The sequence below is a fragment of the Staphylococcus sp. HMSC036D05 genome (assembly GCF_001836225.1).
Lineage (GTDB): Bacteria > Bacillota > Bacilli > Staphylococcales > Staphylococcaceae > Staphylococcus > Staphylococcus caprae.
In genome coordinates this window covers 719205-776875 of sequence record NZ_KV827781.1, presented here as the reverse complement: position 1 = coordinate 776875, position 57671 = coordinate 719205, and the positions used below count along the sequence as shown (strand labels likewise).

The window sequence follows — 57671 nt, the reverse complement described above, 5'->3', positions numbered from 1 at the left end:
GCTACACTCGAAGCAATTACTTATGACGAGCTTGTTGGTATTCAAGATATGGGTGCTGCTGGTTTAACCTCTTCTTCATCAGAAATGGCTGCAAAAGGTGGAAGTGGTCTTCATTTAAGACTCGATCAAGTTCCAACTAGAGAACCTGGTATTTCACCGTATGAAATGATGCTTTCTGAAACACAAGAACGAATGCTACTCGTTGTTGAAAAAGGCACTGAACAAAAGTTCCTAGACTTATTTGATAAACATGAACTTGATAGTGCAGTTATTGGTGAAGTGACGGATACTGACAGATTCGTTTTAACATATGAAGACGAAGTATTTGCTGATATTCCTGTACAACCTCTATCTGATGAAGCACCTGTATATATTCTTGAAGGAGAAGAAAAGGAATATAACACTTCTAAAAATGATTACAGCCATGTTGATGTGCAATATGTCTTTTCAAAATTATTAAAACATCCAACCATTGCATCGAAACATTATTTATATGAGCAGTATGATCAGCAAGTAGGCGCAAATACTATTGTTAAACCAGGATTACAATCTTCAGTCGTACGTGTTGAAGGTACAAATAAAGCGATTGCTTCAACGATCGATGGAGAAGCACGTTACGTATTTAATCAACCTTATGAAGGTGGAAAGATGGTCGTTGCAGAAGCCTATCGTAACTTAATTGCTGTAGGTGCTACACCACTTGCGATGACAGATTGCTTGAATTACGGTTCTCCTGAAAAGAAAGAAATTTATCAACAATTAATTGATTCGACGAAAGGCATGTCTGAAGCATGTGAAGTACTAAAGACACCTGTAGTGTCAGGTAATGTTTCTTTATATAACGAAACGCGTGGTACATCTATTTTCCCAACACCAGTTGTAGGTATGGTAGGACTGATTGAAGATATTAATTATTTAAATGATTTCCATCCTAAAGCTGGAGAAACACTGTATTTAGTTGGTGATACACGTGATGATTTCGGTGGAAGCCAAATTGAGAAATTATTATATGGTTCAGTAAATCATGAATTTGAAGCGATTGATTTAAGTGATGAAGTTGAAAAGGGTGAACAAATTAAGAATGCCATTCGTCATGGTGTAGCGTCACATGTTCAAACAGTAGGTAAAGGCGGATTACTCCTTACATTAGCTAAAATTAGTGCTTATTATAACATGGGACTTGAGGTTCAACTTGATGTCACTAATGCACAATTATTTAGTGAAACGCAAGGACGCTATATTGTATCGGTTAAAGAAGGGCAAACCCTAGATATCGACCATGCTAAAGAAATTGGACGATTGACTCAAGATGGATTATTCAAAGTATCTAATTCAGAAATTTCTATTTCGGAAAAGGTCTCAGACATTAAACAAACATGGGAAGGAGCAATTGCTCAATGTTTAACTACTCAGGACTAAATGAGGAATGTGGCGTATTTGGTATTTGGAATCATCCTGAAGCAGCACAATTAACGTATATGGGACTTCATAGTTTACAGCATCGTGGTCAAGAAGGTGCAGGTATCGTGGTTTCTGATGATGAACATCTTAAAGGAGAAAGAGGATTAGGATTACTCACAGAAGCGATTAAAGATACGCAATTAGAACAATTAAAAGGTCATCCTCATGCGATTGGACATGTCCGTTATGCCACTTCAGGAAATAAAGGGATTGAAAATATTCAACCTTTCTTATATCACTTCTATGACATGAGCGTAGGGATTTGCCATAACGGTAATTTAATCAATGCACAATCTTTACGACAAAACTTGGAAAAGCATGGCGCCATTTTCCATTCGTCTTCAGATACAGAAGTGATTATGCACTTAATTCGACGTAGTAAGGCGCCTTCTTTCGAAGAGGCACTAAAAGAAAGCTTACGTCAAATTAAAGGTGGTTTCACCTTTGCAATACTAACAAAAGATGCATTATATGGTGCGGTTGATCCTAATGAGATTCGTCCACTTGTAGTCGGTAAAACTGAAAATGGTGCATACATTTTGGCAAGTGAAACGTGTGCCATTGATGTATTAGGTGCGGAGTATGTCCAAGATATACATGCTGGCGAATACGTCATTATTAACGATGAAGGTATCGAAGTGAAATCATATACGCGTCATACGAATACTGCTATTTCTGCAATGGAATATATTTATTTTGCAAGACCTGACTCAACCATCGCAGGTAAAAACGTGCATGCTGTAAGAAAAGCATCAGGTAAACGACTTGCAGAAGAAAGTCCTGCAGAAGCGGACATGGTCATTGGCGTTCCAAACTCTTCATTATCAGCTGCCAGTGGTTACGCTGAACAAATCGGTTTGCCATATGAAATGGGACTTGTGAAGAACCAATATGTAGCCCGTACGTTTATCCAACCGACTCAAGAATTACGTGAACAAGGCGTACGTGTCAAACTGTCAGCAGTTAAAGATATCGTTGATGGAAAGGATATCATTCTGGTTGATGATTCTATTGTGAGGGGCACAACATCAAAACGAATCGTGAAGATGTTGAAAGATTCAGGTGCCAACCAAGTGCATGTAAGAATTGCTTCACCAGAGTTTATGTTCCCAAGTTTTTATGGCATTGATGTTTCCACAACTGCTGAATTGATTTCAGCGAGTAAGTCACCTGAAGAGATTAGAGACTATATTGGTGCTGATTCACTAGCGTATTTAAGTGTTGATGGACTTATCGATTCAATAGGATTAAATTACGATGCACCGTATAACGGATTATGCGTGGAAAGCTTTACAGGAGATTATCCTGCTGGACTTTATGACTATGAAAAGAATTACAAAGCGCATTTAAGTGATCGTCAAAAAGCATATATAGCAAATAATAAACATTATTTTGATAGTGAGGGAAATTTACATGTCTAAAGCTTATGAACAATCAGGTGTAAATATTCATGCAGGCTACGAAGCGGTAGAAAGAATTTCAAGTCATGTTGAACGCACAATGCGTAATGAAGTCTTAGGTGGATTAGGTGGCTTTGGTGCTACTTTCGATTTGTCTCAACTCAATATGAAAGCACCTGTACTAGTTTCAGGTACAGACGGTGTTGGTACGAAATTAAAACTTGCTATTGATTACAATAAACACGACACCATCGGCATCGATGCAGTAGCAATGTGTGTGAATGACATTTTAACTACAGGTGCTGAACCATTATATTTCTTAGATTATATAGCGACGAATAAAGTGGTACCAGAAATCATTGAGCAGATTGTTAAAGGTGTCAGTGATGGTTGCGAACAAACGAACACAGCATTAATCGGTGGTGAAACTGCCGAAATGGGTGAAATGTATCATGAAGGTGAATATGACATTGCTGGTTTTGCTGTAGGGGCTGTCGAGAAAGAAGACTACATTGATGGTTCTAAAGTTGAAGCAGGACAAGCTGTCATAGGCTTAGTATCTAACGGTGTACATTCTAATGGTTATAGTTTAGTTCGTAAATTAATCGCTCAATCAGGCATCAATTTGAACGATGATTTTCATGGTCAATCATATTTAGACACATTCTTAACACCTACGGAATTATATGTGAAACCGATACTTGAACTGAAAAAGCATATTAACATTAAAGCAATGAATCATATTACTGGTGGCGGTTTTTATGAAAATATACCAAGAGCGTTGCCTAAAGGTTTATCAGCACAAATCGATACACAATCTTTCCCAACATTAAAAGTCTTTGATTGGCTACAACTACAAGCAAAGATTAGTACTGATGAAATGTATCATATCTTCAATATGGGGATTGGATACACAGTCATCGTAGATAAAAAGGATGTACAAAAAGCCTTAACAACTTTACGTGCACTTGATACACAAGCATATGAAATTGGTGAAATTATTGAAGATGCGGAAACACCTATACATTTACTGGGGGTAGAATCGTGATTAAGATAGCGATTTTTGCTTCTGGTTCAGGTAGTAACTTTGAAAATATTGTAAATCATGTGCAAAAAGGGGATTTACCTGGTATTGAAGTCACAGCGCTATACACGGACAAAGCGGGTGTAAAGTGCATTGAACGTGCTGAAAAATTAAATATTCCAGTCCACATCAATCAACCGAAAGATTTTATATCTAAATCATCATATGAACAACACTTACTAAAACTGTTATCCAACGAAGGGGTTCAATGGATTATTTTAGCAGGATATATGAGATTGGTCGGTGAAGATTTACTTCATGCATATGAAGGACGTATGTTAAATATACATCCTTCACTATTGCCTAAATATAAGGGGTTAGATGCAATAGGACAAGCATATGAAAGTGGAGATAAAGTGACAGGTTCGACTGTACACTTTGTTGATAGTGGCATGGATACGGGAGAAATTATTGAACAACAACAATGTGATATTAAACCGGACGACACAAAAGAAGATTTAGAAGAGAGAGTCAAAAATTTAGAATATGAACTTTATCCAAGAGTTATCGCTAAAATCATTAAATAGAGGAGTATCTTAAACAATGAAAAAAGCTATTTTAAGTGTTTCTAACAAAAGTGGAATTGTAGAATTCGCCAAATCATTAACTCAATTAGATTATGAATTATATTCTACTGGGGGTACAAAACGAGCTTTAGAAGAAGCAGGTGTTACTGTTAAATCAGTATCTGAGCTAACACAATTTCCTGAAATTATGGATGGACGAGTTAAAACATTGCATCCAGCGGTACATGGTGGCATTTTAGCTGATCGTGACAAAGAAGAACACCTTAATCAATTAAGAGAACAACATATTGATCTCATTGATATGGTTGTTGTTAATCTCTATCCTTTTCAAAAGACTGTGGAAAACCCTGATGTTACTGAAGAAGATGCAATAGAAAACATTGATATCGGTGGACCAACAATGTTGCGTGCAGCTGCGAAAAACTTCAAACATGTGACGACAATTGTACATCCATCTGATTACAACGAAGTCATTGATAGAATTAAGAATGATCAATTAGATGAAACATTTAGAAAAAATTTAATGGTTAAAGTATTTGAACATACAAATCAATATGATCAAGCGATTGTGAGTTTCTTTAAAGGGGATAAAGAAACACTAAGATATGGAGAGAATCCACAACAATCAGCATATTTTGTAAGAACGTCAGATAGTAAACATACTATTGCTGGAGCGAAGCAATTACATGGTAAACAACTAAGCTTCAATAACATTAAAGATGCGGATGCAGCGCTTAGTTTAGTGAAGAAATTTGATGAACCTACTGCAGTGGCTGTCAAACATATGAACCCTTGTGGTGTAGGTGTTGGTCAAACAATTGAAGAAGCATTTAAACACGCATATGATGCGGATAATCAGTCAATATTTGGTGGAATTATTGCGTTGAATCGTACAGTTGATACTAAACTCGCAGAGACGCTTCATTCAATCTTTTTAGAAGTGGTTATCGCGCCTAAATTTACTGAAGAAGCACTTGAAATTTTAACTCAAAAGAAAAATATTCGTTTATTAGAAATTGATATGACAATTGATAATGCTGAACAAGAATTTGTTTCAGTATCTGGTGGTTATTTAGTACAAGATAAAGATAATAAAGATGTTTCTCGTGAAGAAATGACTGTTGCAACTGATGTACAACCGACTGAAGCACAATGGGATGCAATGCTATTAGGTTGGAAAGTTGTAAGCTCTGTGAAGAGTAATGCAGTTATTTTAAGTAATCATAAACAAACGGTGGGTATCGGTGCTGGACAAATGAATCGCGTCGGTTCAGCTAAAATTGCTATTGAAAGAGCCATTGAAATTAATGATAATGTAGCACTTGTTTCTGACGGATTCTTCCCAATGGGAGACACGGTAGAATATGCTGCTGAACATGGTATTAAAGCAATTATTCAACCTGGTGGTTCTATTAAAGATCAAGATTCAATTGATATGGCTAATAAGTACGGTATCACGATGGTAATGACTGGTATGCGTCACTTTAAACACTAAGTTTCACTTATAGAAAGGGGTCAACTGATGAAAGTATTAATTATAGGAGCTGGCGGTCGTGAACATGCACTCGCTTCAAAGATTCATCAATCTGCTATTGTAGATAAGGTTTACGCCATTCCCGGGAATGAAGCAATGGTGAACGTTGCGGAAATTCATAACGAGATTGCAGAATCTGATCAACAAGCTATAGTTCATTTCGCTAAACAAACTCATATTGATTGGGTTGTTATCGGTCCTGAACAACCTTTAATCGATGGTTTAGCAGATTTACTTAGAAATGAAGGAATTAAAGTTTTCGGTCCAGGTCAAGCGGCTGCACAAATAGAAGGTTCTAAACTCTTTGCCAAACAGTTAATGGAAAAGTATTCCATTCCTACTGCAGACTATAAAGAAGTATCGAATCGTAAAGATGCACTAGCTTATGTAGAAACGTGTGAGTTACCCGTTGTCATCAAAAAAGACGGCTTAGCAGCTGGTAAGGGTGTAATCATTGCTCATACTAAAGATGAAGCAATTGATGGGGTTAAAGCGGTTTATCCTGAAGAACAAGGCCAAGTTGTGTTTGAAAGCTTCTTAGAGGGTGAGGAATTCTCTCTCATGACTTTCGTGAATGGAGATTATGCAGTGCCATTTGATTGTATTGCACAAGACCATAAGCGTGCGTATGACAATGACGAAGGTCCTAACACTGGTGGTATGGGTGCGTATTGCCCAGTTCCGAACATTAATGATGAAGTACTTCAACAAACGAATGCGCGTATCGCTCAGCCTATCGCACGTGCGATGTCACAAGAAGGTTATCACTTTTTTGGTCTACTCTATATCGGAGCCATTTTAACTAAAGAAGGACCTAAAGTGATAGAGTTTAATGCTCGATTTGGTGATCCAGAAGCACAAGTGTTATTAACGCGTATGGAAAGTGATTTAATGCAACATATTGTAGATTTAGACGAACGTCAGCCTATTGACTTTAAGTGGAAAGATGAAGCGGTAGTAGGTGTAATGTTAGCGTCTAAAGGTTATCCAGGTGCCTATGACAAAGGTCATGAAGTAAGTGGATTCGACTTAGACTCACGTTATTTTGTGAGTGGTTTAAAGAAAGACGGTGATCATTACGTCAACTCTGGTGGACGTGTGATTTTAGCTATCGGTGAAGGTATAACAGTTAAGGATGCGCAAACCGCTGCTTATGACAATGCCAAAAAAATAAAAAGCGACAATCTTTTCTATCGTAGTGATATTGGAGATAAAGCGATTAAATAAAGAATGAAGATTGACTCAAAAATAATAGCTCTAAGATGCATTTCGTTGAAGAAACATCTTAGAGCTATTGTTATATCATTTACTACCTGTATGAGTATGAAGCAACGAGCTTCGTTTATTGATAAAAGCTGATTATCTCACTTCAAAAGGAATATTCTATTTGAAGGATACGTTTGTTTATCCTAATTTTCCAAAACGAACATCATGAATACCAGTTAATGGTACATAACTAGATAATAAGAATGATAATCCAATAATGACTAATAGACAGAGTATAAATACTAAATCTTTATATGAAAAAGGTGTCTGATAATAATACGTTCTTGGTCCATCTTTGAATCCTTTAGATTCCATTGCGACTGAAAGTTGATGTGCACGTCTAATATTTTGACTTAATAATGGGATAACTAAATGATTTAAACGTTTGATGCCTTTATGATTTGAAGCATCAATCATTTGATATCGCATTTTTAATGAACGGCGCAATTGAATCAGTGAACTAATGATTAATGGAACCATTCTAATTGCTGCCATAAAGGCATATGCGATTTTTGGTTTTACTTTCAAATGTTGCATTAAACTGTAGAAAATCATGACGATTTGAGAGGTTAATGCAATGAGAATACCAAACATTGAAACAGTAATCGTTCTTAGAGATAAATGTAAACCTCTTACAATACTTTCCTCACTGATTTGAATGATGCCGAATTTCACTAACATATGTTCACCATCACCATATAGAATCATAAATAATGAAGAAAGTAGGGCGAATAGGGCGGTTACTATTATAAAGAGACCTGTAATTTTAAATTCAGTGCCGTTAAATAGAAGTAAGAAAATAAACATCAGTATAACGATATAAATCATAAAATCAAAATTATGAATAAATATAATAAAGAAAAAAAGTGCAACTCCTAATATTAATTTAGTAATTATATTTACATCATCTACGAAGGTGTGGTGTTTTTTCCATCTTTCAAACATTGCGTTCACCTTCAATCTCTATAAGTTTACCATCTTCTACATGTAATCGACGCGTTGGGTAACGATGTATAATCTCTGGATCATGTGTCACCATTATAATTGTTTGACCTTGTTTCACTCGTTCTTGGAAAAGTTTGATAAGTTGAAATGTATTATGACTATCCAGTCCAAATGTAGGCTCATCTAATAATACGATATCTGCTTTAGAACTTAGGGCGGTAGCAACACTTAGACGTCGTTTTTGTCCAGTTGATATTTCAAAAGGATGTTGGTTTTGAACCTTATCCAAATGAAGTAACTCGAGTAATTGCATCGTTTCTTGTTTAGCATTTTCAGAATCTAAATGGTTGTAGTGGATATGAACCTCATCATATACAGAATTAGTAATAAATTGTAACTCTGGGTTCTGATATACAAGATACATATGTTGTGCTGCGTGTTTAATCTTCTTCAATTCTTTATTGTCGTAAGTCATTAGACCTTTATATTTGATTAATTGTAGCATGGATTCTAATAATGAAGTTTTACCTGCACCATTTTTGCCGGTAATAGTTAACCATTCTCCGGCGCCAAATTTAAATTCATCAACGGAAAATAATGTTTTCTTACCACGAATGATTGCGCCATGTTCAAATTTAAATAACGCTTTATTAGACATAGGAGCAAGTGGCACAGGGCGAGGGGCATTATCCCAAGCTTTTGGGTGCCAAACGCCATATTCAGTTAATAAATGTTCATAGTGATTAAGAATATGGTCAGGGGTATCATCTGCAATAATTTGTCCTTCATAATTCATTAGAAGAACGCGATTCACATGTTGCCAGATATGTTTAACTTTATGTTCAACAATTAATACCGTTTGATTGTCCCATAACTCAATTAATTTCTTCCATAAATCTTCAGTCGCTTTGACATCTAACATAGCAGTGGGTTCGTCTAGAAATAATGTTTCAGCTTTTTGCAATATCGTTTCTACAATGGCTAATTTTTGCTTCATACCACCACTTAAATGATTAATATAAGTTTGATCGGTCACTTTTAAATCGACTGATTCAAGTGCGTGTTTAATTTCCTTGTCCATCTCACTACGAGGGACTTGTCTGTTTTCAAGAACGAAAGCCAGTTCTTCATACACTTTTGGCATACAGAATTGTGTATCAGGATCTTGAAAAATAACACCACTTTGGCGGTCAATTTCTAATTCATCATATTTCATAGGTAGCTCAATCAAATTAGGAACAATGCCACTAAGTACATTAAGCAACGTGCTTTTACCCGATCCAGATGGACCGAGTAAAAGCACTTTTTCTTTATCATTAATTTTAATATTTAAGTTATCAAATATTTTTCTATCCCCGTTTGGATATTTCAAACGTAAGTTTTTTACTTTTAACAATTAAAAAATCCCCTTATAGGTTGTCGTAGTCATTTTGAGAAGCTGGTCTAAAGAGCTTGGTTACTCCCGTCTTATCGAGTGCTTTAACAATCCAATAAGAAATTAATCCTGTAATCACAATACCACTAATTGCTCGGAACAGAATAAATAGGAATAAGTTCCATCCAGCAACTTCATTTAAATAACCGTAGAAATAATCGACAGGGAAAGTTGCGATGGCAGTCACAAAACCGGCAAGCATTGCTACTGCTGCTGAGCGTGACTGATATTTAAAGATTGCAAATACGATTTCACACGCTAAACCCTGAAGTAAAGCGTAAATAATTGTTGGAATATCAAATTTACCCATAACGATTGTTTCCCCAGCGCCAGCTGCTAACTCTGCTAATATAGCTATCCCTGGTTTAGGAATAATGAGGTAACACACAACAGCTGCCATAAACCATACGCCGTATGTAAGCTGTTCTAGATGAATACCTGCAACTTGAACAATATTGTAGAAGAACCACCATAAGTTATAAATGATAGCAAATACTACAGAAATCAATACTGTTACAAGTATTTCTGATAGTTTTAAACCTTTTGACATTACTTTTCCTCCTAAAAAAACGCACAACCCTCCCTAGGAAAGTTGTGCGTCAGAAAATATATCTAAATGTTTCAAGTTCATTAGATTCTATAGTTAACAACACTTTCCTACGCTAGTATCTAGCTAGATCAGGTTCAAAGGGTTTGAGGTTAAACCTCATCTCAGTATATATACATACACCCCTAGTGCGTTCGTATATTTAATTTAACTTTAATGTATGATTTTTCTAAAGTATTGTCAAGATAGTTTTGTCATTTAAAATATAGTTTAAATATTTTTTAGAATAAAATGAATTGAATCAATAAAAGTGTATAGGGATAGAAATAGCATTTAGCAAAATGAATTGCGTTCTTCCACACTCAACTTGTTTTGTTTGCAAAATATACTTGAAAAAGAAATTCTCCATGTTGAGGCCCACGGGCAAGGAGGGCTAGAATAGAGGGAACTTACTATAAGCGCACTTTCAAGTCAAGCCTGTACGTTTACATGAAAGAGGCTGAGATATGAAATGATATCCCAGCCTCATAATAATATATTGTTATTAGTCTAATGTATCTTGAACATCTTTTTTGGTTTGTTCAGTATCATTAGATTTTTCTTCGTTTTGTTCTTTTAGTTTTTCTTCTGCTTCTTTTGCTTTTTCAGCTGATTTCTTTTCAAATTCTTCTTTTCCCATAATAATTTCCACCCCTTATATAGGAATTATTGTTTACACATTACATTTACCCCGTTATCCTATTAATAAACCTTTGTAGGTCTCTAGACGTATTTATGGTTAATTTAAAGACAATTAGAAAATCTTCATATATAATAACGTTTGAGGTGAACAGTATGTCTTTTCTTAAGAAACACACCGAGATCATATTTAGCTATATTATCGGTATCGTTTCACTTTTCACAGGTCTCATCATTCTCATAAATCTACCATTAATTAAGCAGTTTAATGGTGATAAAAAAGTTAATACACATGTACATAATGTATGGGAATTTCTTAATGCATTCTTCGGTGAAATTATTAAAGTGATGAGTAGGTTTATAGGTAGTTTCCCAATTATAAGTGCCATTATCATTATTTTATTTGGTATCTTAGTCATGTTATTAGGTCATACTTTATTTAGAACAATTAAATATGACTATGACATTTCTATTTTCTTTTTAGTTGTTGGTATTTTGTATTTCATCATTACATTATTATTAATGACTCAAGTATATGGTTTCTTCGCAATTGTATTTATCATACCGTTCATCGTACATATTGGTTACATTGTTTATAAAGATGAATTAAACAAACATAATCATAAAAATCATTTTATGTGGATTATTGTAACGTATGGTATCAGTTATTTAATTACGCAAATAGCTTTATATGGACGTATTGATTCTAACGAAATTGAATCCATCGATATTTTAAGTGTGAATGCCTTCTTCATTATTATGTGGTTGTTAGGACAAATGTCTATTTGGAATTTCTTATTCTTAAGACGTTCATTACCATTAACGAAAGAAGAACTCGGTGAGGAAGAACCAGAACTTTCTAGAACGAATAAAGGAAATGTATCTAATCAAACTAAAGTTCATTTTAAACAACTACAAGATAAGACAACAGAATATGCACGCAAGACGAGAAGAAGTGTAGATTTAGATAAAATTAGAGCTAAAAGGGATAAATTCAAAGAGAAAGTTAAAAATATTGTCGATATTCAAGAGGATGATATTCCTAATTGGATGAGAAAGCCAAAATGGATTAAACCTATGTATGTTCAGTTGTTATGTGGCGTAGTTATTTTATTCTTTACTTTCTTAGAATTTAATAACCGCAACTCACTGTTCTTATCAGGAGAGTGGGAGTTATCACAAACACAATACGTTGTAGAATGGGTAACGCTTATTTTATTACTCTTCATAGTCATCATCTATATTGCTACGACTTTAACTTACTATCTAAGAGGTAAATTTTATTATTTACAACTCTTTATGGGTAGTATATTGTTCTTTAAATTCTTAACTGAATTTATCAACATCATGATTCACGGTTTATTACTATCAATCTTTATTACGCCTATTTTATTACTCATGTTAATTGCGATTATTGTCGCTTATTCATTACAATTACGTGAGAAGCCGTAAGTGAATGATTGATCAAAGCCATTGTTATTGATATTTCAATGACAGTGGCTTTTTTTACGTATTATTAGATTCTATTATTTGTTAAAATGATTTTTGAAATTGAACTTACGATTTTTTGAAAATAAAAGATAGAAACTGAAATAAATAGAAAGAGAGGTTTAATGATGATGAAGATTGCTACTTTAAATAAAGGTAAAGAGACAAAGTATCTCAATCATTATCCACTTATTGATGAAGATGATATTTATGCGCACGACCATTTAAAAGAAGGAGATTTAGTCAAAATTGTAACTGCGCAACAGCAATATATTGCTACGGGTTATGTAGGACGCCAACACAAAGGGTTAGGTTGGGTATTAAGTTACGATGAGAACGAAGTTATCGACACTAACTTTTTCATTAAGTTATTCGAAAAGGCATTAGAAGAAAGAGAATATTATTTTAATATCGAAGGTACCAATGCATTTAGACTTTTTAATGCTGAAGGAGATGGTGTAGGGGGACTCACTATCGATAATTATGATGGGCATTTATTAATACAATGGTACTCTAAAGGCATTTATAAATTCAGATACAATGTCATAGAAGCGGTGAAGGCAGTCTTTGGTTTTACATCTATTTATGAAAAAATGAGATTTAAAGATACGGAATATACAGGTGGATTTGTAGAAGGTGAGGCGCCTGATTTCCCTATAATTATAGAAGAAAACTTTACGTTTTATAATGTGGATTTAGAAGATGGATTGATGACAGGTATCTTTCTTGATCAAAAGGAAGTGCGAAAGAAATTACGTGATCAATTCTCTGAAGATAGAAATGTATTGAACCTATTTAGTTATACGGGTGCCTTTTCAGTGATAGCAGCTCAAAATGCACGATCAACTACTAGCGTTGACTTAGCAAATCGTTCAAGAGGGTTAACTGAAGAGAATTTTGGACTCAATGGTATTGATCCTAAATCCGAATATATTTATGTCATGGATACATTTGATTTCTATAATTATGCAGCACGTCATGGTCATCAGTATGAAACAATCGTTATTGATCCACCTAGTTTTGCCCGAAATAAGAAAAAGACATTTTCAGTGCAAAAAGATTATGATGCACTAATTGAAGGTGCATTAAACATTTTAGCACCAGAAGGATCATTATTATTATGTACAAATTCAAGTGCTTTTCCATTGAAATCCTTTAAAAATGTGATTAAAAAGACATTGGCTGATGCAGGTGTAGAATTTGAAATAAGCGAAGTGATGGGCTTGCCAAAAGACTTTAAGACACATCCACACTATAAACCTTCAAAATATTTAAAAGCAGTATTTATAAATATTAAGCATTAATTTGTCTAAAATGGGTATAATGATTTATTGAGATGAAACTATGAAAGGGTGTAAGAATATGGGTATTAGAAGTAAATTTACTAATGATATTACAAATAAAGTAGGTAATTCACTTTTAAATATTGAAGAAATTAAAGAAAAAAGTAACTTACCCACGACACAAGAGGAATTAAAGCAACGTCGCGAGAAGGCTTTAACACTTGTTAAGAAGAAATCGTTACTTTCTTCTGGTGCGAGCGTTGTACCAATTCCAGGTTTAGACTTTGGTGTAGATATTAAATTAATGAGAGATATTATAGAAGATGTTAATAAAATCTATGGACTAGACCATAAACAAGTGAATTCTCTTGGAGATGACGTTAAAGAAAGAATTATGTCTGCAGCTGCGATTCAAGGAAGTCAATTTGTAGGAAGAAAAGTATCAGAAGCATTATTGAAAGTTGTAATCAAAGATGTTGCTAAACGTGCGGCTGCCAAGCAAACAAGATGGTTCCCAGTGATTGGTCAAGCTGTATCAGCTTCAATCAGTTACTACTTTATGAGTAAGCTTGGTAAAGATCACGTAGAAAAATGTGAAAAAGTTATCAATAACTTGTAGTAAATGATATAATTTTCACTGAAATGTAAATAATGACACTGAAATCGGTTTTAAACGAATTGAATTTAGCAACCGGTTTTGGTAAAGTTATTGTATAAAATCTATGTTAGATTGTAATAATATTGAAGATTCTAACTATACGAAGGAGAATATAATTATGGAACAAAAATCATATGTAATTATCGATGAGACAGGGATTCACGCTCGCCCTGCTACAATGTTAGTTCAAACTGCATCAAAATTTGATTCAGATATTCAATTAGAATATAACGGGAAGAAAGTAAACTTAAAATCAATCATGGGTGTTATGAGTTTAGGTGTAGGTAAAGATGCTGAAATCACTATTTATGCTGACGGTAGCGATGAAACTGATGCTATTGAATCAATCAGTGATGTCTTATCAAAAGAAGGATTAACTAAATAATTATGTCTAACTTAATTAAAGGGATTGCTGCGTCAGACGGCGTAGCAATCGCAAAAGCTTACTTATTAGTAGAACCTGATTTATCTTTTGACAGTAATGAAAAGGTCACTGATGTAGAAGGCGAAGTTAATAAATTCAATAAAGCTATCGAAGCATCTAAAGTTGAATTAACTAAGATTAGAAACAATGCAGAAGTTCAATTAGGCGCTGATAAAGCAGCTATTTTTGATGCTCATTTATTAGTTTTAGATGATCCAGAGTTAATTCAACCTATCCAAGATAAAATTAAAAATGACAAAGTCAACGCAGCTACTGCGTTAAATGATGTAACAACTCAATTTGTTACCATTTTCGAATCTATGGATAATGAATACATGAAAGAACGTGCTGCTGATATTAGAGACGTTTCTAAACGTGTATTAGCGCATATTCTAGGCGTAGATTTACCAAATCCAAGCATGATTGATGAAAGTGTCGTTATTATTGGTAACGACTTAACACCTTCAGATACTGCACAATTGAATAAAGAATTTGTGCAAGGTTTTGTAACTAATATTGGTGGTAGAACAAGTCACTCTGCAATTATGAGTCGTTCACTTGAAATTGCAGCAGTCGTGGGTACACAGTCTATCACGCAACAAGTTAAACAGGGTGATATGATTATTGTCGATGGTATTACAGGTGACGTAATTATTGATCCGACTGAAGATGAGTTAATTGCTTATCAAAATAAACGCGAACGTTTCTTTGAAGATAAAAAGGAATTACAAAAACTACGTGATGCTGATACAGTAACTGTTGATGGCGTACATGCAGAGCTTGCAGCGAATATTGGTACACCTAACGATTTACCAGGTGTCATTGAAAATGGCGCACAAGGTATCGGTTTATACCGTACAGAATTCCTTTATATGGGAAGAGACCAAATGCCAACCGAAGAAGAGCAATTTGAAGCTTATAAAAAAGTATTAGAAACAATGGACGGTAAACGTGTTGTTGTTCGTACTTTAGATATCGGTGGAGATAAGGAACTTCCATACTTAAACTTACCTGAAGAAATGAATCCTTTCTTAGGTTATAGAGCAATCCGTCTATGCTTAGCGCAACAAGATATTTTCAGACCGCAATTGCGTGCCTTATTACGTGCATCTGCTTACGGTAAATTAAATATCATGTTCCCAATGGTTGCTACAATTAAAGAATTCCGTGATGCTAAAGCTATTCTTTTAGAGGAAAAGAAAAATCTTGAAAATGAAGGTTATGACATTTCTGATGATATTGAATTAGGTATCATGGTGGAAATTCCAGCAACTGCAGCGTTAGCAGATGTATTTGCGAAAGAAGTGGACTTCTTCAGTATCGGTACAAATGATTTAATACAATATACATTAGCTGCTGACCGTATGTCAGAACGTGTATCTTATTTATATCAACCATACAACCCATCTATTTTACGTTTAGTGAAACAAGTGATTGAAGCTTCTCATAAAGAAGGTAAATGGACTGGCATGTGTGGTGAAATGGCCGGAGACGAAACAGCGATTCCATTATTATTAGGTTTAGGTTTAGATGAGTTCTCAATGAGTGCTACGTCTATTCTTAAAGCGAGAAGACAAATTAATGGTCTAAGTAAGAATGAAATGGCTGAATTAGCTAACCGCGCGATTGAATGTGCAACACAAGAAGAAGTTATGGAATTAGTTAACAACAAAGCTAAATAATTTGACTACAAGAGAGTAAGTACACCAGTGTATTTACTCTCTTTCTCTCTCTTAAAAGGGTAGAGCAAGCGTATTAGAGAAGGGCTAAGATTAAGTGAATGAAGCTATAGGGCGTTCTTCTTTCAATGTTAGATTACGTTCATGCAGACATTCATGTCTAACCGTACTCAAAATAAATCACTCAACATCAAAGAATTGAATATGTTGAGTGATTTTTATGTGTTTAATTAATTTTCGATATTTAAAGTGGAGTTAATTTTATCCATATCTACGCTATACATGGGTTCACCTTTTAATAGAATAAATGGCGTTGCAAATGCGTCATAATTGATCATTTCATTTCGATATTGAGTGTTTTTAATATTCTTTTCAGTATATTCAATACCATGTTCTGAGAGGTAATTTTTTACAAACGTACATGGTGGACATTCATCTTGAGTATAAATGATGATGTTAGAAGTCATATTTAACGTCCTTTCGTCTTTATTTCTGAAAATACTATACAGAAAAGTATATATGATTTCAACTATGTGAACATTATGTGTCCTGTCAAAAAATGGACATACAAATTTAGAGCAACTTAATTTAGTTCAAGCTCTCAGAGATTTATAATTTTAAACATTGTGACTCCAATTTTCAATATATTAGAAAAAAAGGTGATAAATATGGATTCAGTTGAAATTAGCCGATTTCTCACTGGTATGACACTAGCAGTGCATATCATATTTGCTACAATCGGCGTGGGTATGCCATTAATGTTTGCGATTGCAGAATTTATTGGCATTAGAAAAAATGATGCAAACTATATTGCATTAGCTAAAAGATGGTCAAAAGGGTACACAATCACTGTAGCCGTTGGGGTCGTAACAGGTACTATTATTGGGTTACAACTTTCGCTCGTTTGGCCGACATTCATGAAAATGGGCGGACATGTCATCGCTTTACCATTATTCATGGAAACTTTTGCATTCTTCTTTGAAGCAATCTTCTTGAGTATATATCTTTATACTTGGGATAGATTTAAAAATAAATGGACACATTTTATTATTTCATTACCAGTTATTATCGGTGGTTCATTTTCAGCGTTCTTTATAACGTCTGTAAACTCATTTATGAATACACCAGCTGGTTTCGAAATGAAACATGGACGCATGGTTAATGTTCAACCACTAGAAGCGATGTTTAACTCATCCTTCATCGTAAGAGCATTTCACGTTGTTGCTACAGCTGGTATGACAATGGCATTTATACTGGCGGCTATTGCAGCATTTAAATTATTACGAAATAGATACTCAGAAGATAGACAGTATCATAAGAAAGCATTGAAAATGACGATGATCGTAGGTTTCTTATCAACAATATTATCTATGGTAGCTGGTGACCTTTCAGCTAAGTTCTTACACAAAGTTCAACCTGAAAAATTAGCTGCTTATGAATGGCATTATGATACGCAATCACACGCTAATTTAGTATTCTTTGGTGTACTAAATGAAAAGACGCATGAAGTTTCTGGCGCAATTGAAATTCCAGGATTACTTAGTTTCTTAGCGGACGATAGTTTTAAAACAAAAGTTAAAGGTTTAAATGATTTCCCTAAACATGATTTGCCACCTATGATTGTCCATTACTTCTTTGATTTAATGGTTTCAATGGGGGTCTTCTGTTTTGTCATTTCAGGAATTTACATGTTAATTCTATTCTTCAAGAAATTACGTAAATTTATAACAAACAAAGCTGTATTATATGCTATCTTGTTGACTGGTCCAGCGTCATTACTTGCTATAGAATTTGGTTGGTTCTTAACAGAAATGGGGCGCCAACCATGGATTATTAGAGGATACATGCGTGTGTCTCAAGCTGCTACCCAAGCAGGTGGTATTACATTAGTCACGATCCTGTTCGGTATATTATATTTCGTCCTCATGGTTACAGCAGCGTATGTGTTAATTCGCATGTATAGAAACAAACCTGCATATCAAGATGTAGATAAAGTGATTGAAAAGAGAGGTGGAACAAAATGATATACGCCCATATCGGAATAACAGTATTATGGATATTTTTATTTTGTTACATCATCGTCGCTTCAATAGATTTTGGTGCAGGATTTTTCGCATTACATTCTAAAATTACTGGTGAAGAAAAGAAAATAAATCATTTAATTCATCGTTACCTTAACCCAGTATGGGAAGTTACGAATGTTTTCTTCGTATTCTTCTTTGTAGGATTCGTTGGATTCTTCCCAGATTCTGCCAAATATTTAGGCACGGTACTACTTGTACCAGGTTCAATTGCTTTAATTCTTATTTCAATTCGAAGTAGTTTTTATGCCTTTGAAAATTATGGACAAGATACGAAATTGCCATGGATTTGCTTATATGGTTTAACAGGATTACTTATACCGGCATCATTAGCTACCGCTTTAACAATTTCAGAAGGTGGCTATATACGAGAACATGGATCTCATATAGATTTAAACTGGGTACAGTTACTACTTAGTCCATTTGCGTGGTCGGTTGTATTCTTAGCAATTATCTCTGTGCTTTATATTTCATCAGGTTTCTTAACATTTTACGCAAGTAAAGCACAAGATAAGCCAGCCTACGATTTAACGAGACAGTGGCACATATTCTGGGGCCCACCAATGATTATTATTTCATTATTTGTCTTCTTATCATTAAGAATTCAAAATGCTGATCATTTTAATAATGCTGTATTCAATTACTGGTGGATGTTTGCATTGAGCTTTGTCTTTTTCCTAATTGCAGGTGCATTAACGATATTCAAGAAAAACCATGGCTTAGCGTTTATTATGGTTATCTTACAAATGTTTTTTGCATTCTTTGGATATGGAATGAGTAAGTTACCTTATCTACTGCATCCATTTGTTAAAATTACAGGTACTCATGTTAACCCTGAAATGGGATTAGCTTTAGTCGTTGCCTTTATTTTAGGTTTACTTTTATTAATTCCATCGTTAATATTATTATTAAGATTATTTGTTTTCGACAAAGATTATGTAGAAGGAAAGAAATAATATAATCTATGAGGATAAGGGAGAGTATGGAGGTCTTATTATCATACATCATCTCTTTTCCTCTTTTATTTAGTGGAGGACGTATATGGAAAAAGAGTATGTCGTAATAGGACTAGGCCGTTTCGGTGGCAGTATTGTTAGAGAACTTAATGCTTTAGATATGGACGTCATGGCGATTGATAGCGATGAGAATCGTGTTAATGAATATAGTGATATTGCTACACATGCTGTCGTTGCTGATACCACAGATGAAGCAGTGATGAAAAGTTTAGGAATACGAAATTTTGATCATGTTATTGTAGCTATTGGTGAAAATATTCAATCAAGTACTTTAACTACGCTTATTTTAAAAGAACTGGGCGTAAAAAAGGTAACCGCTAAAGCACAGAACGATTATCATGCTAAAATTTTAAATAAAATAGGTGCAGATACAGTCGTACATCCAGAACGAGATATGGGTAGACGTATTGCACATAATGTTGCAAGTGCAAGCGTGCTTGACTATTTAGAGCTAGCTGATGAGCATTCTATTGTAGAACTTAAAGCTACTGAAAAAATGGCCGGTCAAAGCATCATTGATCTAGATATTCGAGCACAATATGGGATTAATATTATAGCTATTAAACGAGCAAAAGAATTTATTGTTTCTCCAGATCCTAATATTAATATAGAAATCGGTGACATATTAATTATGATTGGTCACGATAACGACTTAGGTCGTTTTGAGAAAAACATTAGTAAATAAACGCAATTTGAGTTAGTCTACAAATTAAATAGATAGTTAGACAACGTTCTCCAATAATAGAAATATTGGGGAGCGTTTTTTTATTTAGAGAAAGAATTGAAACTTGGTGTAATTTGTTTACCACATTTTTATATTACATTATAAATAAACTTGATTGAATAGTATTCTAATTAATAAACGTTTAATATTATATAATGTTTTGTAAACACTTAAGAAAAAGAATATATCATTTAGGGAAGATAACAAAAATATATAAACATTGATGTTAGCATTATTTATGACAAATAGTATATAAGGAGAGTAGGTATGTATCAGTTTATTTTAAAATGCACATCAATGTTAGCGATTATTTTACTTTTATGTGGTTGTTCCACTTTTAAATATGGGAATACTAAGAAGCCTCAAAATCATACCAAATGCGTGACAATCTATGGTGATTACAAATGCGCATATTGTAAACAAATTGAAGCGTCTATTGTTCCTAAGCTCAAAAAAGATTACATCAACAAGGGTAAGGCTGAAGTGAAGTTCGTCAATCTTGGATTTCTAGGAAAGGATTCAATGAATGCTGGAAGGGCTACACATGCAGTTAAACTCATATCTGATGATGAATATTTAAAATTAAATCGACTTATTTTCAAAGCGCAGCCGAAGAATAGCCATCAAACGTGGATTACTAAACGTACAGTGGATAAACAAATAGATAAACTTGATTTAAATAAGTATGAAAAAAATAAAGTTAAGAAGATGTACAGAGATAAAGATAGTAAAGCATGGAAAATGGCTAACGATGATAAAAAAGCTGCTAAAAAGAAAGATGTTAAAAAAGTACCTTTAGTATATATAAATGGAGAAAAAGTTAAAAACCCCTATAAGTATAAAGAGTACAAAAAACTATTAGATAACAAGCAAACATAAGCGTTCCAACTAGGGTAAATTAAAGAAAAGACGAGATTGGAACCACAATTGATATAAAAAAGCTCTAAGACACTTTCATCAAAGAAAGCGACTTAGAGCTTATTATTTTGGGTATATATCCCGATTTATTAACTTCTACAATTACTTAGTTTCTTGTTTATTATTATTTTTACTATTTGATTGCTTATGATTACCTTTATCTTCATTAACTTTCATAATGACTGGTAAAATCATAGGTCTACGAGCAGTCTTTTCAAATAGATAAGGTTGAAGTGTTTCAATAATAGAAGACTTAATTTGGTGCCATTGAATATCTTTATTACCATTCAACTTAGAAATAACATCTGTTTTAATTTTACGTTGCGCATCATAAATTAATTGACCTGACTCACGCATGTAGACAAATCCGCGTGAAATGATATCTGGACCAGACAATAATTTATTGGTATTGAAGTCAATACTTACGACAACAATTACTAAGCCTTCTTCAGAAAGTAATTTACGATCTCGAATAACAACATTACCTATGTCGCCAATGCCGCTACCATCTACAAGAACATTTCCTGAAGGGATTCTTCCAGCTTTTCGTGCAGAATCATGTGTTAATGCTAATACATCTCCGATATCGAAAATAAATACATTATCTTCATCAACACCACATTCAACACCCGTTTCACCATGCGCTTTCAACATACGATACTCACCGTGAATAGGTAAGAAGTATTTAGGTTGAATTAAACGTAACATCAACTGTTGATCACCTTGAGAACCGTGACCTGAGGTATGAATGTTTGAAATTTTACTATGAATGACATCAGCACCTGCTTTATATAAAGCATTAATAGTGCGGTTGATACTTTTCGTATTACCTGGAATAGGAGATGAACTAAATACGACTGTATCTTCAGGAATAATTTTAATTTGTTTATGCGTACCGTTGGCAATTCTTGATAAAGCTGCCATCGGTTCACCTTGAGAACCTGTACAAAGAATTAATAATTCATGTTTAGGGATATTATTAATCTTATTTGGTTCTATAAATGTTTCAGGTGGTGCTTTAATATATCCGAGTTCCATACCAATTTTGATATTATTTTCCATTGAACGACCAAAGGTAACAATTTTACGATTATATTTAATCGCAGCTTCTACAGCTTGTTGTACACGGTAAATATTAGAAGCAAATGTTGCAAAGATGATACGTCCTTTACAATTTCTGAAAATCTTATCGACGTTTTGTCCAACTTCACGTTCACTAAGTGTAAAGTCAGGTACAAGTGCATTTGTAGAATCAGAAAGTAAACATAGAACGCCTTCTTCACCAATTTTTGCCATTTTAGCGATATTCGCAGGTTCACCCACAGGAGTAAAATCGAATTTAAAGTCACCAGTGTGGACGATTTTACCTTCAGGGGTATCAACGATGACACCATATGCCTCTGGAATACTATGTGTAGTGAGATAGAATGAAATTTCAAAGTGTTTAGATTTAATCACACTATTTTCATCTATTTCATGAAGTTCGGTAGTTCTAAGTAAATGATGTTCTTCTAACTTGTTACGTATGAGACCTAACGCTAATGGACCACCGTAAATAGGTACATTAATTTGCTTTAATAGGAAGGGCACACCGCCTATATGGTCTTCGTGGCCATGTGTAATAAACAGGCCAACAATTTTATCTTGATTCTGTTCTAAGTAAGTGTAATCTGGAATAACATAGTCTATACCTAAAAGGTTATCGTCAGGGAATTTAATACCTGCATCGATGATAACGATTTCATTCTTGTACTCGATTGCATAGGTATTCTTTCCGACTTCACCTAGACCACCAAGTGCGTATACACCTACTTCATTAGAATGTAATTGCTTCATTATTCAGCATTCTCCACATTAAAATGAGTTGAATGTTCTTTTTCATAGTCTAAATGTGCGCCCTCTAATTTTGTAATAAACTCAATATTGAAATTACGGTCTTTTAAATAACGTCTCACTTGTTCTTCTGTTTGTCCTTCAACATAAATTGTTTGTGTGTTCTCACGGACGATAACTTCGTCTTTATTATGTTGATAAAATACTTTAAATACTGCCATTTTATATATTTCCTCCTAGATTAAAATTCTACAATTTATTTACGACCCTAGTGTGAAATACTCGGGTTATTAAAGAGTTTGATCCATATTAAAATTTATTTCTTCAATAATTTAGTGTTCTAATTTTTAATTTAGAAACATACCAGCTCAATCTAAACTTTGGTTTCTTCAACGCTCGTTTAATTTCACTGCCCAGTATGCTTTCTAGGGTAATAGTGTCGTTCATTATTTGAAATTAGTATTGAATTACTAAGATTTCAGTTAAGTTATATTTTACATGATGTATTTGAATAAATAAAGCAGTTTTATCTTATCCAGTCGACAAACTTTTAAAGGATAATCTTTTAATTTTCAAACAATCTAATTTAGACATCGTTAATATTCGTTCGTGATAAATGGTGTATATTGTGTCATGTAATGAATTTTAAAAAATACATAAAAAGACACTTCGCCAAATGTAATTAAATCATTACATAGTGAAGTGCCGTTATTTTAAAAACTTGGATTAAACCTCTACTGCATCTTCATGAGGTTTAAGTGGATTGTTAGCGTCAATGTGGTCATAAAACATGACGCCATTTAAATGGTCAATTTCATGTTGGAATACAATCGCAGGGTAACCTTTAAGTCTTAGTTTAACTTCATTTCCGTCAATGTCTTGAGCTTTGATTGTTACTCTATTATGACGGTGTACTAAACCTGGAATGTTTTCATCAACACTTAGACAACCTTCGCCAGTAGGTAGGTAAGCTTCCTGAACACTATGGCTCATTACTTTAGGGTTTACGAGCATATAATCATATGATTTACCATTACCATCATCCGGTAAATAAACTGCAATCATACGTTTAGCAACATTTATTTGTGGTGCAGCTAAGCCTACACCTGAACGTAAACCATAACGTTTAGCGATTTCTTCATCTTGACTATTAATTAGAAACTCTCGCATTGAGCGTAATGTTTCTTTATCTTCTTCTGAAATTGGGAAACTTAATTCTTTAGCCTTTTCACGAAGTGTTGGATGACCATCTTTTATAATATCTTTCATTGTTAACATGTCATACACCTTCCTTATTAAATAATATATCAGATACTACAGTTGTAAGTACATTATTAGATACTCAATATGACATATTGATTTAATTTTATTAGTGAAAAATAAATCAAACTCATACAAGACATCACAGACACTAATCAATAGCTTTATTCCTCTGTATTGATTTATAATCAATTATTATTTAATATTACAAGCGAACAACTATGAGGAGGTAACAGTTAATGAAGTTTGGTAAAACTGTCGCAATTGTCCTAACGTCAACAGTGTTATTAGCTGGATGTACAACTGACAAAAAAGAAATAAAAAAATATGATGATCAGGTTCAAAAAGCTTTTGACCAAGAAAAAACAGTCAATTCTACTAGTAAGAAAATTAATAAATTAGAAGAAGATAAACAAAAATTATTCAAAAAAGTTAATGACAAAGATCAAAATACAAGAAAGCAAGCAGCTGAAGATATTGTAGACAATGTTAAGAAACGTCAGAATGAATTTAAAAATGAAGAGGAAGCTTTAAGCAAATCAGAAAAAGAATTTAAAAAAGCGAATCAATATATGAATCATATTGATAATTCAACTAAGAAAAAAGAAGTTACACAACTTAATGATGCTATTAAAGAAAAATACAAAGCACATGATGCATATGCAAAGGCTTACAAAAAGGCGCTTAATAAAGAAAAAGAACTGTTTACTTACTTAAATCAAGATGGTGCAACACAATCTGAAGTAGATAGTAAATCTAAAGATTTATCTCGTGCTTATAAAGATATGAATAAAAAGTTCAATGCCTACTCAAAAGCGATGAGAAAGGTAACTCAAGAGAAACAAGATGTTGATCAATTGAAGTAGTGAAAAATATTGATACAGTTATGCGGAAAGTACTATAACAGACCGTGTAACTGTATCTTTTTGTATTGAAACAGAACTTTATGAAATCGTTTAACAGGTAAATTCATTTGTGATACAATTAGGGAGGATAAAATGAATTTCTATTTACATGGGAAAGGTATGGTGAATTGAATGGCTCCTAAGTTACAAGCCCAATTCGATGCAGTTAAAGTATTAAATGAAACTCAATCGAAATTTGAAATGGTTCAAATTTTGGATGAGGATGGTAATGTCGTAAATGAAGACTTAGTACCTGATTTAACAGATGAACAATTAGTAGAATTAATGGAAAGAATGGTATGGACACGTATCCTTGATCAACGTTCAATCTCATTAAATAGACAAGGACGTTTAGGTTTCTACGCGCCTACAGCTGGTCAAGAAGCATCTCAACTTGCTTCACAGTATGCGTTAGAAAAAGAAGATTTCATCCTACCTGGTTACCGTGATGTTCCACAAATTATTTGGCATGGTTTACCACTTACAGAAGCTTTCTTATTCTCAAGAGGACACTTCAAAGGTAACCAATTCCCTGAAGGCGTTAATGCGTTAAGCCCGCAAATTATTATCGGTGCTCAATACGTACAAACTGCTGGTGTAGCATTTGGTCTTAAGAAACGCGGTAAAAACGCTGTAGCTATTACTTACACAGGTGATGGTGGTTCATCACAAGGTGACTTCTATGAAGGAATCAACTTCGCTTCAGCATATAAAGCACCTGCAATTTTTGTAATACAAAATAATAATTATGCTATTTCTACACCTCGTAGTAAACAAACTGCTGCTACTACATTAGCTCAAAAAGCAGTTTCAGTAGGTATACCTGGTATTCAAGTAGATGGTATGGATGCTTTAGCAGTATATCAAGCGACTTTAGAAGCGCGTGAACGTGCTGTCGCAGGTGAAGGACCTACTGTCATTGAAACTTTAACTTATCGTTATGGACCACATACAATGGCTGGTGACGATCCTACTCGTTATAGAACTTCAGATGAAGATGCAGAATGGGAGAAAAAAGACCCATTAGTTCGTTTCAGAAAATATTTAGAAGCTAAAGGTTTATGGAACGAAGATAAAGAAAATGAAGTCATTGAGCGTGCTAAATCTGAAATTAAAGCAGCTATTAAAGAGGCCGACAATACAGATAAACAAACTGTTACTTCTCTAATGGATATTATGTATGAAGATATGCCTCAAAATTTATCAGAACAATATGAAATTTACAAAGAGAAGGAGTCGAAGTAAGCCATGGCACAAATGACAATGGTTCAAGCGATTAACGACGCGCTTAAAAGTGAACTTAAAAGAGACGAAGACGTATTAGTCTTTGGTGAAGACGTTGGTGTTAACGGCGGTGTATTCCGTGTTACTGAAGGATTACAAAAAGAATTTGGTGAAGATCGAGTATTCGATACGCCTTTAGCTGAATCAGGTATTGGTGGTTTAGCTTTAGGTTTAGCTGTAACAGGATATCGACCAGTTATGGAAATCCAATTCTTAGGATTCGTATTTGAAGTATTTGACGAAGTTGCTGGTCAAATCGCTCGTACACGTTTCCGTTCAGGTGGTTCTAAACCTGCACCTGTAACTGTTCGCGCACCATTTGGTGGGGGAGTACATACTCCAGAATTACACGCAGATAACTTAGAAGGTATTTTAGCTCAATCTCCTGGGTTAAAAGTTGTTATTCCATCAGGTCCATATGATGCGAAAGGCTTATTAATTTCAGCGATTCAAAGTAATGACCCTGTTGTATACTTAGAACACATGAAATTATATCGTTCATTCCGTGAAGAAGTACCTGAAGAAGAATATACAATTGATATTGGTAAAGCTAATGTCAAAAAAGAAGGTAACGATATCTCACTTATCGCATATGGCGCTATGGTACAAGAATCATTAAAAGCAGCAGAAGAACTTGAAAAAGACGGACATTCTGTTGAAGTGATTGACTTACGCACAGTTCAACCTATTGATATTGAGACTTTAGTAGCTTCAGTAGAGAAAACAGGTCGTGCGGTTGTTGTTCAAGAAGCACAACGTCAAGCTGGTGTTGGTGCTCAAGTAGCTGCTGAATTAGCAGAACGTGCAATCCTTTCATTAGAAGCACCGATTGCTCGTGTTGCTGCAGCTGATACAGTGTATCCATTTACTCAAGCTGAAAATGTATGGTTACCTAATAAAAATGACATTGTTGAGCAAGCTAAAGCGACATTAGAATTCTAATTCGATTTAGTTTCTACGAATTATTTAGCTATCTATAGCATTGAGTAATGAATAAGTGTAAACTAAGTTGTAAGGGCTTCCTTAACTTGCAACTTTAGTATATAAATTTTTGAAATGATTTTGATCAAGTAAAAATCTTAGGAGGACAAGAACGTGGCATTTGAATTTAGATTACCCGATATTGGGGAAGGTATCCACGAAGGTGAAATTGTTAAATGGTTTGTTAAAGCTGGAGATACCATCGAAGAAGATGATGTCTTAGCAGAAGTACAAAACGATAAATCCGTAGTAGAAATACCTTCACCAGTTAGCGGAACTGTAGAAGAAGTTTTAGTAGATGAAGGAACTGTTGCAGTAGTTGGTGACGTTATTGTAAAAATTGATGCTCCTGATGCTGAAGAAATGCAATTTAAAGGTAGTCATAGTGATGATTCTTCTTCTAAACAAGAAGAACAACAAGAAGAAGCACCTGCTAAAGAAGAAACAACTTCATCACAATCTCAAGAAACTTCAACATCTTCAAGTCAAGAAGCAGAAGTTGATGAGAACAAAACTGTTAAAGCTATGCCTTCTGTACGTAAATACGCACGTGAAAACGGTGTAAACATCAAAGCTGTTACGGGCTCAGGTAAAAACGGACGTATTACTAAAGAAGACGTAGATGCATACTTAAACGGAGGAAGCGCAGATTCAGCTTCTAACGAAAGTGCTGCTTCATCAGCTGCATCAACAGGTATCGAAGAAACGAGTGCTTCAACTAGTCAATCATTACCTGAAGGTGACTTCCCAGAAACTACTGAGAAGATTCCTGCTATGCGTAAAGCAATCGCTAAAGCAATGGTTAACTCTAAACATACAGCACCTCATGTTACTTTAATGGATGAAATTGATGTGCAAGCGTTATGGGATCACCGTAAGAAATTTAAAGAAATTGCAGCTGAACAAGGTACGAAACTAACGTTCTTACCATATGTTGTAAAAGCATTAGTTTCAGCACTTAAAAAATATCCAGCACTTAACACTTCATTTAATGAAGAAGCTGGTGAAGTTGTACACAAACATTATTGGAATATCGGTATCGCAGCTGACACTGACAGAGGCTTACTAGTACCTGTAGTGAAACATGCTGACCGTAAATCAATCTTTGAAATTTCAGATGAAATCAATGAACTTGCTGTTAAAGCACGTGATGGTAAATTGACTTCTGAAGAAATGAAAGGTGCAACTTGTACAATTAGTAATATCGGTTCAGCTGGTGGACAATGGTTCACTCCAGTTATCAATCACCCAGAAGTAGCCATCTTAGGAATCGGCCGAATTGCTCAAAAACCTATTGTTAAGGATGGAGAAATTATAGCAGCTCCAGTACTTGCATTATCATTAAGCTTTGACCATAGACAAATTGATGGTGCGACTGGACAAAATGCTATGAATCACATTAAACGTTTATTAAATAATCCAGAACTATTATTAATGGAGGGGTAAAAACATGGTAGTTGGAGATTTCCCAATTGAAACAGATACTATTGTAATCGGAGCAGGTCCTGGTGGATATGTTGCAGCAATCCGCGCAGCACAATTAGGACAAAAAGTAACAATCGTTGAGAAAGGTAATTTAGGTGGCGTGTGCTTAAACGTTGGTTGTATTCCTTCTAAAGCATTACTACATGCTTCTCATCGTTTTGTTGAAGCGCAACATTCAGAAAACTTAGGGGTTATTGCTGAAAGCGTTTCTTTAAACTATGAAAAAGTCCAAGAATTCAAATCATCAGTAGTTAATAAATTAACTGGCGGTGTTGAAGGATTATTAAAAGGTAACAAAGTTGAAATCGTTAAAGGTGAAGCTTACTTTGTAGACAATAATAGTCTTCGTGTAATGGACGAAAAGAGTGCTCAAACTTACAATTTCAAACATGCAATTATTGCAACTGGTTCTAGACCAATTGAAATTCCTAACTTTGAATTCGGTGAACGCGTTATTGACTCAACGGGCGCATTAAACTTACAAGAAGTTCCAGGTAAACTTGTTGTTGTCGGTGGCGGATATATCGGTTCTGAATTAGGTACAGCATTTGCAAACTTCGGTTCAGAAGTAACAATCCTTGAAGGTGCGAAAGACATCTTAGGCGGATTTGAAAAACAAATGACACAACCAGTTAAAAAAGGCATGAAAGAAAAAGGTATCGAAATTGTCACTGAAGCGATGGCTAAATCTGCTGAAGAAACTGAAAACGGTGTTAAAGTTACTTATGAAGCTAAAGGCGAAGAACAAACAATCGAAGCTGATTACGTATTAGTAACAGTTGGACGTCGTCCAAACACTGATGAATTAGGTTTAGAAGAATTAGGTCTTAAATTCGCTGATCGTGGCTTATTAGAAGTAGATAAACAAAGCCGTACTTCTATTGAAAATATCTTTGCAATTGGTGATATCGTACCTGGTTTACCACTTGCACATAAAGCAAGTTATGAAGCTAAAGTTGCTGCTGAAGCCATTGATGGTCAAGCAGCAGAAGTTGATTACATTGGTATGCCTGCAGTATGCTTCACTGAGCCAGAATTAGCTCAAGTAGGATACACTGAAGCACAAGCTAAAGAAGAAGGTTTATCAATCAAAGCTTCTAAATTCCCATACGCAGCTAACGGACGTGCGTTATCATTAGATGACACTAACGGTTTCGTTAAACTCATCACACTTAAAGAAGACGATACAATTATCGGTGCGCAAGTTGTTGGTACTGGTGCTTCTGATATTATCTCTGAATTAGGTTTAGCAATTGAATCAGGTATGAATGCTGAAGATATCGCATTAACTGTTCATGCTCATCCAACTTTAGGTGAAATGTCAATGGAAGCTGCTGAAAAAGCAATTGGATATCCAATCCATACTATGTAATTAAACCTTAATTAAAATAGTTAAGGATTAATCATTATATATAGCTGAGACTCGTTATTCACGGGTCTCAGTTTTTTTATGCACTTATTCAAACTAGTTGTTTTATGAAAAAAGCTCCGATACACTAAAAATACATCATTAACATTAGGAGGCTAGAATTAAATGGAATATCAATATCCTCTAGATTTAGATTGGACAAATGAAGAAATGATGAAAGTCATTCATTTTTTTAATAAAATTGAAAATTATTATGAATCCTCTGTCAAAGGTGAAGAGGTTAAGCATGCTTATAAACAATTTAAAGAAATTGTGCCAGGTAAAGCTGAAGAAAAACAAATCTTTAAAGAGTTTGAAAATAAAAGTGGATACAATAGTTATAAAGTTGTTCAAGAGGTTAATAAACATCCTGAACAGCAAATATTTGGTAAAGAAGTTTGAAATATATCCTTATTGATTTAAAACATAAAATAATGACATATTCATTTATTTGAACATATCTCATAAAACTATTGCTTACAAAGCTATATTCTGTTACTTTTATAAAGCATTAAACAAAATGTTTGATATTAGTAAACTTAATATAGCTTTTTTAGGTGGTTAAATAATGGATATAGGAAGTAAATTGCGCAACTTAAGACGTATTAAAAACTTAACTCAGGAAGAACTTGCAGAACGTACCGATTTATCGAAAGGGTATATTTCACAGATTGAAAGTCAACATGCGTCTCCAAGTATGGAAACCTTTTTGAGTATATTGGAAGTATTAGGTACTTCGGCAAGTGACTTTTTTAAAGAAAGTACTAACGAGAAAGTTTTATATAAAAAAGCAGATCAAGTTACATATGATGAATATGATCGCGGGTACATACTGAACTGGCTTGTTACGGATTCTAATGAATTTGAAATGGAGCCACTCATTCTTACATTACGACCAGGCGCATCCTATAAGAATTTCAAACCATCTGATTCAGACACATTTATTTATTGTTTAGAAGGTGAAGTGTCTTTATTATTAGGTAATCAAACATATCAAGCTACCACTCGGGATGTTCTTTATTTTAAAGCTAAAGATAAACATCGCTTATTTAATGACACAAATGAAGAAGTGAAGATTTTAATAGTTGCCACAGCTTCATATTTATAGGGAGGAATGTTCATGAATCCATTACTTTCATTTAAATCTGTAAGTAAAGGTTATGACGGTGTACAAATTTTAGACGAAATAGATATAGATATTGAGTCAGGGCATTTTTATACATTATTAGGGCCTTCAGGCTGTGGTAAGACAACGATATTAAAGTTAATCGCTGGATTCGAATATCCTGATAGTGGTGAAGTTATTTATCAGAATAAACCTATAGGGAAATTACCGCCGAACAAACGTAAAGTGAATACAGTGTTCCAGGATTATGCGCTATTTCCCCATCTTAACGTTTATGACAATATTGCTTATGGTTTAAAATTAAAAAAACAAAGCAAATCGGAAATAGATAAAAAGGTGACTGAAGCACTAAAATTAGTTAAGTTATCTGGTTATGAACAAAGGCAAATAGAGGGTATGAGTGGTGGTCAAAAACAACGTGTAGCGATTGCGCGTGCCATTGTCAATGAACCTGAAATTTTGTTACTTGACGAATCTTTATCTGCATTGGATTTGAAATTACGTACAGAAATGCAATATGAATTGAGAGAACTTCAATCTCGTTTAGGTATTACCTTTATATTTGTTACACACGATCAAGAAGAAGCATTAGCACTAAGTGATTATATATTTGTGATGAAAGACGGTAAAATTCAACAATTCGGGACACCTATTGATATTTATGATGAGCCAGTCAATCGTTTTGTTGCTGACTTTATTGGCGAATCTAATATTGTTGAAGGTCGCATGGTTGAAGACTTTGTCGTAAATATTTATGGTCAAGATTTTGAATGTGTAGATATGGGTATCCCAGAAAATAAAAAAGTCGAAGTGGTTATACGTCCTGAAGACATTTCACTCATTGATAAGGAGCAAGGGCTTTTCAAAGCAAGAGTGGATTCTATGTTATTTAGAGGTGTCCATTACGAAATTTGTTGTATCGATAGAAAAGGATACGAGTGGGTGATTCAATCGACTAAGAAAGCTGAAGTTGGCAGTGAAGTAGGCCTATTCTTTGAACCTGAAGCGATTCACATTATGGTGCCAGGTGAGACTGAGGAAGAGTTTGATAAACGAATTGAGAGTTATGAGGATGTAGATAATGCGTAATATCAATAAATTATTAATTATTCCTTATTTATTGTGGATGGTAATATTTATCATCATTCCAGTCATTTTACTTGTATATTTTTCATTTATGGATGTGCATGGCCATTTTAGCTTTACCAACTATGAACAAATTTTCACGATGCGATATTTCAAAATGTTCATAGATTCAATATGGTATGCAATTCTCATTACATTGATTACTTTAGTCGTTAGTTATCCAGCGGCATATTTTATCACGCATTCTAAGTATCAAAATATTTTATTGATGATAATGATTATTCCGACATGGATTAATTTACTGCTGAAGACCTATGCATTTATAGGATTATTAAGTCATGATGGTATTATAAATCAAACACTTCACATCTTTCACTTGCCAGTATTCAACATGCTGTTTACAAGTGGTGCGTTTCTACTTGTTGCAAGTTATATTTATATTCCATTTATGATACTACCAATTTTTAATAGTATGAAAGCAATCCCTAATCATTTATTGCAAGCGTCCAGTGATTTAGGTGCTAGCCCAATGACAACCTTTAGAAAAGTTATCATGCCTTTAACTAAAGAAGGTGTCATGACGGGTATTCAAGTTACATTTATTCCTGCATTGTCGCTGTTTATGATTACTCGACTGATTGCTGGTAATAAAGTTATTAATATCGGAACTTCAATTGAAGAACAATTCTTAACGATTCAAAATTATGGCATGGGTTCAACCATTGCATTGTTCTTAATTATATTTATGGCGTTCATATTAATTGTAACGAAATCTAAATCATCGAATGGGAAGGGGTGAATGACGTGAAGTGGTATGGAAAGTTGTACATAGGAATACTCATCGCAATCTTATATATACCTATTCTATTTTTAATGGTATATTCTTTTAATTCAGCTGGAAATATGATTCATTTTGAGCATTTCACGTTAGAACATTATCAAACGCTTTTCCAAGATGACCGATTAATGTCTGTGATATTTAATACGATTGCCATTGCATTGTTAGCTGCCTCAATCTCAACAGTCATCGGTACCTTTGGTGCGATTGCTTTATACTATTTACGTAACAAGAAATTTAAAGTTACTTTACTGACTTTGAATAATGTACTGATGGTGTCATCAGATGTTGTTATTGGTGCTTCATTTTTAATTATGTTTACAGCAATTGGACATTTTACAGGCTTAGGTTTAGGATTTTCTACAGTTTTAGCATCACATATAGCATTTTGTATACCGATCGTGGTGATTATCGTGCTACCGCAACTATATGAGATGAACGATAATATGCTGAATGCTGCTAGAGATTTAGGTGCTAATGAATCGCAATTGTTAAGTAGTGTTATTATCCCTAATATTATGCCTTCCATTATTGGTGGATTTTTCATGGCATTGACTTATTCATTAGATGACTTTACAGTAAGCTTTTTCGTAACAGGAAATGGCTTTAGTGTTTTATCTGTAGAAGTTTACGCGATGGCTAGAAAAGGTATAAGTATGGAGATAAACGCTATTTCTACAATTTTATTTGTAGCTATATTAATAGGCATAATAGGATATTATGCTATTCAACACTTCGTTAAACGACAAAAGATGGTGAAGCGGGGTGTAAATGAATGAAACGATTTTTACAACTCATCATTTCTGCAATAGTCATTGGCGTATTATGTTTAGTTGTAAGTCATTGGTTTAAATCAAAGGAGAACACCCCAACACATGAAAAGATTTATGTTTATAATTGGGGTGAATATATCGATCCTAGTTTAATTAAAAAGTTTGAAAAAGAGACTGGTATACAAGTGGTTTATGAAACATTTGATTCTAATGAAGCAATGGAGGCTAAGATTCGTAATGGTGGTACACATTATGACGTAGCATTCCCAAGTGAGTATACGGTCCAAAAATTAAAACGTTCAAATTTGTTAGTACCCTTGGATCATAAAAAAATTCCTAATATGAAAAATCTTGATCCGGATTATACGAATATGACATATGATCCACATAATAAATATTCTTTACCATATTTCTTTGGTACAGTGGGTATCCTATATAATAAGGAAAAATATCCTCACGCAAACTTTAATAGTTGGAGTGATTTGTATCAATCTAAATATAAAAATGATATTTTATTAGTGGACGGTGCTAGGGAAATCATGGGCATGGGTCTGAATAAACTCGGATATAGTTTAAATGATAAAAACCCTTCCCATATTAAAGAAGCGGAAAAAGATTTAAAAAAATTAGCGCCACAAGTGCGAGGTGTCGTAGGTGATGAAATTACGATGATGCTTCAACAAAACGAAGGTAATATTGCTGTTGTTTGGAGTGGCGTAGCCGCACCTTTAGTACAAGATAATGACAAATTTGATTACGTGATACCTAAAGAAGGTTCTAATCTTTGGTTTGATAACATGGTTATTCCTAAAACAGCACAAAATAAAGAAGGTGCATATAAATTTATGAACTTTTTATTAGATGCGAAAAATAATAAACAGAATACGGAATGGGTAGGCTATGCAACACCTAACAAAGCAGCAAGAAATCAATTGCCTAAAGATGTTAGAGATGATGATAGATTTTATCCTACAAAGAAAGAACAGAATCGCTTAGAGGTATATAAAGATTTAGGACAAAAAACGCTTGGAGATTATAATGAAAGTTTTTTAAATTTCAAAATGTCTCTGAAATAATGTAGAGATAAATGGTAGTTATTTATTCGTTTATCCTATATAATGATTTGATAGTAAAGTAAGGAGTTGTAGCGGATGTCAGGAGAGCAATACACACAAATTAAGCGTCCAGTCAGTCGGCTAACTGAAAAAGTTTTAGGTTGGTTTAGTTGGGTATTCTTACTCATATTGACGATTATAACTATGTTTATTGCACTCGTATCATTTAGTAATGATACGTCAATAGCTAATTTAGAAAGTTCATTAAATAACAATGAACTGATACAACAAATTTTAGGAAACAATGATTTAAGTACAACTCAATTTGTCATTTGGTTACAAAATGGTGTATGGGCGATTATTGTTTACTTTATCGTTTGTCTATTAATTTCTTTTTTAGCATTAATATCAATGAATATTAGAATTCTTTCAGGTTTCTTATTTCTATTGGCAGCAGTAGTTACGATTCCTTTAGTATTATTAGTGGTCACTTTAATTATTCCAATTTTATTCTTTATCATCGCAATTATGATGTTTGCTAGAAGGAATAAAGTTGAGACAGTGCCTGCATATTATAACGATGATTATGGTCAACCATACTATGATGAACGTGAATATTATGATCATCACGAACCTCATTCTAGACCTCGAGATGACTATTATGAAGAGAACTATCATCAAGGTTATTACGATGAATATGAACAACCACGAGACGAAAAGGAAAATAGAAATACAAGAAGACAACTTAGAAAAGAACGTCGACAAAAAGAAGCATTTGAAGCGCAACAATATGAACAGCCATATGATAATCATTTAGATCATGACTACGCTAATAGAGAACAGTATGAGGAAACAGATGATAAATATTCACAATTTCCTAAACGTGCTGTAGAAAGTGAATATACTTCTAGTCAGAATACTGAGGAAGAACCTGAAGTGATGTCTAGACAGGCAAAATATAACAAGAAATCTAAAAAAGCGAATCGCGAAGATCAAATGCAAGAGAATGATTATCAGGATAATGATGATTATAGTTATGGTTATGACGATGGTTACAATAATTATCAGGAACCAATAGAACCTCAAGTTGATCCTAAAGAACTTAAGGCACAGCGGAAGAGAGAAAAAGCTGAAATTCGTGCGAAGAAAAAAGAAAAGAAAAAAGCTTATAATAAACGCATGAAAGAAAAAAGAAAAAATCAACCAAGTGCTGTTAATCAACGTCGAATGAATTATGAAGAGCGACGTCAAATGTTCCACGGTAATCATGATGATGAAGGTACAAAAGAGAACACAACTGAACAAGAAGACAATAGTGAAAATAAATAATACTAATCATTGTTAGGCTGGGGCATAATCAATTTATTACCCCAGCCTTTTTTGTATGCATTCGCGATACAACTTAAATTTTAGTATGATTAAGGTAAGAAGATTATTTGAGGTGGTGCATAGAATTATGAACAGAAAAACAGAAATCATTTTAGCATGGGTAGCGAATGGGCTAAGTATCATGTACTTACTATTAACAGGGATGTCACTCATTGTTATGAAAAGTAGTGAGAATCAACAACAATATAACGATATACTCAAACAATTCTATGGAAGCGAACAAAATGTTACTCCTGATATTTTATTTGCATCTATGATTATTTCAATTGGCTTTTTAGCCTTTTCTACTTTGCTTGGTGTTGTAGGGGCGTTAATTATCAAAGGACGTAAAAATTTAGCAGGTTGTTTATTTATAGCAGCAGCGATTACAGGAATTGTTACTATGAATCTTATTGCTATGATTTTATGGATTATTGTAGCTGTATTGCTATTTTCTAAAAAAGATAGTCGTCATCAAAGTTACTTTAATAATACGAATGGTACGCAGAATTCAAATGAGCGTCGTAATCTAGCAAACAATGATAATTTAAACCAGAATCATACTCGCCAAGATGAGTGGGACCCAGAAAAAGAACTTAAGGATCGTAAAAAAGATGACCCTTATATATATTAGTTGATTGGACATAAAAAAAGATGGCGTATGCCATCTTTTTTTATAACTCTTGAAACGTTTGAATAATTAAATAAATATTTAATCCACTTAGTATTACAATCAGCGTCCATGAAATGATGTTAACCCACATTTTATTAATAAATGGTCCCATTAATTTCTTATTACTTGTAGCCAATTGAAGCGGTATTAATGAAAAAGGTAACGCTATACTTAAGAATACTTGTGAAAATACTAGTAATTGTTCTATTTTTTCAGCATTACCTCTGAAAATGATTAAACAAATAATAACTGGTATGACTGCAAGCGAACGTGTGATTAGACGACGCATCCAGTTAGGAATGGATAATCTTAAGAATCCTTCCATAACGATTTGTCCTGCTAACGTTCCAGTAATCGTTGAGTTCTGTCCTGATGCTAATAGGGCAACTGCAAATAGTGTACTCATCACACCGCCCATTGCTGCACCTAATGCCGGTTCAGTTTTCAACGCATGATATAAATCATAGAAACCACCTAAATCGTTAGTTTTAGTTCCGAAAAAGAGGGCAGCACCTAGTGTTAGTAATAAACAATTGACTACAAATGCAATAGATAATTGAAGATTTGAATCAATCGTTGCGTATTTAATAGCTTGTGCTTTTTCTTGATTATCATGACGGTTATACTTACGTGATTGCACGATAGATGAATGTAGATATAAATTATGTGGCATGATTGTAGCCCCAATAATACCTAAAGCGATATATAGTATGCCATGGTTTGTCACAATTTCTTTATGTGGAACAAACCCATTTAGAATATCAGTTAATTGTGGTGAAGAAATAAACACTTCAAACACGAATATTGCTAGAACTGTAAATATTAAAGTACCTACAATGGCTTCAATCTTTCTGAAACCGAAACGCATAATAAATAGTAATAGGAATACATCGAATACTGTGATTAATGCACCAACGATTAGTGGAATGCCGAAAATTAAATCTAAAGCAATCGCACTCCCAATCACTTCGGCGATATCAGTGGCAATGATTGCTAACTCTGCAATAATCCAGAAAACTATCGCAATGGGTTTACTTAAAAAATGACGTGTCATTTGTGCAAGATCTTTACCAGTTGCTATTCCTAATCTTACCGTCATACTTTGTAATAACATCGCTGCCAAACTTGAGATTAAAATCACGAATAGCAAGGTATAACCGTATTGCGCGCCACCTTGCATAGATGTAATCCAGTTTCCTGGATCCATGTAACCCACAGCTACTAATAATCCAGGCCCGAGAAATGCTAGAAATTTCTGACTTGCACTACCTTTATGATCAAAATGAATAGTATTATTGATTTCATCTAAGCTTTGATGTTGTTCATAATTGTTGTCTTTTATACTCAATAAACTCACCTCTAAAATCTTATGAAAATATATTAACCTAAACAAAAAGTTAGGTCAACCTAAAAATATTGCATCACATTAAAAAAGCTTGAATAGCATTGTATTAAATACTACTCAAACTTTATAAATCAAAATTATTTTATTGATAAAATTTTAAGAACTGATCAAATGTTTCTTCTACGAATTGTAAGAAAGCTTTGTCGCTTTTCAATCTTTTATCAGAAGGTTCAATTGCTCGTGCTACGAAAAACTCACCTTTTTTCACGTTAATTGCGCGATCAATTGCTTTTTTAAGATCATCTTCACTCATATCTTTAATAAGTGTTTTTTCAGGTTTCATGTGATCTAAACATAAGCTATAGTCGTTAGGTAATGCTTTGATTTTATCAAAATGCTTTTTAAAGATTTTCATTTGTTCGGCTTTATTTTTAGCCTCATGCATGACACCGAACATAATAAATAGTTGATCTCTAAATAATCCAATTTGGAAATGAGGTAACATCTTATAACCACGTTTATTAGGTGCGAATGCAACCCAAGTATCTACAGGTGGGTTCACGCTTCGACGTGCATGTTTCGCTACGTGAGGATAGAATTCTTCACCTGTTTGTGAACTGAAATAATCAGCGAAATAGTCTCCTAATTGATTTAACTGTGGTCTAACATGCTCATTCAGTGCTTCCATTCTATTCTCTAAACCATCAACATCAAATGCTTTAAAATCTTTTGGCGCAAATGTATATTTAGTCATTTTATGCCTCCTCATGTATTGATTACCGTTATTGTAGCACAAGTATTTATCTATTATCTAAAGTTAGAACCTTACTTATGAGGGTTTCAAATTTTACAATTAAGGTATATCAATATGTATTAATATAATTTTCGAGAAAACATCATGTATAATGTTAAGTAATAGGAGATGATACGATGGCACTATACGATTTTGCTAAAGGTATAATATTAGAGGCTGGGAATAAAGTAAGACATTGGATGAAAGAAGACTTGGATATTGAAACGAAGTCTAATCCTAATGATTTAGTTACAAATGTTGATAAAGCTACTGAAAATTTCCTTTATGAAACAATACACCACAATTATCCAGACCACCGTGTGATAGGGGAAGAAGGGCACGGACATGAATTAACGGATACGAAGGGTGTCATTTGGGTTATTGATCCAATTGATGGAACGCTTAACTTTGTACATCAACAAGAAAATTTCGCTATTTCAATTGGGATTTATTATAATGGGGAACCTTATGCTGGTTTTGTTTACGATGTCATGAAGGATGTTCTATATCATACAAAGGTTGGAGAAGGTGCCTATGAAAATACTCATCTACTTAAGCCTCTAGAAGATACTGAACTTAAAACAAGTATCATTGGAATCAATCCTAATTGGTTAACCAAACCGATTATGGGCAAGATATTTATGCCAATTGTAAATGATGCAAGAAGTGCACGTGCTTATGGAAGTGCTGCACTCGAAATTATAAGTGTGGCTAAAGGACAACTCGCTGCATATCTCACTCCAAGATTGCAACCATGGGACTATGCCGGTGGTTTGATGATTTTGAATGAAGTTGGAGGAATAGGTACAAACTTATTAGGTGACCCATTGGAAATGAATCGACCTAATTCTATAGTAATGGCAAATAAACAATTACATGACCAAATATTAAATCAATATTTAAGCGAGTTTAAAGAGACCATCGCGTCGCATCATGAAAAGCGATTTGGTAGAAAGTAATGGGAAAGCCGACAAGACACAACGTTTTGTTCTGAAAATGATATAATGAAATTTTGAAATAAAATGAGCTCCTAAAATGAAAGTGAATATCCTTCATTTTGGGAGCTATTATGCTTATATTAATGGTCTAGCCAGTTTGTAACATGATTCAAAATAAATTAATCAGATGATTTCTTTATAGCCAATTATTTTCACGGTATTTCTTTTTAACTGTGAAGCCAACGCCAAATGTTGCAATGAGTAGTATAAATGTTAAAATCATCATTGGAACATTTGCAGCGCCTACTGCAAAGCTAAATAAAGTTAAGAAAACGACTGCTAAAATAGAGAACACCCAGAAGATGCCTTTTGATTTTTTTTGTTGCATCCCATACCCCACCTTTTACTTATCTTTTCACTAATATATGATATAATAAAACAGTTGTAATTAAAAGTGGGAGTTTACTCAAGAAAGGAAATTTATAAAATGACTAATTTAAGAGAAGATGTTCGTAATATAGCGATTATTGCGCACGTTGACCATGGTAAAACAACTTTAGTAGATGAGTTGCTTAAACAGTCTGGTATTTTCAGAGAGAATGAACATGTCGACGAACGTGCAATGGATTCAAACGATTTAGAAAGAGAACGTGGTATTACGATTCTTGCTAAAAATACGGCGATTGATTATAAGGGCACACGTATTAATATATTAGATACACCTGGACACGCCGATTTCGGTGGGGAAGTTGAACGTATCATGAAAATGGTAGACGGTGTTGTACTTGTTGTCGATGCTTATGAAGGTACAATGCCTCAAACACGCTTTGTGCTTAAAAAAGCATTAGAGCAAAACTTAAAACCTGTAGTAGTTGTAAATAAAATCGATAAACCTGCTGCACGACCAGAAGGTGTAGTAGATGAAGTATTAGACTTATTTATCGAATTAGAAGCAAATGATGAACAATTAGACTTCCCAGTTGTTTATGCATCAGCAGTAAATGGTACAGCAAGTCTTGAGTCAGATAAACAAGATGAAAATATGCAATCTCTTTATGAAACAATTATTGATTACGTACCTGCACCTGTTGACAATCATGATGAGCCATTACAATTCCAAGTTGCATTATTAGACTATAATGACTACGTTGGCCGTATTGGTATTGGACGTGTATTCAGAGGTAAGATGCGTGTTGGTGATAATGTCTCATTAATTAAATTAGATGGGTCTATTAAGAACTTCCGTGTAACTAAAATCTTCGGTTATTTCGGATTAAAACGTGAAGAAATTGAAGAAGCACAAGCAGGCGACTTGATTGCTGTATCAGGAATGGAAGACATTAACGTTGGTGAAACAGTTACTCCACATGATCATCAAGAAGCGTTACCTGTATTACGTATTGATGAACCAACACTTGAGATGACTTTCCGTGTTAATAATTCACCATTCGCTGGTCGTGAAGGTGACTACGTAACTGCACGCCAAATTCAAGAAAGATTAGAACAACAACTTGAAACAGACGTTTCATTAAAGGTTACACCAACAGACCAACCAGATGCATGGGTTGTAGCTGGACGTGGTGAATTACATTTATCAATCTTAATTGAAAACATGAGACGTGAAGGTTTCGAATTACAAGTTTCTAAACCTCAAGTTATCTTACGAGAAATTGATGGCGTATTAAGCGAACCATTTGAACGTGTACAATGTGAGGTTCCTTCAGAAAATGCCGGTGCAGTTATCGAATCATTAGGTGCACGTAAAGGTGAAATGTTAGACATGTTGACAACAGATAACGGTCTAACTCGTTTAATCTTTATGGTTCCAGCGCGTGGTATGATTGGTTATACAACTGAATTTATGTCTATGACACGTGGTTATGGTATTATCAACCATACTTTCGAAGAGTTCAGACCTCGTGTTAAAGCTCAAATTGGTGGACGTCGTAATGGTGCATTGATTTCAATGGACCAAGGACAAGCAACATCATATGCGATTATTAACTTAGAAGACCGTGGTGTAAACTTTATGGAACCAGGTACAGAAGTTTATGAAGGTATGATTGTTGGTGAGCATAACCGTGAAAATGATTTAACAGTTAATATCACTAAAGCGAAACATCAAACTAACGTACGTTCAGCAACGAAAGACCAAACACAAACGATGAATCGTCCTAGAATTTTAACGCTTGAAGAAGCGCTACAATTTATCAATGACGATGAGTTAGTAGAGGTAACACCAGAAAGTATTAGATTAAGAAAGAAAATATTAAATAAATCTGCACGTGAAAAAGAAGCAAAACGTGTTAAACAAATGATGCAAGAAGATCAATAAGATATAGAAAAGGTGCGACTCAAGCTCTAAAATGACTTGAGTCGCACCTTTTTATTAGTTACGATTCATTATTATTTTATGAGTTACTATCTTGCTTTTGAGGATTCTCATTGATCACTTGTGGTTGGCGTTGCTTAGGCGTGTCTAAACGACTCTTACAATCATCACACATAAAAGTGCGAATAGGGTTATTTCTTAGACGTTTAGCTTCCAAAGTATTCTCATCTATGAATACTTTAGTTTCACAAATGATACATTGAACTTCTAACACATTAAATCACCTCAATATGAGTTACATATTTAAATTCATATGTATACCCTTCTTCAGGAATGTAAACAAAGCTATCTACTGCGTTATCGCTGTATAAACGTTTGCCATCTTTTGCGAATTGGAAGAATAAATAAGGTAATAAATCCATTGGTACTTCAATAGAATGCTCTTCATTATATAATTTAATCGCTTTTGCTTCTTGATGTGGTTCAGCATTTTTGAAAAATGGAGTCATATTAATCACAAATGTACCTTCTAGAACTGAACGTTTTTTATATTTAATTTCAGAATCAAGCGTAGGCGGATTTGTTTGTCCTTCTAGAATTGCTCGATTCCATTCAGTGTTATCTTCAAACTTAACTGGACGAGTACCGTCGAATACCCCACGTTCTAAATCGTCGATACTTACCTTTCTGTCATCAAAAATCCAAGTTGTACTATCTAATGAGATAGGGAACTTGACTGCGCCTTTAATTTGAATCATATATGCCCACTCCCTAATTTTTTATCTTCAATTATTTTAACATAAATTCATACCGACTTAATTCAAATTCACTTGCTTTTTAATATCTATTAAGATAAACTTCTAATGTGAAGATATTAATTGAAATGATAGGGGGAATATGTCATGGCTAACCAATCGAAATTAAATAATGCGGCATATGACCAGTTGAATAAAGATGCGGATAGAATTTTACATCTAATTAAAGTTCAAATGGATAACTTAACTTTACCTTCTTGTCCGCTTTATGAAGAAGTGCTAGATACTCAAATGTTTGGCCTTCAAAAAGAGGTTGATTTTGCTGTTCAACTTGGTTTAGTTGATAAAGAAGATGGTAAGCAATTAATGTTAAGACTGGAAAAAGAACTTTCTAAATTACATGAAGCTTTCACAAACGTTTAATGTTTTATTTATCATAGATAACATAACGCACTTATTTAAAGTGTCGAAATAATTGCGTTGATTCAATATATAATCACGACCACGTATAAACATCCATTGTACATATACGTTATCGTATCAGTGACTGAGATGGTATCTAATTCGATATCTTACTCAGTCATTTTTGTTTAATTGTTTTTAAAATAAATGCGCACTTAACCTAATAATATTTGTTAATTCTAAGGATTCAAGTATATAATAGGTAAGACAGCTTTTTAAAAAGTGAAGATAAATTTACTAAGTCAACGAAGTGATTAACTTTAAAAATTTAGAATTGGATGATCTAGTATATGAATAATTTTAAAAATATAATGCGGTATATTGGAAAAACTTCTAAATTTATCGATTATCCATTGTTGGTTACATATGTAGTCCTTTGTTTGATTGGATTAGTAATGGTTTATAGTGCAAGTATGGTCGCTGCGACTAAAGGTACCTTAATCGGTGGTGTAGCCGTTTCTGGAACGTACTTTTATAATAGACAGCTACTGTACGTCATTATGAGTTTCGCCATCGTATTCTTTATGGCATTCATCATGAATGTGAAAATCCTGAAGAAACCTAATGTTCAAAAGGGAATGATGATTGGTATATTCCTACTTTTACTTTTAACATTAGTTATTGGTAAAAATATCAATGGTTCTAAAAGTTGGATTAATTTAGGATTTATGAACCTACAAGCATCAGAGTTACTTAAAATTGCCATTATTCTTTACATACCTTTTATGATTGAAAAGAAAATGCCGGCAGTGAGACAAAACATCAAGTTAATCTTAGGTCCAATTCTATTTGTAGTAACTTGTCTGGTACTTGTACTTTTCCAAAAAGACGTCGGACAAACAATGTTAATACTGATTATATTTTTCTCTATCATTTTCTATTCTGGCATCGGTGTACAGAACATGTTGAAATGGGGAATATTAGTATTTATAGGCTTTGTTATCATCGCCACCTTTATGTTGATTTTACACATGGTTCCAAGTTACTTAGAGGCGCGTTTTAGCACATTAACTAATCCATTTGGTCAGGAATCTGGTACGGGTTATCATATTTCCAACTCTTTAATGGCAATAGGTAATGGAGGCTTATTCGGACGTGGACTTGGCAACAGTATAATGAAACTAGGGTATCTACCTGAACCACATACCGATTTTATTTTCGCAGTCATCTGTGAGGAATTAGGTCTTGTGGGTGGATTAATCGTTATTATTTTAGAATATTTCATTGTATATCGTGCGTTCCAATTAGCGAATAAAACACCTTCACATTTCTATAAATTAGTATGTGTCGGTATCGCAAGTTATATAGGAAGTCAGACATTTGTAAACATTGGTGGTATTTCTGCGACGATTCCGTTAACAGGTGTCCCGTTACCATTTATTAGTTTTGGTGGTTCAGCCATGATTAGTTTAAGTATTGCGATGGGACTTTTATTAATTACCGCTAAACAAATCAAACAAGATGATAAACGTCTTAAACAACGTAAAATCGATATCAAACGCCGTTATAATTGAATATAAAAGAGAGACAATCTATTGAAGTTGTGTCCTTACTATGTAGGAATCACTTCTCTATAGGTTGTCTTTTTTTGTCTATAAACTAAATTAGACTGGTGAAAATTTTAAAATTCTGTAAAGGAAAGATGTCAAACTAGCATATGAGAAATATAGATGATAATATTAAGTTATCAATAGTAATAAGTTTTATTGAAGTTAAATCATAAACATGATCGTTATTTCATTTTGAAGTTGTGAGAAAAGTTTTGATTCAACAAAATGTTACAAAACGATAAATTGTTTTTAACTTTGTAAATTACTATAGAATTATTCAAGCATTTAAGATAAAATTTTATTATCTAATTAGTTAGAAAATTCAAAATATTACGAGGGGTGTCTCAGCTTTTGAAACATATAAAGAAGTTACTTGTTGCTAACCGTGGTGAAATCGCCATTAGGATTTTTAGAGCAGCAGCAGAATTAAATATCAGTACAGTAGCAATATATTCTAATGAAGATAAAAGTTCATTACATAGATATAAGGCAGATGAGTCCTATCTCGTTGGTAGTGATTTAGGTCCTGCTGAAAGTTATTTAAATATTGAACGAATTATCGAGGTAGCAAAACGTGCAGGTGTCGATGCGATTCACCCTGGGTATGGTTTTCTAAGTGAGAATGAACAATTTGCGCGTCGTTGTGCAGAAGAAGGTATTAAGTTTATTGGTCCTCATTTAGAACATTTAGGTATGTTTGGAGATAAAGTTAAGGCAAGAACAACAGCCATTCGCGCCAATTTACCTGTGATTCCAGGTACTGATGGGCCAATTGAAAGCTTTGAAGCGGCACAGCAATTTGCTCTTGAAGCTGGTTTTCCACTGATGATTAAAGCTACAAGTGGTGGCGGTGGTAAAGGGATGCGTATTGTTCGTGAAGAGAGTGAACTTGAAGATGCCTTTCACCGTGCTAAGTCAGAAGCTGAAAAGTCTTTCGGCAATAGCGAAGTTTACATTGAGAGATACATTGATAATCCGAAACATATTGAAGTGCAAGTAATTGGTGACGAACAAGGTAACATCATACATTTATATGAAAGAGATTGTTCAGTTCAACGACGCCATCAAAAAGTTGTAGAAGTCGCACCTTCAGTTGGTTTATCGGAAAGTTTGAGAGAACGTATTTGTGAAGCGGCTATTCAACTCATGGAGAATATTAAATATGTCAATGCTGGGACAGTTGAATTTTTAGTTTCAGGCGATGAATTCTTCTTCATAGAGGTGAATCCACGTGTTCAAGTTGAACATACTATCACTGAAATGATTACAGGAATTGACATTGTTAAAACACAAATCTTAGTTGCTGATGGCGAATCGTTATTTGGTGAGAGAATAGCAATGCCACAACAACAAGATATCCAAACACTTGGGTATGCAATTCAATGTCGTATTACAACAGAAGACCCAACCAATGATTTCATGCCTGATTCAGGTACAATTATCGCTTATCGTTCAAGTGGCGGATTTGGTGTAAGATTAGATGCTGGTGATGGTTTCCAAGGTGCTGAAATCTCTCCTTATTACGATTCATTACTTGTTAAACTCTCTACGCATGCATTTTCATTTAAGCAAGCCGAAGAGAAGATGGAACGTTCATTACGTGAAATGCGTATCCGTGGTGTGAAAACGAACATACCTTTCTTAATTAATGTGATGCGTAACGATAAATTCAGAAGTGGCGATTATACAACTAAATTTATAGAAGAAACGCCAGAATTATTTGATATTGCACCGACGCTTGATAGAGGTACGAAGACACTTGAATATATTGGGAATGTGACGATTAACGGTTTCCCAAATGTAGCGCAACGTCTTAAACCAGAGTATGAATCTACTTCTATACCTAAAGTGTCTCACGAGCGTATCAATCATTTATCTGGTACGAAACAAATTCTAGATGAACAAGGCCCTAAAGGCGTAGCAGATTGGGTTAGAGCACAGGAAGATGTATTAATTACGGATACAACTTTTAGAGATGCGCATCAATCTTTACTAGCTACACGTGTAAGAACGAAAGATATGATGAATATCGCCTCTAAAACGGCTGAAGTATTTAAAGATAGCTTTTCTTTAGAGATGTGGGGCGGGGCAACATTTGATGTTGCTTATAATTTCTTAAAGGAAAATCCATGGGAACGTCTTGAACGTCTACGTAAAGCAATCCCAAATGTATTATTCCAAATGCTTTTACGTGCATCCAATGCAGTAGGATATAAAAATTATCCTGATAACGTCATTAAAAAGTTTGTAGAGGAAAGTGCTAAAGCAGGCGTAGATGTATTCCGTATATTTGATTCATTAAACTGGGTAGATCAAATGAAAGTCGCAAACGAGGCCGTTCAAGAAGCAGGTAAAATTTCTGAAGGTGCAATTTGTTATACTGGAGATATTTTGAATGTTGAACGGTCTAATATTTATACATTAGATTATTATGTGAAAATGGCTAAAGAACTCGAAAGAGAAGGGTTCCATATTTTAGCAATTAAAGATATGGCAGGCCTACTGAAACCAAAAGCAGCGAATGAATTAATTGGAGAATTACGATCAGCAGTCGATTTACCAATTCATCTGCATACACATGATACGAGTGGAAATGGCTTACTCACGTATAAACAAGCGATTGATGCAGGTGTTGATATTATTGATACAGCTGTCGCGTCTATGAGCGGGTTAACAAGTCAACCTAGTGCAAACTCTCTTTACTACGCATTGAATGGGTTCCCTCGTAATTTAAGAACTGATATTGAGGGATTAGAAGAACTGAGCCATTATTGGGCAACAGTTCGTCCATATTATACGGACTTTGAAAGTGACATTAAATCACCTAATACTGAAATTTACCAACATGAAATGCCGGGCGGACAATATTCAAATTTAAGTCAACAAGCTAAAAGTTTAGGCTTAGGAGAGCGTTTCGATGAAGTTAAAGATATGTATCGTAGAGTGAATTTCTTATTTGGAGATATTGTCAAGGTGACACCATCATCTAAAGTGGTCGGAGATATGGCACTTTACATGGTACAGAATGATTTGGATGAATCGTCAGTACTTAGCGAAGGTCATAAACTTGATTTCCCTGAATCGGTAGTCTCATTCTTTAAAGGAGAAATTGGTCAACCGGTAAACGGATTTAATCAAAAGTTACAAGATGTCATTCTTAAAGGACAAGTTCCACTTACTGAAAGACCAGGAGAATATTTAGAACCTGTGGACTTTGAAGCAATTCGTGAAGCGTTAGCTGAGAAACAACATGACGAAGTGACTGAGCAAGATGTGATTAGCTATGTCTTATATCCAAAGGTTTATGAGCAATATATTCAAACGAAAGCTCAATATGGTAATTTATCGTTATTAGATACACCAACATTCTTATTTGGTATGCGTAATGGTGAAACAGTAGAAATTGAAATTGATACTGGTAAACGTTTAATTATTAAACTTGAAACGATTAGTGAACCTGATGAAAATGGTAATCGTACTATTTACTACGCAATGAATGGTCAAGCACGTCGTATTTATATTAAAGATGAAAATGTAAAGACGAATGCGAATGTAAAACCAAAAGCTGATAAAACGAATCCTAGTCATATTGGGGCACAAATGCCTGGTTCAGTAACAGAAGTGAAAGTATCTGTAGGCGATGAAGTAAAAGCAAATCAACCATTGCTAATTACTGAAGCGATGAAGATGGAAACTACTATACAAGCACCTTTTGATGGTGTAATTAAACAAGTGAATGTAGTCAGTGGCGATGCGATTGCGACAGGCGATTTACTCGTTGAAATAGAAAAGCTATCCTAACATGCCCGCCCGCCCAATTGTGTGACAATACGTCAGTTTACACAATTGGGCGGGCTTCTGTATTCGCCAACGATAGCGGTTTGGTACTTCAGCATAGATAAATACGCGCCCTTCAAGGATAATTTACGTGAGTATACCTTGAAGGGCGCGTATTTATAATGTGTAATAGCTTATGAACTTTAGTGTGTGTTTGTTCGATAAATGAGGTTACTTCATACTGCGAGTTGTTCTTAACATCAACAAGATGAAGTAAGCGATCATACCAAATAAGAATGTAATAAACAATGCATGGAATAATGCGACGATTAAATTCACATTCGTAATCACTGATAATGCACCAGTAATGACTTGTAAAATAACTAAAATAAACGCTGCTGTATAGCCATATCTTACAGTACGATTATCTGAATAATTCTTAATCGCGTGAATAAATGTGAACATAATCCACATGAAAGTAATAAACGCCATACCTCTATGTGCAAACTGTACCCAGTCATGTGCGTTATGAGGCACAATATCATTGAAAGGTACAGGCCAAGCACCGTAAGCAAGACTTGATTTCGTATGTCTTACCAATGCACCCGTATAAATAGTAAGATAGACAATAATGGCCATTAACCATGTCAACGTACGAAGCGGCTTTTTAATAAATAATTCATCAGCTTCATATTTCTGGTCGACAGAGAATATAATTAAAGTCATTACAAATACAGATGAAAAACTAATTAAAGAAATACCGAAATGTAATGCTAGGACATATGCATTTTGTTGCCATATCACGGCGGCAGCTCCAATAAGTGCTTGGATAAGTAAGAAAGCAACACTGATGATTGAAAGTGGTTTTATTTCTTTAATATACCCAATATTCTTCCATGCTGTAATTACTAACCAAAGGACAACAATAAGAGAAAGACCTGATACTGCTCTGTGACTTAGCTCAATAATTGTATGAATTGGTAAGTTCTGAGGAAGAAGTGCACCATTACATAATGGCCATGATGAACCACAGCCATCTTCTGATCCTGTTTTAGTTACGAGGGCACCACCTAATTGAACAAAGGTCATAATAATCGTAGCTAAAACACCTAACCATTTAAGGTTTTGCTTTCTAAACAATGATAAACACCCCATCATTAACTAAAGTACTCACTTTTAAATGATATGTAGAAACTAGCTTTATTATCAATTAAACGTTGAGTTTAACTTCAAAGTTAAGCCTTAAACTACTTCATGAGACACTTGTGATGACACTTGATGATTCAGTACTTTAGATTAATGTACATATTTTTACTTTTAACCTATTATAACAAGAATACCATTTTTAATTGTGTCACAAAATCGACGATTTATAATGTCGCTAAAGTGTCACAATTTAATTTTATAAAACCTAGTCTTTTAATAAAAATTGCTATATCATTGTACTATATGAAAAATTCAAGGAGGGGAACTATGAACAAAGATCAAACTTTGTCACAGGATACGGGCCGTGTAACCTTCAAAGAATTACAACAAATTATTAAGATGGGTCTCGTTCAAGGTAATTTAATTCCTGCATTTGCAGGCGCTTGGCTTGCAGTTGTAATGACAAACCATTCCTTCCTATCGTCTATTCCTCAAATATTGATGATGATTGTTGGGTCTACCCTAATCATGGGGGGCGCATGTGCGTTAAATAACTATTACGATCAAGATATTGATAGCATCATGCCTAGTAAACAAGGTAGACCAACTGTAAACGATAGAATCTCAGACAGAAACTTATTAATTTTAAGCTTCGGGATGATGTTAATAGGTGAAGCTTGTCTATTCTTAATAAACGTGCCATCAGGCGTTTTAGGTTTAATTGGTATCGTAGGATATGTTTCTTATTACTCCATTTGGTCTAAACGACACACAACTTGGAATACCGTTGTAGGAAGCTTTCCAGGTGCTGTACCGCCATTAATTGGTTGGGTAGCAATAGATGGTCAAATGAGCTTGGCTGCCATTGCACTATTCTTAGTCGTATTTTGTTGGCAACCGGTTCACTTTTACGCATTAGCCATTAAACGAAGTGACGAATATTCATTAGCGAATATTCCAATGTTACCATCCGTTAAAGGCTTCAAACGTACGAGAATAAGCATGTTTATTTGGTTAATATTCTTATTGCCGTTACCATTCTTATTATCAAACTTAGGTGTCACTTTTGTAGTCATTGCTACATTACTCAACCTAGGATGGTTAGCTTTAGGATTTACAACCTTCAAAAAGGATTCAGACCAAACGAAATGGGCGACAAAAATGTTCATCTATTCATTGAACTACTTAGTCGTATTTTTCGTACTCGTTGTTGTCGTTTCATTAATAAAAATGATATAAAATTACTTAAGTAAGGATGAAACTTATGAGCGTACCCATTTTACCCACGATCAGTACTTCATGTATTGTCATTAGTGCGATATTAGTCGCTATCGGTTGGAGATTAATCTGGAAACGTCAAATTGATAAACATAAAAAAGTCATGTTATGGGCAGCAATTTTTGCATTAACTTTCTTTATTATTTATGCAAGTAGAACAATTTTCATTGGAAATACCGCTTTCGGTGGACCAGACTCAGTGAAGATTTACTACACTATCTTTTTAGTTTTCCATATTAATTTAGCTACGATTGGTGGCGTGCTAGGATTATTTCAAATTATTTTAGCATTTAAAGATAAATTCAATATTCATAGAAAGATTGGACCTATTGCTTCAATTATTTGGTTCTTCACTGCGATTACAGGCGTAGCTGTTTACATTCTTTTATATGTACTTTATCCAGGTGGAGAAACAACGTCATTAATTAAAGCAACATTAGGACTTTAGTTCATAACTAAGTTCAATCTATTTCACAATACTGATGAGACTTCATATGAGGTTTTATCAGTTTTTTTATTAAAATTAAACCAAATTAACGTGGCGAAAGTGAAATAGTCTGACAAGTATGACCACTTGTCTTGATAAATAGCAGAATATTTTTGTACAATAAATATAATTCTTTAGAGGTGGGTGAGAAATGAAAAAGTTAGTTATCAAAGTAGTAGGCGTCATTTTTTTAATTACTTTTTTAATTTATTTATTTTACTCACCACGTCTCAAATTTGATGTCTTAGAGAACCCGAATAAAGGAAATAAAAGTAATCATACTGAGCAATTTGAGAAGTCCAACAATCATACTGAAAATCCTAAACCCAAACAAGGTGTTGGAACATGGATAGGTAAGAATATTGACTTTATGACGAAACACTATGGACAAGCTGATCGAACATATCCTTTTAAAAATGGCTATAAGAATTACATATTTAAAAAAAGTGACCAATATTATATTGTGAGCACTAAAAAAGATATCATTACGTCAGTGTACGCCACAGGGGACAACGTTAAAGTGAATCCATTAAAAATTGGTGAAAGTGCCTCTCATCTTTTTGAAAATACAAGTATTAATCCAGAACCTACAATTCAATCAAAGGGTAAAACATATCGATTCGAAATGTCCGATGAAGATATGAAGACACAAACATTAATTAAATATGGGAACATTTACGCCCAGGTGTATTCAGATCAAGAAACAAATAAAATTTTAGCTGTACGCTTTATAGATGCAGATACACTAACAGCACTTCAACCCTATAAAATTAATAAGCAAGAAAATAGTAGCTCTAATGACCAAGCGTCTATTCCTTATGAACAAAATCCTAATCAGCTGATTACATTATACGAAGTGACAAATGAGATGAGACATCTTAAAGGTCTAAAACCTCTTAAAACAAATAATGATATTGCTCATATCGCGTCTATTAATCTATATGAAGCCACAGACAATGGATCTGATAGTGTTGAATTTACTGAGAATGCTCTTACGCAACAACTAGACGAAAACAATGTGACATATAAATCTACAAGTCAGAACGTTGGGTATGACTTTGACGATGTACCAACATTAATCCATAGTTGGATGAACTCTGACATTCATCGCTCTCGAATGTTAAATAATAAATATGATGAAATGGGCGGCGAAGTGATGAAAGATTATTATTCATTAATATTCTTGGAAAAATAAAATCGAAAGGGTGAAAACATGATTACTGAAGAAACGTTATCAATTTTAGATGAAATAGAAAATCTCTCTGATATGATTGTTCAATCAGAGGTGTATCAATCGTATCAACATGCTAAAGATTATTTGGAAAATGATGATGAAGCACATTTACTTTATCAAGCATTCTTAAAGTCGAAAGATCAATACGATGATGTTATGAGATTTGGCAAATATCACCCTGACTATAAACGAATTATGATGGAAACACGTCAACGTAAACGTGCATATGAAATGCTTCCAGTTGTCATGGATTACAAAACAAAGGAAGTCGCACTCCAAAACCTAATCGATGAAGTAGTGACAAAAATAGCATTTGCAGTTTCTGAAAATGTGAAAATTGAAGCAGGCAACCCGTTCTTCCAAACAGGACATAACGGATGCGCAACAGGTGGTTCATGTAACTGTTCATTATAATGGTTGAGAACAGATGAGATGATATAAAAACTTAATTTAACTATAAAAACACTTTCGATGGTAGACAAATGAAGCCCCCATCGAAAGTGTTTTTTATTATTGGAGTTATAGGTAAATGAGATTTGCTATTTGCTTTAAAGCATTAAGAAGTAAACGAGTGTTTTAATTTCTAGTAATACATTTTGACAATTGAGCTAGATTAGAAATAACAAATTTACAAAAACTAAGTAATTAAGATTAATAGTAAGAATAGAAAACTCATTGTACGAAGATGATATTCTATTATTTCTTTTCTAATTGTTATATTTAACCTGAAATACCTTATTTGTAGGTATAGGTAATGAGTAGCCTCGTTAAACAAATAATAAAAATATTATGGGATTTTTGTAATTATAATATTTGAGTTCTATTAGAAGTATAGTATAGGAAAAAGATTAGTGTTATATTAATACATATAGTACCAATAATAATGATATGTTTTTATATTTGGAAATTATATAAAAGGAAACATTATATTAAAACTTAACTAATATATGAATGGAAACCCAATTTGAATTAGAGGTCATTTATGAAAAATAAGAAAAAGCAAACAATCTTTCTCATTGGTTTAGCTGTAATTATTTGTTTAACTATAGGATATATTTTGCACAAAAATAAGAAAGAAAATTACATAGAAACACAAGAGGAACGCATAAATTTATATTTCAAATACAATATTAATAATTATAAGTCCATGAAAACTACTAGTTTTAAAAAAGATCCAATGGGAGGGTATTTTGTTAAGGGTTATATAAATAATAATAAGAAGTTTTATTTTCATGCTTTAATAACAGACACGAATAATTATCAATTTAATGGGGATATTGGGTACAATCCTAAAACTCTAGGAAAATTATTCAAGAAGGATAATCCTAAAAAGTTGTTAAATCCAAGTGATATTATAAAAAAACGTGATTTAGATAAGACAAAATACGAAGCTGAACCTCCATTATTTTTTGCTTTATAATAATGTATTTTATGCCATTTCTAAGACATTAAGTATTACTTAAAAATCCTAAAAACGGAGGTTTTGAATGGAAAACAGTAAAAAGAAAATAATCTTTCTCATAGGTTTAATTGTAATTATTTGTTTAACTATTGGATATACTCTACATATAAATAAGAAAGAAAATTACGTAGAAACTCAAAAGAAACGCATAGATCTATTTTTTAAATATAACTTAAAAAAATATACTTCTATAAAGATTGTTAAAGTTGAAAAAAATCCAATGGGTGATTACTTTATTAAAGGATACATTAATAATGATAAAAATTATTATTTTAACGCTCATGCTTCTTTCGAGGAAAACTTTCAGTTTGATGGGATTATAAGTTACAGTTCAACCACTTTAAGAAAGTTATTTAAAAAGGAAAATCCTAAGTATATATTGGATCCTAGTGAAATTATTGAAAAAGAGCATCTAGATAAATCAAAATACGAAGCAGATCCTCCTGCATTTTTCTGGTTTTAATTAATATAAATTTATTGCTTTGCTCAATTTCTATATTAGTTAACTTAAAATAGAAAAGAGAGGTTACTAATGCGTAAGAAAGTACTGATGTTCATAATCTTAATTATGACAATATTAATAGTTGTGGTATATATTTCCCATGTTAATAAAAAGAACCACTATATAGAAGTTCAGAAAAGTAGACTCGAATTATACTTTAAATATAACTTAAAAAAATATAATTCTATGAAAATAACTAAAGTTCAAAAGACTCCAATGGGAGATTATTTAATAAAAGGCTACATTAATAAGGATAAAGATTATGATTTCATTGCATATTGTTCTTATGAGCATAACTTTCAGTTTAATGGAATTATAAGTTATACTCAAGCTACTTTGGGGAAGTTGTTTAAAGAGGATGAACCTAAAGATAAGTGGAAACCTGACGAAATAATCAAAAAAGAACATTTAGATAAAACAAAGTACGAAGCTAATCCACCATTATTTATATGGTTTTAGAAATATTATAAGAACTGATGTGCACACACAAAGCTATTTAGGAATTCAACTTTAATGGCGCATATTAATTTATTATAAAATAAAAATATGAAATACATATTTGATTTGATTAATATTTTTGTGGTTTTATTTTGAGTAACTTTTAAAAATATATAAAAAGTTTTATTAGAAAAAAATTTGATTAAATTCGTTAGATGGTAATTTGAAGTATATCTATCATTGGTTACCTATTTTGGATAATGTATCTTGTGAATTTTTATCCACCAATAACAAAAGGCGAAAAAGGAAGTTATTTATGAAAAATAAGAGAAAGAAAATACTCCTTTGCTCAGTTTTAACTGTAATCATTTGTTTAGCTTTAGGATATATTTTGCATAAAAATAAGAGAGATAGTTACATAGAAACCCAAGAAAAAAGAATAGATTTATATTTTAAATATAATCTAAAAAAGTATGACTCTATGAAAATTGTTAAAGTTGAAAAAAAACCAATGGGAGGATACTTTATTGATGGTTACGTTAATCATAATAAAGATTATAATTTTACTGCGTATGCTTCCCATGAGAGTAATTTTCAATTTAATGGAGATACTAGTTACGAACCAAAAACTTTAGGAAAATTATTTAAGGAGGAGGAAGCTAAAGATAAGCGGAAACCTGATGAGATAATCAAAAAAGAGCATTTAGATAAATCAAAATACGAAGCAGATCCACCAATGTTTTTTATTTTTTGATTATCATTTTTGTTATTTTCCTTAGACATAATATCCTGAAAATATGTTAAAAAGAGAGGTTATGAATGAAAAATAAGAAAAAGAGAATAATCCTTCTCATCTTTATAGCTGCAATCATTTGTTTAACTATAGGATATATTTTGCACAAAAATAAGAAAGAAAATTACATAGAAACACAAGAGGAACGCATAAATTTGTATTTCAAATACAATCTAAAAAATTATAACTCTATGCATGTAACTGCATTTAGAAAGAATCCGACGGGAGCTTACTTTGTAAGTGGTTATATTAATAAAAATAAAAAATATCATTTCAAAGCTCAAATATCTACTGTTGATAATCTTCAATTTAAAGGTGATTTTATTTACAATCCTAAGACTTTTGGGAAGTTACTAAAAAATGAAGAGGGACACGATTCGATAAATACTGATGAAATTATCAAGAAAAAACATCTAGATAAAACAAAATACGAAGCATACCCTCCGGCATTTTTCTGGTTTTAATTAATATAATTTTATAGCTTTGATTTCTATATTAGCTAACTTAAAATAGAAAAGAGAGATTATTAATGCGAAAGAAAACATTGTTGTTCATAATATTAATTATGACAATATTAATAGCAGTAGGATATATTTCCCATGTAAGTAAAAAGAATCATTATATAGAAGTTCAAAAAAGTAGAATTGATTTATATTTTAAATATAACCTAAAAAAATATACTTCTATGAAAATAACTAAAGTTCAAAAAACTTCAATGGGAGATTATTTAATAAAAGGTTACATTAATAATGATAAAGATTATTATTTTACTGCATACTGCTCTTATGAGCATAACTTTCAGTTTAATGGAATCATAAGGTATCCTCAAGCTACTTTTGGGAAGTTATTTAAAGAGGATGAACCAAAGAATAAGTGGAAACCTGACGAAATAATCAAAAAAGAACATTTAGATAAAACAAAGTACGAAGCTAATCCACCAATGTTGGTCTGGTTTTAGACATACATTTTATGATGATCTATGCTATCGTTAAAAATGACAAAAGGATAGATTATTGATGAAAAATAAGAAAATACTTATTCCTATAATTATATTTGTGATTGTATTATTAATTACAGGTGTAGGATATATTTCACATGTGAATAAAAAGAATCATTATATCGATACTCAAAAAAGTAGAATTGATTTATATTTTAA

At 33.5% G+C, this 57671-nt stretch carries 57 protein-coding genes and 1 riboswitch (1 of these 58 only partly in view); of the genes, 43 read left to right on the top strand and 14 right to left on the bottom strand.

Translation table 11 applies throughout. The features are described from left to right. The 6 genes in view from purL to purD are tightly spaced (at most 27 nt apart) and all read left to right on the top strand, a layout consistent with a single transcriptional unit that may run on beyond the window. Nucleotides 1-1419 carry the 3' portion of a phosphoribosylformylglycinamidine synthase subunit PurL gene (gene purL / locus HMPREF2580_RS08275; protein WP_070831892.1) on the top strand. It extends 771 nt beyond the left edge of the window, so only the last 1419 of its 2190 coding nucleotides appear in the window; its start codon lies off the left edge, out of view; it ends in the stop codon at nt 1417-1419. Continuing rightward, nucleotides 1398-2882, top strand: coding sequence for an amidophosphoribosyltransferase (purF, locus tag HMPREF2580_RS08270; RefSeq protein ID WP_070831889.1), 1485 nt, complete (start codon nt 1398-1400; stop codon nt 2880-2882). Before purL ends, purF begins: the two co-directional genes overlap by 22 nt. Beyond that, nucleotides 2875-3909, top strand: a complete 1035-nt coding sequence (gene purM, locus HMPREF2580_RS08265) for a phosphoribosylformylglycinamidine cyclo-ligase (RefSeq protein WP_070831886.1) — start codon at nt 2875-2877, stop codon at nt 3907-3909. The genes purF and purM overlap by 8 nt, the downstream gene beginning before the upstream one ends. Further along, nucleotides 3906-4472 carry a phosphoribosylglycinamide formyltransferase gene (gene purN, locus HMPREF2580_RS08260; RefSeq protein ID WP_070831883.1) on the top strand — a complete coding sequence of 189 codons (567 nt, stop codon included), beginning with the start codon at nt 3906-3908 and terminating at the stop codon, nt 4470-4472. The genes purM and purN overlap by 4 nt, the downstream gene beginning before the upstream one ends. A 16-nt stretch (nt 4473-4488) precedes the next feature. Then, nucleotides 4489-5967: a bifunctional phosphoribosylaminoimidazolecarboxamide formyltransferase/IMP cyclohydrolase gene (gene purH, locus HMPREF2580_RS08255; RefSeq protein ID WP_070831880.1), complete on the top strand. Its 1479-nt coding sequence runs from the start codon at nt 4489-4491 to the stop codon at nt 5965-5967. Nucleotides 5968-5994: 27 nt separating this feature from the next. Continuing rightward, entirely contained in the window at nt 5995-7233 is a 1239-nt protein-coding gene (gene purD, locus HMPREF2580_RS08250; RefSeq protein WP_070831877.1) for a phosphoribosylamine--glycine ligase, read from the top strand. A gap of 177 nt (nt 7234-7410) precedes the next feature. Here the strand turns inward: purD and HMPREF2580_RS08245 are convergent, their stop codons facing one another. The 4 genes from HMPREF2580_RS08245 to graF form a co-directional block, all read right to left on the bottom strand. After that, nucleotides 7411-8217: an energy-coupling factor transporter transmembrane component T family protein gene (locus HMPREF2580_RS08245; RefSeq protein WP_070831874.1), complete on the bottom strand. Its 807-nt coding sequence runs from the start codon at nt 8215-8217 to the stop codon at nt 7411-7413. Further along, nucleotides 8210-9613 carry an ABC transporter ATP-binding protein gene (locus HMPREF2580_RS08240; RefSeq protein WP_070831871.1) on the bottom strand — a complete coding sequence of 468 codons (1404 nt, stop codon included), beginning with the start codon at nt 9611-9613 and terminating at the stop codon, nt 8210-8212. The genes HMPREF2580_RS08245 and HMPREF2580_RS08240 overlap by 8 nt, the downstream gene beginning before the upstream one ends. A 13-nt stretch (nt 9614-9626) precedes the next feature. Next, complete coding sequence (locus HMPREF2580_RS08235; RefSeq protein ID WP_002442127.1) at nt 9627-10202, bottom strand: ECF transporter S component; 576 nt, start codon at nt 10200-10202, stop codon at nt 9627-9629. An 87-nt stretch (nt 10203-10289) separates the two neighbouring features. Beyond that, nucleotides 10290-10396, bottom strand: a riboswitch (TPP riboswitch). 347 nt (nt 10397-10743) lie between these two features. Further along, nucleotides 10744-10878, bottom strand: a complete 135-nt coding sequence (graF, locus tag HMPREF2580_RS12380) for a glycopeptide resistance-associated protein GraF (protein WP_095323392.1) — start codon at nt 10876-10878, stop codon at nt 10744-10746. Between the two features lie 155 nt (nt 10879-11033). Between graF and auxA the strand changes: the two genes are divergently transcribed. From auxA to ptsP, 5 genes are all read left to right on the top strand, one after another. Then, nucleotides 11034-12329, top strand: coding sequence for a lipoteichoic acid stability factor AuxA (auxA, locus tag HMPREF2580_RS08230; protein WP_070831868.1), 1296 nt, complete (start codon nt 11034-11036; stop codon nt 12327-12329). Nucleotides 12330-12496: 167 nt separating this feature from the next. Beyond that, nucleotides 12497-13669 carry a class I SAM-dependent rRNA methyltransferase gene (locus HMPREF2580_RS08225; protein WP_070832616.1) on the top strand — a complete coding sequence of 391 codons (1173 nt, stop codon included), beginning with the start codon at nt 12497-12499 and terminating at the stop codon, nt 13667-13669. A 58-nt stretch (nt 13670-13727) separates the two neighbouring features. Beyond that, nucleotides 13728-14267: a hypothetical protein gene (locus tag HMPREF2580_RS08220; RefSeq protein ID WP_037541314.1), complete on the top strand. Its 540-nt coding sequence runs from the start codon at nt 13728-13730 to the stop codon at nt 14265-14267. 157 nt (nt 14268-14424) lie between these two features. Next, complete coding sequence (locus HMPREF2580_RS08215) at nt 14425-14691, top strand: phosphocarrier protein HPr (protein WP_002435387.1); 267 nt, start codon at nt 14425-14427, stop codon at nt 14689-14691. 2 nt (nt 14692-14693) lie between these two features. After that, nucleotides 14694-16412, top strand: a complete 1719-nt coding sequence (ptsP, locus tag HMPREF2580_RS08210) for a phosphoenolpyruvate--protein phosphotransferase (RefSeq protein ID WP_002442135.1) — start codon at nt 14694-14696, stop codon at nt 16410-16412. Nucleotides 16413-16639: 227 nt separating this feature from the next. Here ptsP and HMPREF2580_RS08205 read toward each other — a convergent pair whose 3' ends face one another. Beyond that, complete coding sequence (locus tag HMPREF2580_RS08205; protein WP_070831865.1) at nt 16640-16876, bottom strand: glutaredoxin family protein; 237 nt, start codon at nt 16874-16876, stop codon at nt 16640-16642. A gap of 201 nt (nt 16877-17077) precedes the next feature. Between HMPREF2580_RS08205 and HMPREF2580_RS08200 the strand changes: the two genes are divergently transcribed. From HMPREF2580_RS08200 to HMPREF2580_RS08185, 4 genes are all read left to right on the top strand, one after another. After that, the gene (locus HMPREF2580_RS08200) at nt 17078-18433 is read left to right on the top strand and encodes a cytochrome ubiquinol oxidase subunit I (protein ID WP_070831862.1); all 1356 of its coding nucleotides are present in this window, start codon (nt 17078-17080) and stop codon (nt 18431-18433) included. Continuing rightward, complete coding sequence (locus HMPREF2580_RS08195) at nt 18430-19446, top strand: cytochrome d ubiquinol oxidase subunit II (RefSeq protein ID WP_002442138.1); 1017 nt, start codon at nt 18430-18432, stop codon at nt 19444-19446. Before HMPREF2580_RS08200 ends, HMPREF2580_RS08195 begins: the two co-directional genes overlap by 4 nt. Nucleotides 19447-19531: 85 nt before the next feature. Next, the gene (locus HMPREF2580_RS08190; protein ID WP_002442139.1) at nt 19532-20191 is read left to right on the top strand and encodes a potassium channel family protein; all 660 of its coding nucleotides are present in this window, start codon (nt 19532-19534) and stop codon (nt 20189-20191) included. Nucleotides 20192-20497: 306 nt separating this feature from the next. Further along, nucleotides 20498-21109, top strand: coding sequence for a thioredoxin domain-containing protein (locus HMPREF2580_RS08185; protein ID WP_070831859.1), 612 nt, complete (start codon nt 20498-20500; stop codon nt 21107-21109). A 141-nt stretch (nt 21110-21250) separates the two neighbouring features. Here the strand turns inward: HMPREF2580_RS08185 and rnjA are convergent, their stop codons facing one another. From rnjA to def, 3 genes are all read right to left on the bottom strand, one after another. Continuing rightward, complete coding sequence (gene rnjA, locus HMPREF2580_RS08180) at nt 21251-22984, bottom strand: ribonuclease J1 (RefSeq protein WP_002442141.1); 1734 nt, start codon at nt 22982-22984, stop codon at nt 21251-21253. Further along, nucleotides 22984-23202 carry a DNA-dependent RNA polymerase subunit epsilon gene (locus HMPREF2580_RS08175; RefSeq protein ID WP_002442142.1) on the bottom strand — a complete coding sequence of 73 codons (219 nt, stop codon included), beginning with the start codon at nt 23200-23202 and terminating at the stop codon, nt 22984-22986. The genes rnjA and HMPREF2580_RS08175 overlap by 1 nt, the downstream gene beginning before the upstream one ends. A gap of 505 nt (nt 23203-23707) precedes the next feature. Continuing rightward, nucleotides 23708-24259, bottom strand: coding sequence for a peptide deformylase (def, locus tag HMPREF2580_RS08170; protein ID WP_002442143.1), 552 nt, complete (start codon nt 24257-24259; stop codon nt 23708-23710). 221 nt (nt 24260-24480) lie between these two features. Here def and HMPREF2580_RS08165 point away from each other — a divergent pair, with 221 nt between their 5' ends. The 13 genes from HMPREF2580_RS08165 to HMPREF2580_RS08105 all read left to right on the top strand — a co-directional run bounded on the left by HMPREF2580_RS08165 (nt 24481) and on the right by HMPREF2580_RS08105 (nt 37184). Next, the gene (locus HMPREF2580_RS08165) at nt 24481-25107 is read left to right on the top strand and encodes a YkyA family protein (protein WP_002442144.1); all 627 of its coding nucleotides are present in this window, start codon (nt 24481-24483) and stop codon (nt 25105-25107) included. Nucleotides 25108-25278: 171 nt separating this feature from the next. Next, the gene (gene pdhA / locus HMPREF2580_RS08160) at nt 25279-26391 is read left to right on the top strand and encodes a pyruvate dehydrogenase (acetyl-transferring) E1 component subunit alpha (RefSeq protein ID WP_002442145.1); all 1113 of its coding nucleotides are present in this window, start codon (nt 25279-25281) and stop codon (nt 26389-26391) included. A gap of 3 nt (nt 26392-26394) precedes the next feature. Continuing rightward, the gene (locus HMPREF2580_RS08155; RefSeq protein WP_002442147.1) at nt 26395-27372 is read left to right on the top strand and encodes an alpha-ketoacid dehydrogenase subunit beta; all 978 of its coding nucleotides are present in this window, start codon (nt 26395-26397) and stop codon (nt 27370-27372) included. A 153-nt stretch (nt 27373-27525) separates the two neighbouring features. Next, the gene (locus HMPREF2580_RS08150) at nt 27526-28857 is read left to right on the top strand and encodes a dihydrolipoamide acetyltransferase family protein (protein ID WP_070831856.1); all 1332 of its coding nucleotides are present in this window, start codon (nt 27526-27528) and stop codon (nt 28855-28857) included. A gap of 4 nt (nt 28858-28861) precedes the next feature. Continuing rightward, entirely contained in the window at nt 28862-30268 is a 1407-nt protein-coding gene (lpdA, locus tag HMPREF2580_RS08145; RefSeq protein WP_002442150.1) for a dihydrolipoyl dehydrogenase, read from the top strand. 162 nt (nt 30269-30430) lie between these two features. Beyond that, nucleotides 30431-30706: a UPF0223 family protein gene (locus HMPREF2580_RS08140; RefSeq protein WP_070831853.1), complete on the top strand. Its 276-nt coding sequence runs from the start codon at nt 30431-30433 to the stop codon at nt 30704-30706. Nucleotides 30707-30872: 166 nt separating this feature from the next. Continuing rightward, complete coding sequence (locus HMPREF2580_RS08135; RefSeq protein ID WP_002442153.1) at nt 30873-31412, top strand: helix-turn-helix domain-containing protein; 540 nt, start codon at nt 30873-30875, stop codon at nt 31410-31412. A 12-nt stretch (nt 31413-31424) separates the two neighbouring features. Continuing rightward, nucleotides 31425-32519, top strand: coding sequence for an ABC transporter ATP-binding protein (locus HMPREF2580_RS08130; RefSeq protein ID WP_002442155.1), 1095 nt, complete (start codon nt 31425-31427; stop codon nt 32517-32519). Further along, nucleotides 32512-33315 carry an ABC transporter permease gene (locus HMPREF2580_RS08125; protein ID WP_070831850.1) on the top strand — a complete coding sequence of 268 codons (804 nt, stop codon included), beginning with the start codon at nt 32512-32514 and terminating at the stop codon, nt 33313-33315. The genes HMPREF2580_RS08130 and HMPREF2580_RS08125 overlap by 8 nt, the downstream gene beginning before the upstream one ends. A 5-nt stretch (nt 33316-33320) precedes the next feature. Next, nucleotides 33321-34133 carry an ABC transporter permease gene (locus HMPREF2580_RS08120; RefSeq protein ID WP_044466307.1) on the top strand — a complete coding sequence of 271 codons (813 nt, stop codon included), beginning with the start codon at nt 33321-33323 and terminating at the stop codon, nt 34131-34133. Next, nucleotides 34130-35203, top strand: a complete 1074-nt coding sequence (locus HMPREF2580_RS08115) for an ABC transporter substrate-binding protein (RefSeq protein WP_070831847.1) — start codon at nt 34130-34132, stop codon at nt 35201-35203. The genes HMPREF2580_RS08120 and HMPREF2580_RS08115 overlap by 4 nt, the downstream gene beginning before the upstream one ends. A gap of 75 nt (nt 35204-35278) precedes the next feature. Beyond that, nucleotides 35279-36511, top strand: coding sequence for a lipoteichoic acid stability factor AuxB (auxB, locus tag HMPREF2580_RS08110; RefSeq protein ID WP_070831844.1), 1233 nt, complete (start codon nt 35279-35281; stop codon nt 36509-36511). Nucleotides 36512-36638: 127 nt separating this feature from the next. Next, the gene (locus tag HMPREF2580_RS08105; protein ID WP_070831841.1) at nt 36639-37184 is read left to right on the top strand and encodes a DUF4064 domain-containing protein; all 546 of its coding nucleotides are present in this window, start codon (nt 36639-36641) and stop codon (nt 37182-37184) included. Between the two features lie 40 nt (nt 37185-37224). Here HMPREF2580_RS08105 and HMPREF2580_RS08100 read toward each other — a convergent pair whose 3' ends face one another. Both HMPREF2580_RS08100 and HMPREF2580_RS08095 read right to left on the bottom strand, forming a co-directional pair. After that, entirely contained in the window at nt 37225-38571 is a 1347-nt protein-coding gene (locus tag HMPREF2580_RS08100; protein ID WP_070831838.1) for an Nramp family divalent metal transporter, read from the bottom strand. 139 nt (nt 38572-38710) lie between these two features. After that, entirely contained in the window at nt 38711-39322 is a 612-nt protein-coding gene (locus HMPREF2580_RS08095) for a YktB family protein (protein ID WP_037541332.1), read from the bottom strand. Between the two features lie 176 nt (nt 39323-39498). Here HMPREF2580_RS08095 and HMPREF2580_RS08090 point away from each other — a divergent pair, with 176 nt between their 5' ends. After that, entirely contained in the window at nt 39499-40320 is an 822-nt protein-coding gene (locus tag HMPREF2580_RS08090; protein WP_070831835.1) for an inositol monophosphatase family protein, read from the top strand. A 175-nt stretch (nt 40321-40495) separates the two neighbouring features. Here HMPREF2580_RS08090 and HMPREF2580_RS08085 read toward each other — a convergent pair whose 3' ends face one another. Beyond that, the gene (locus HMPREF2580_RS08085) at nt 40496-40687 is read right to left on the bottom strand and encodes a DUF5325 family protein (RefSeq protein ID WP_002442175.1); all 192 of its coding nucleotides are present in this window, start codon (nt 40685-40687) and stop codon (nt 40496-40498) included. A gap of 99 nt (nt 40688-40786) precedes the next feature. Here HMPREF2580_RS08085 and typA point away from each other — a divergent pair, with 99 nt between their 5' ends. Next, on the top strand, nt 40787-42634 hold the full coding sequence (gene typA / locus HMPREF2580_RS08080) for a translational GTPase TypA (RefSeq protein ID WP_037541334.1): 1848 nt from the start codon (nt 40787-40789) through the stop codon (nt 42632-42634). Between the two features lie 76 nt (nt 42635-42710). On the opposite strand, the gene HMPREF2580_RS08075 is transcribed toward typA, so the two are convergent. Continuing rightward, nucleotides 42711-42905, bottom strand: a complete 195-nt coding sequence (locus HMPREF2580_RS08075) for a DUF2197 domain-containing protein (RefSeq protein WP_070831832.1) — start codon at nt 42903-42905, stop codon at nt 42711-42713. 1 nt (nt 42906) lies between these two features. Next, the gene (locus HMPREF2580_RS08070) at nt 42907-43389 is read right to left on the bottom strand and encodes a hypothetical protein (protein WP_070831829.1); all 483 of its coding nucleotides are present in this window, start codon (nt 43387-43389) and stop codon (nt 42907-42909) included. Between the two features lie 144 nt (nt 43390-43533). Between HMPREF2580_RS08070 and HMPREF2580_RS08065 the strand changes: the two genes are divergently transcribed. From HMPREF2580_RS08065 to HMPREF2580_RS08055, 3 genes are all read left to right on the top strand, one after another. Next, on the top strand, nt 43534-43809 hold the full coding sequence (locus HMPREF2580_RS08065; RefSeq protein WP_002435383.1) for an Fpa/YlaN family protein: 276 nt from the start codon (nt 43534-43536) through the stop codon (nt 43807-43809). Nucleotides 43810-44138: 329 nt separating this feature from the next. After that, entirely contained in the window at nt 44139-45362 is a 1224-nt protein-coding gene (gene ftsW / locus HMPREF2580_RS08060; RefSeq protein WP_070831825.1) for a cell division peptidoglycan polymerase FtsW, read from the top strand. 387 nt (nt 45363-45749) lie between these two features. Beyond that, entirely contained in the window at nt 45750-49199 is a 3450-nt protein-coding gene (locus HMPREF2580_RS08055; RefSeq protein WP_070831822.1) for a pyruvate carboxylase, read from the top strand. A 207-nt stretch (nt 49200-49406) separates the two neighbouring features. On the opposite strand, the gene HMPREF2580_RS08050 is transcribed toward HMPREF2580_RS08055, so the two are convergent. Beyond that, nucleotides 49407-50315 (bottom strand): COX15/CtaA family protein, encoded by a 909-nt coding sequence (locus HMPREF2580_RS08050; RefSeq protein ID WP_037541339.1) that lies wholly within the window; start codon nt 50313-50315, stop codon nt 49407-49409. Between the two features lie 333 nt (nt 50316-50648). On the opposite strand from HMPREF2580_RS08050, the gene cyoE reads away from it, so the two are divergent. The 10 genes from cyoE (at nt 50649) to HMPREF2580_RS08000 (ending at nt 57473) form a co-directional block, all read left to right on the top strand. Next, nucleotides 50649-51560, top strand: coding sequence for a heme o synthase (cyoE, locus tag HMPREF2580_RS08045; protein ID WP_070831819.1), 912 nt, complete (start codon nt 50649-50651; stop codon nt 51558-51560). A gap of 25 nt (nt 51561-51585) precedes the next feature. Next, the gene (locus tag HMPREF2580_RS08040) at nt 51586-52047 is read left to right on the top strand and encodes a DUF420 domain-containing protein (protein ID WP_070831816.1); all 462 of its coding nucleotides are present in this window, start codon (nt 51586-51588) and stop codon (nt 52045-52047) included. Between the two features lie 190 nt (nt 52048-52237). Further along, on the top strand, nt 52238-53281 hold the full coding sequence (locus tag HMPREF2580_RS08035; RefSeq protein ID WP_002442198.1) for a CAP-associated domain-containing protein: 1044 nt from the start codon (nt 52238-52240) through the stop codon (nt 53279-53281). An 18-nt stretch (nt 53282-53299) separates the two neighbouring features. Continuing rightward, on the top strand, nt 53300-53734 hold the full coding sequence (locus tag HMPREF2580_RS08030) for a YlbF/YmcA family competence regulator (protein WP_002442199.1): 435 nt from the start codon (nt 53300-53302) through the stop codon (nt 53732-53734). A 568-nt stretch (nt 53735-54302) separates the two neighbouring features. Continuing rightward, complete coding sequence (locus HMPREF2580_RS08025) at nt 54303-54740, top strand: DUF1433 domain-containing protein (RefSeq protein ID WP_070831813.1); 438 nt, start codon at nt 54303-54305, stop codon at nt 54738-54740. Nucleotides 54741-54807: 67 nt separating this feature from the next. Further along, nucleotides 54808-55245 (top strand): DUF1433 domain-containing protein, encoded by a 438-nt coding sequence (locus HMPREF2580_RS08020; RefSeq protein ID WP_070831810.1) that lies wholly within the window; start codon nt 54808-54810, stop codon nt 55243-55245. Between the two features lie 69 nt (nt 55246-55314). Continuing rightward, on the top strand, nt 55315-55743 hold the full coding sequence (locus tag HMPREF2580_RS08015; protein WP_070831807.1) for a DUF1433 domain-containing protein: 429 nt from the start codon (nt 55315-55317) through the stop codon (nt 55741-55743). A gap of 295 nt (nt 55744-56038) precedes the next feature. Further along, a complete protein-coding gene (locus HMPREF2580_RS08010; protein WP_070831805.1) occupies nt 56039-56476 on the top strand; it encodes a DUF1433 domain-containing protein in 438 nt (145 codons plus the stop codon). A gap of 65 nt (nt 56477-56541) precedes the next feature. Then, complete coding sequence (locus tag HMPREF2580_RS08005) at nt 56542-56979, top strand: DUF1433 domain-containing protein (RefSeq protein ID WP_070831802.1); 438 nt, start codon at nt 56542-56544, stop codon at nt 56977-56979. Nucleotides 56980-57044: 65 nt separating this feature from the next. Next, nucleotides 57045-57473 (top strand): DUF1433 domain-containing protein, encoded by a 429-nt coding sequence (locus HMPREF2580_RS08000; RefSeq protein WP_176747474.1) that lies wholly within the window; start codon nt 57045-57047, stop codon nt 57471-57473. Nucleotides 57474-57671: the final 198 nt, after the last annotated feature.

Bases quoted from the DNA above. Each gene is read 5' to 3' on its own strand.
- HMPREF2580_RS08025 (WP_070831813.1), top strand. From the start codon at position 54,303: ATGAAAAATAAGAAAAAGCAAACAATCTTTCTCATTGGTTTAGCTGTA.
- HMPREF2580_RS08015 (WP_070831807.1), top strand. From the start codon at position 55,315: ATGCGTAAGAAAGTACTGATGTTCATAATCTTAATTATGACAATATTA.
- HMPREF2580_RS08095 (WP_037541332.1), bottom strand. From the start codon at position 39,322: ATGACTAAATATACATTTGCGCCAAAAGATTTTAAAGCATTTGATGTT.
- HMPREF2580_RS08010 (WP_070831805.1), top strand. From the start codon at position 56,039: ATGAAAAATAAGAGAAAGAAAATACTCCTTTGCTCAGTTTTAACTGTA.
- HMPREF2580_RS08030 (WP_002442199.1), top strand. From the start codon at position 53,300: ATGATTACTGAAGAAACGTTATCAATTTTAGATGAAATAGAAAATCTC.
- HMPREF2580_RS08130 (WP_002442155.1), top strand. From the start codon at position 31,425: ATGAATCCATTACTTTCATTTAAATCTGTAAGTAAAGGTTATGACGGT.
- purD (WP_070831877.1), top strand. From the start codon at position 5,995: ATGAAAGTATTAATTATAGGAGCTGGCGGTCGTGAACATGCACTCGCT.
- HMPREF2580_RS08005 (WP_070831802.1), top strand. From the start codon at position 56,542: ATGAAAAATAAGAAAAAGAGAATAATCCTTCTCATCTTTATAGCTGCA.
- typA (WP_037541334.1), top strand. From the start codon at position 40,787: ATGACTAATTTAAGAGAAGATGTTCGTAATATAGCGATTATTGCGCAC.
- HMPREF2580_RS08200 (WP_070831862.1), top strand. From the start codon at position 17,078: ATGGATTCAGTTGAAATTAGCCGATTTCTCACTGGTATGACACTAGCA.
- rnjA (WP_002442141.1), bottom strand. From the start codon at position 22,984: ATGAAGCAATTACATTCTAATGAAGTAGGTGTATACGCACTTGGTGGT.
- HMPREF2580_RS08215 (WP_002435387.1), top strand. From the start codon at position 14,425: ATGGAACAAAAATCATATGTAATTATCGATGAGACAGGGATTCACGCT.
- HMPREF2580_RS08205 (WP_070831865.1), bottom strand. From the start codon at position 16,876: ATGACTTCTAACATCATCATTTATACTCAAGATGAATGTCCACCATGT.
- HMPREF2580_RS08185 (WP_070831859.1), top strand. From the start codon at position 20,498: ATGTATCAGTTTATTTTAAAATGCACATCAATGTTAGCGATTATTTTA.
- def (WP_002442143.1), bottom strand. From the start codon at position 24,259: ATGTTAACAATGAAAGATATTATAAAAGATGGTCATCCAACACTTCGT.
- HMPREF2580_RS08105 (WP_070831841.1), top strand. From the start codon at position 36,639: ATGAACAGAAAAACAGAAATCATTTTAGCATGGGTAGCGAATGGGCTA.
- HMPREF2580_RS08155 (WP_002442147.1), top strand. From the start codon at position 26,395: ATGGCACAAATGACAATGGTTCAAGCGATTAACGACGCGCTTAAAAGT.
- HMPREF2580_RS08190 (WP_002442139.1), top strand. From the start codon at position 19,532: ATGGAAAAAGAGTATGTCGTAATAGGACTAGGCCGTTTCGGTGGCAGT.
- HMPREF2580_RS08115 (WP_070831847.1), top strand. From the start codon at position 34,130: ATGAAACGATTTTTACAACTCATCATTTCTGCAATAGTCATTGGCGTA.
- graF (WP_095323392.1), bottom strand. From the start codon at position 10,878: ATGGGAAAAGAAGAATTTGAAAAGAAATCAGCTGAAAAAGCAAAAGAA.
- HMPREF2580_RS08220 (WP_037541314.1), top strand. From the start codon at position 13,728: ATGGGTATTAGAAGTAAATTTACTAATGATATTACAAATAAAGTAGGT.
- purM (WP_070831886.1), top strand. From the start codon at position 2,875: ATGTCTAAAGCTTATGAACAATCAGGTGTAAATATTCATGCAGGCTAC.
- lpdA (WP_002442150.1), top strand. From the start codon at position 28,862: ATGGTAGTTGGAGATTTCCCAATTGAAACAGATACTATTGTAATCGGA.
- HMPREF2580_RS08020 (WP_070831810.1), top strand. From the start codon at position 54,808: ATGGAAAACAGTAAAAAGAAAATAATCTTTCTCATAGGTTTAATTGTA.
- HMPREF2580_RS08065 (WP_002435383.1), top strand. From the start codon at position 43,534: ATGGCTAACCAATCGAAATTAAATAATGCGGCATATGACCAGTTGAAT.
- HMPREF2580_RS08090 (WP_070831835.1), top strand. From the start codon at position 39,499: ATGGCACTATACGATTTTGCTAAAGGTATAATATTAGAGGCTGGGAAT.
- pdhA (WP_002442145.1), top strand. From the start codon at position 25,279: ATGGCTCCTAAGTTACAAGCCCAATTCGATGCAGTTAAAGTATTAAAT.
- HMPREF2580_RS08140 (WP_070831853.1), top strand. From the start codon at position 30,431: ATGGAATATCAATATCCTCTAGATTTAGATTGGACAAATGAAGAAATG.
- HMPREF2580_RS08225 (WP_070832616.1), top strand. From the start codon at position 12,497: ATGAAGATTGCTACTTTAAATAAAGGTAAAGAGACAAAGTATCTCAAT.
- HMPREF2580_RS08245 (WP_070831874.1), bottom strand. From the start codon at position 8,217: ATGTTTGAAAGATGGAAAAAACACCACACCTTCGTAGATGATGTAAAT.
- HMPREF2580_RS08035 (WP_002442198.1), top strand. From the start codon at position 52,238: ATGAAAAAGTTAGTTATCAAAGTAGTAGGCGTCATTTTTTTAATTACT.
- HMPREF2580_RS08040 (WP_070831816.1), top strand. From the start codon at position 51,586: ATGAGCGTACCCATTTTACCCACGATCAGTACTTCATGTATTGTCATT.
- HMPREF2580_RS08125 (WP_070831850.1), top strand. From the start codon at position 32,512: ATGCGTAATATCAATAAATTATTAATTATTCCTTATTTATTGTGGATG.
- HMPREF2580_RS08085 (WP_002442175.1), bottom strand. From the start codon at position 40,687: ATGCAACAAAAAAAATCAAAAGGCATCTTCTGGGTGTTCTCTATTTTA.
- HMPREF2580_RS08135 (WP_002442153.1), top strand. From the start codon at position 30,873: ATGGATATAGGAAGTAAATTGCGCAACTTAAGACGTATTAAAAACTTA.
- HMPREF2580_RS08195 (WP_002442138.1), top strand. From the start codon at position 18,430: ATGATATACGCCCATATCGGAATAACAGTATTATGGATATTTTTATTT.
- HMPREF2580_RS08165 (WP_002442144.1), top strand. From the start codon at position 24,481: ATGAAGTTTGGTAAAACTGTCGCAATTGTCCTAACGTCAACAGTGTTA.
- auxB (WP_070831844.1), top strand. From the start codon at position 35,279: ATGTCAGGAGAGCAATACACACAAATTAAGCGTCCAGTCAGTCGGCTA.
- purF (WP_070831889.1), top strand. From the start codon at position 1,398: ATGTTTAACTACTCAGGACTAAATGAGGAATGTGGCGTATTTGGTATT.
- ptsP (WP_002442135.1), top strand. From the start codon at position 14,694: ATGTCTAACTTAATTAAAGGGATTGCTGCGTCAGACGGCGTAGCAATC.
- purH (WP_070831880.1), top strand. From the start codon at position 4,489: ATGAAAAAAGCTATTTTAAGTGTTTCTAACAAAAGTGGAATTGTAGAA.
- HMPREF2580_RS08000 (WP_176747474.1), top strand. From the start codon at position 57,045: ATGCGAAAGAAAACATTGTTGTTCATAATATTAATTATGACAATATTA.
- HMPREF2580_RS08175 (WP_002442142.1), bottom strand. From the start codon at position 23,202: ATGGCAGTATTTAAAGTATTTTATCAACATAATAAAGACGAAGTTATC.
- auxA (WP_070831868.1), top strand. From the start codon at position 11,034: ATGTCTTTTCTTAAGAAACACACCGAGATCATATTTAGCTATATTATC.
- cyoE (WP_070831819.1), top strand. From the start codon at position 50,649: ATGAACAAAGATCAAACTTTGTCACAGGATACGGGCCGTGTAACCTTC.
- HMPREF2580_RS08235 (WP_002442127.1), bottom strand. From the start codon at position 10,202: ATGTCAAAAGGTTTAAAACTATCAGAAATACTTGTAACAGTATTGATT.
- ftsW (WP_070831825.1), top strand. From the start codon at position 44,139: ATGAATAATTTTAAAAATATAATGCGGTATATTGGAAAAACTTCTAAA.
- HMPREF2580_RS08070 (WP_070831829.1), bottom strand. From the start codon at position 43,389: ATGATTCAAATTAAAGGCGCAGTCAAGTTCCCTATCTCATTAGATAGT.